At 72.7% G+C, this 56,019-nt stretch carries 53 protein-coding genes, 1 tRNA gene and 1 pseudogene (2 of these 55 running past the window's edge); 38 read left to right on the top strand and 17 right to left on the bottom strand.

Going from position 1 to position 56,019, the window contains the following annotated elements:
- From BR98_RS27650 to BR98_RS27670, 5 genes are all read left to right on the top strand, one after another.
- On the top strand, positions 1-943 hold the 3' portion of the coding sequence (locus tag BR98_RS27650; RefSeq protein ID WP_035848727.1) for an NAD-dependent malic enzyme. 533 nt of this gene lie to the left of the window's left edge; the window shows 943 of its 1,476 coding nt (coding positions 534-1,476); its start codon lies beyond the left edge, outside the window; its stop codon occupies positions 941-943.
- Positions 944-1,459: 516 nt separating this feature from the next.
- Positions 1,460-1,741 (top strand): HU family DNA-binding protein, encoded by a 282-nt coding sequence (locus BR98_RS27655; protein ID WP_035848732.1) that lies wholly within the window; start codon positions 1,460-1,462, stop codon positions 1,739-1,741.
- Between the two features lie 80 nt (positions 1,742-1,821).
- A complete protein-coding gene (locus tag BR98_RS27660; protein WP_035848736.1) occupies positions 1,822-2,490 on the top strand; it encodes a winged helix-turn-helix domain-containing protein in 669 nt (222 codons plus the stop codon).
- Positions 2,491-2,513: 23 nt separating this feature from the next.
- On the top strand, positions 2,514-3,755 hold the full coding sequence (locus BR98_RS27665) for a sensor histidine kinase (protein ID WP_157537955.1): 1,242 nt from the start codon (positions 2,514-2,516) through the stop codon (positions 3,753-3,755).
- 118 nt (positions 3,756-3,873) lie between these two features.
- Entirely contained in the window at positions 3,874-4,149 is a 276-nt protein-coding gene (locus BR98_RS27670) for a hypothetical protein (RefSeq protein ID WP_035848738.1), read from the top strand.
- Between the two features lie 125 nt (positions 4,150-4,274).
- On the opposite strand, the gene murA is transcribed toward BR98_RS27670, so the two are convergent.
- Positions 4,275-5,621: a UDP-N-acetylglucosamine 1-carboxyvinyltransferase gene (gene murA / locus BR98_RS27675; RefSeq protein ID WP_035848740.1), complete on the bottom strand. Its 1,347-nt coding sequence runs from the start codon at positions 5,619-5,621 to the stop codon at positions 4,275-4,277.
- A 215-nt stretch (positions 5,622-5,836) separates the two neighbouring features.
- Between murA and BR98_RS27680 the strand changes: the two genes are divergently transcribed.
- On the top strand, positions 5,837-6,406 hold the full coding sequence (locus BR98_RS27680; RefSeq protein ID WP_035848745.1) for a YqgE/AlgH family protein: 570 nt from the start codon (positions 5,837-5,839) through the stop codon (positions 6,404-6,406).
- On the opposite strand, the gene BR98_RS27685 is transcribed toward BR98_RS27680, so the two are convergent.
- Genes BR98_RS27685 through BR98_RS27705 form a run of 5 tightly spaced genes read right to left on the bottom strand, consistent with a single transcriptional unit; the run spans position 6,399 to position 11,060 of the window.
- A complete protein-coding gene (locus BR98_RS27685) occupies positions 6,399-7,223 on the bottom strand; it encodes an alpha/beta hydrolase family protein (RefSeq protein ID WP_051970271.1) in 825 nt (274 codons plus the stop codon). The genes BR98_RS27680 and BR98_RS27685 overlap by 8 nt on opposite strands.
- 16 nt (positions 7,224-7,239) lie before the next feature.
- On the bottom strand, positions 7,240-8,013 hold the full coding sequence (locus BR98_RS27690; protein ID WP_035848749.1) for a tryptophan 2,3-dioxygenase family protein: 774 nt from the start codon (positions 8,011-8,013) through the stop codon (positions 7,240-7,242).
- Positions 8,010-8,951: a diiron oxygenase gene (locus BR98_RS27695; RefSeq protein ID WP_035848758.1), complete on the bottom strand. Its 942-nt coding sequence runs from the start codon at positions 8,949-8,951 to the stop codon at positions 8,010-8,012. Before BR98_RS27695 ends, BR98_RS27690 begins: the two co-directional genes overlap by 4 nt.
- 47 nt (positions 8,952-8,998) lie before the next feature.
- Positions 8,999-10,246, bottom strand: a complete 1,248-nt coding sequence (locus tag BR98_RS27700; RefSeq protein ID WP_035848762.1) for an aminotransferase class I/II-fold pyridoxal phosphate-dependent enzyme — start codon at positions 10,244-10,246, stop codon at positions 8,999-9,001.
- Positions 10,247-10,268: 22 nt separating this feature from the next.
- The gene (locus tag BR98_RS27705; RefSeq protein ID WP_035848765.1) at positions 10,269-11,060 is read right to left on the bottom strand and encodes an SDR family NAD(P)-dependent oxidoreductase; all 792 of its coding nucleotides are present in this window, start codon (positions 11,058-11,060) and stop codon (positions 10,269-10,271) included.
- Positions 11,061-11,225: 165 nt separating this feature from the next.
- Here BR98_RS27705 and BR98_RS27710 point away from each other — a divergent pair, with 165 nt between their 5' ends.
- The 6 genes and pseudogenes from BR98_RS27710 (at position 11,226) to BR98_RS27735 (ending at position 18,952) form a co-directional block, all read left to right on the top strand.
- Complete coding sequence (locus BR98_RS27710; protein ID WP_035848770.1) at positions 11,226-11,507, top strand: DUF3039 domain-containing protein; 282 nt, start codon at positions 11,226-11,228, stop codon at positions 11,505-11,507.
- Between the two features lie 70 nt (positions 11,508-11,577).
- On the top strand, positions 11,578-13,236 hold the full coding sequence (locus tag BR98_RS27715) for a beta-N-acetylhexosaminidase (protein ID WP_083977660.1): 1,659 nt from the start codon (positions 11,578-11,580) through the stop codon (positions 13,234-13,236).
- A 362-nt stretch (positions 13,237-13,598) separates the two neighbouring features.
- Entirely contained in the window at positions 13,599-14,474 is an 876-nt protein-coding gene (locus tag BR98_RS27720) for an FAD binding domain-containing protein (RefSeq protein ID WP_051971198.1), read from the top strand.
- Positions 14,475-14,542: 68 nt separating this feature from the next.
- Positions 14,543-15,016, top strand: a pseudogene (locus BR98_RS40555) ((2Fe-2S)-binding protein); the annotation flags it as partial.
- Positions 15,017-15,657: 641 nt separating this feature from the next.
- On the top strand, positions 15,658-17,943 hold the full coding sequence (locus BR98_RS27730) for a xanthine dehydrogenase family protein molybdopterin-binding subunit (RefSeq protein WP_035848775.1): 2,286 nt from the start codon (positions 15,658-15,660) through the stop codon (positions 17,941-17,943).
- Between the two features lie 124 nt (positions 17,944-18,067).
- Positions 18,068-18,952, top strand: coding sequence for a class I SAM-dependent methyltransferase (locus BR98_RS27735; protein ID WP_035848778.1), 885 nt, complete (start codon positions 18,068-18,070; stop codon positions 18,950-18,952).
- Positions 18,953-19,016: 64 nt separating this feature from the next.
- Here the strand turns inward: BR98_RS27735 and BR98_RS27740 are convergent.
- Positions 19,017-19,091: transfer RNA gene (locus BR98_RS27740), tRNA-Cys, on the bottom strand.
- Between the two features lie 294 nt (positions 19,092-19,385).
- Here BR98_RS27740 and BR98_RS27745 point away from each other — a divergent pair.
- Positions 19,386-20,813, top strand: a complete 1,428-nt coding sequence (locus BR98_RS27745; RefSeq protein WP_232247639.1) for an MFS transporter — start codon at positions 19,386-19,388, stop codon at positions 20,811-20,813.
- A 7-nt stretch (positions 20,814-20,820) separates the two neighbouring features.
- On the opposite strand, the gene BR98_RS27750 is transcribed toward BR98_RS27745, so the two are convergent.
- Positions 20,821-21,438 carry a hypothetical protein gene (locus BR98_RS27750; protein WP_035848785.1) on the bottom strand — a complete coding sequence of 206 codons (618 nt, stop codon included), beginning with the start codon at positions 21,436-21,438 and terminating at the stop codon, positions 20,821-20,823.
- Positions 21,439-21,659: 221 nt separating this feature from the next.
- A complete protein-coding gene (locus BR98_RS27755; protein WP_035848789.1) occupies positions 21,660-22,922 on the bottom strand; it encodes a polysaccharide deacetylase family protein in 1,263 nt (420 codons plus the stop codon).
- Positions 22,923-23,196: 274 nt separating this feature from the next.
- Between BR98_RS27755 and BR98_RS27760 the strand changes: the two genes are divergently transcribed.
- The 4 genes from BR98_RS27760 (at position 23,197) to BR98_RS27775 (ending at position 30,353) form a co-directional block, all read left to right on the top strand.
- A complete protein-coding gene (locus BR98_RS27760; RefSeq protein WP_063774851.1) occupies positions 23,197-25,803 on the top strand; it encodes a phosphatidylglycerol lysyltransferase domain-containing protein in 2,607 nt (868 codons plus the stop codon).
- A 95-nt stretch (positions 25,804-25,898) separates the two neighbouring features.
- Entirely contained in the window at positions 25,899-26,486 is a 588-nt protein-coding gene (locus tag BR98_RS27765; protein WP_051971199.1) for a class F sortase, read from the top strand.
- Positions 26,483-27,796 (top strand): alpha/beta hydrolase-fold protein, encoded by a 1,314-nt coding sequence (locus BR98_RS27770; RefSeq protein WP_051970273.1) that lies wholly within the window; start codon positions 26,483-26,485, stop codon positions 27,794-27,796. The genes BR98_RS27765 and BR98_RS27770 overlap by 4 nt, the downstream gene beginning before the upstream one ends.
- Positions 27,797-27,812: 16 nt before the next feature.
- Positions 27,813-30,353, top strand: coding sequence for a bifunctional lysylphosphatidylglycerol flippase/synthetase MprF (locus tag BR98_RS27775; protein ID WP_051970274.1), 2,541 nt, complete (start codon positions 27,813-27,815; stop codon positions 30,351-30,353).
- Between the two features lie 19 nt (positions 30,354-30,372).
- On the opposite strand, the gene BR98_RS27780 is transcribed toward BR98_RS27775, so the two are convergent.
- Positions 30,373-30,807, bottom strand: coding sequence for an SsgA family sporulation/cell division regulator (locus tag BR98_RS27780; RefSeq protein ID WP_035848802.1), 435 nt, complete (start codon positions 30,805-30,807; stop codon positions 30,373-30,375).
- Positions 30,808-30,940: 133 nt separating this feature from the next.
- Between BR98_RS27780 and BR98_RS27785 the strand changes: the two genes are divergently transcribed.
- The 5 genes from BR98_RS27785 to BR98_RS27805 all read left to right on the top strand — a co-directional run bounded on the left by BR98_RS27785 (position 30,941) and on the right by BR98_RS27805 (position 35,333).
- Positions 30,941-31,141 carry a CopG family transcriptional regulator gene (locus BR98_RS27785; protein WP_035854138.1) on the top strand — a complete coding sequence of 67 codons (201 nt, stop codon included), beginning with the start codon at positions 30,941-30,943 and terminating at the stop codon, positions 31,139-31,141.
- The gene (locus tag BR98_RS27790; protein WP_035848805.1) at positions 31,138-31,515 is read left to right on the top strand and encodes a type II toxin-antitoxin system death-on-curing family toxin; all 378 of its coding nucleotides are present in this window, start codon (positions 31,138-31,140) and stop codon (positions 31,513-31,515) included. Before BR98_RS27785 ends, BR98_RS27790 begins: the two co-directional genes overlap by 4 nt.
- Positions 31,516-31,665: 150 nt before the next feature.
- Positions 31,666-33,495, top strand: a complete 1,830-nt coding sequence (locus BR98_RS27795; RefSeq protein ID WP_051970275.1) for a DEAD/DEAH box helicase — start codon at positions 31,666-31,668, stop codon at positions 33,493-33,495.
- A gap of 320 nt (positions 33,496-33,815) precedes the next feature.
- On the top strand, positions 33,816-34,466 hold the full coding sequence (locus BR98_RS27800) for an IclR family transcriptional regulator (protein ID WP_035848807.1): 651 nt from the start codon (positions 33,816-33,818) through the stop codon (positions 34,464-34,466).
- 60 nt (positions 34,467-34,526) lie between these two features.
- Positions 34,527-35,333: a S16 family serine protease gene (locus tag BR98_RS27805; protein ID WP_232247642.1), complete on the top strand. Its 807-nt coding sequence runs from the start codon at positions 34,527-34,529 to the stop codon at positions 35,331-35,333.
- A 28-nt stretch (positions 35,334-35,361) separates the two neighbouring features.
- Here BR98_RS27805 and BR98_RS27810 read toward each other — a convergent pair whose 3' ends face one another.
- Positions 35,362-35,841, bottom strand: a complete 480-nt coding sequence (locus tag BR98_RS27810; protein WP_035848810.1) for an Lrp/AsnC family transcriptional regulator — start codon at positions 35,839-35,841, stop codon at positions 35,362-35,364.
- A 219-nt stretch (positions 35,842-36,060) separates the two neighbouring features.
- Between BR98_RS27810 and hppD the strand changes: the two genes are divergently transcribed.
- Positions 36,061-37,209, top strand: coding sequence for a 4-hydroxyphenylpyruvate dioxygenase (gene hppD, locus BR98_RS27815; RefSeq protein WP_035848813.1), 1,149 nt, complete (start codon positions 36,061-36,063; stop codon positions 37,207-37,209).
- A gap of 230 nt (positions 37,210-37,439) precedes the next feature.
- On the opposite strand, the gene BR98_RS27820 is transcribed toward hppD, so the two are convergent.
- Entirely contained in the window at positions 37,440-38,006 is a 567-nt protein-coding gene (locus BR98_RS27820; protein WP_035848815.1) for a hypothetical protein, read from the bottom strand.
- Between the two features lie 164 nt (positions 38,007-38,170).
- On the opposite strand from BR98_RS27820, the gene BR98_RS27825 reads away from it, so the two are divergent.
- From BR98_RS27825 to BR98_RS27840, 4 genes are all read left to right on the top strand, one after another.
- Complete coding sequence (locus BR98_RS27825; RefSeq protein ID WP_035848817.1) at positions 38,171-38,875, top strand: response regulator transcription factor; 705 nt, start codon at positions 38,171-38,173, stop codon at positions 38,873-38,875.
- A gap of 62 nt (positions 38,876-38,937) precedes the next feature.
- Positions 38,938-40,335, top strand: coding sequence for a sensor histidine kinase (locus tag BR98_RS27830; RefSeq protein WP_035854149.1), 1,398 nt, complete (start codon positions 38,938-38,940; stop codon positions 40,333-40,335).
- Between the two features lie 144 nt (positions 40,336-40,479).
- Positions 40,480-42,063 (top strand): glycoside hydrolase family 18 protein, encoded by a 1,584-nt coding sequence (locus BR98_RS27835; RefSeq protein ID WP_035848819.1) that lies wholly within the window; start codon positions 40,480-40,482, stop codon positions 42,061-42,063.
- A gap of 173 nt (positions 42,064-42,236) precedes the next feature.
- Complete coding sequence (locus tag BR98_RS27840) at positions 42,237-43,556, top strand: glycosyltransferase 87 family protein (protein ID WP_232247644.1); 1,320 nt, start codon at positions 42,237-42,239, stop codon at positions 43,554-43,556.
- Between the two features lie 129 nt (positions 43,557-43,685).
- Here BR98_RS27840 and BR98_RS27845 read toward each other — a convergent pair whose 3' ends face one another.
- On the bottom strand, positions 43,686-44,102 hold the full coding sequence (locus BR98_RS27845) for an SsgA family sporulation/cell division regulator (protein ID WP_035848822.1): 417 nt from the start codon (positions 44,100-44,102) through the stop codon (positions 43,686-43,688).
- 294 nt (positions 44,103-44,396) lie between these two features.
- Here BR98_RS27845 and BR98_RS42655 point away from each other — a divergent pair, with 294 nt between their 5' ends.
- The 10 genes from BR98_RS42655 (at position 44,397) to BR98_RS27905 (ending at position 52,454) form a co-directional block, all read left to right on the top strand.
- Positions 44,397-45,566 (top strand): RDD family protein, encoded by a 1,170-nt coding sequence (locus BR98_RS42655; protein WP_083977063.1) that lies wholly within the window; start codon positions 44,397-44,399, stop codon positions 45,564-45,566.
- Positions 45,567-45,637: 71 nt separating this feature from the next.
- On the top strand, positions 45,638-46,309 hold the full coding sequence (locus tag BR98_RS27855; protein ID WP_035848824.1) for an RDD family protein: 672 nt from the start codon (positions 45,638-45,640) through the stop codon (positions 46,307-46,309).
- Between the two features lie 147 nt (positions 46,310-46,456).
- Complete coding sequence (locus BR98_RS27860; protein WP_035854153.1) at positions 46,457-47,140, top strand: endonuclease V; 684 nt, start codon at positions 46,457-46,459, stop codon at positions 47,138-47,140.
- A 282-nt stretch (positions 47,141-47,422) separates the two neighbouring features.
- Positions 47,423-48,001 (top strand): hypothetical protein, encoded by a 579-nt coding sequence (locus BR98_RS27865; RefSeq protein ID WP_035848826.1) that lies wholly within the window; start codon positions 47,423-47,425, stop codon positions 47,999-48,001.
- 55 nt (positions 48,002-48,056) lie between these two features.
- Positions 48,057-49,502 carry a WXG100 family type VII secretion target gene (locus tag BR98_RS39705; RefSeq protein ID WP_157537956.1) on the top strand — a complete coding sequence of 482 codons (1,446 nt, stop codon included), beginning with the start codon at positions 48,057-48,059 and terminating at the stop codon, positions 49,500-49,502.
- A gap of 112 nt (positions 49,503-49,614) precedes the next feature.
- Positions 49,615-50,703 carry a S8 family serine peptidase gene (locus tag BR98_RS27885; RefSeq protein ID WP_198042293.1) on the top strand — a complete coding sequence of 363 codons (1,089 nt, stop codon included), beginning with the start codon at positions 49,615-49,617 and terminating at the stop codon, positions 50,701-50,703.
- A 59-nt stretch (positions 50,704-50,762) separates the two neighbouring features.
- Positions 50,763-51,152, top strand: coding sequence for an HIT family protein (locus BR98_RS27890; protein WP_198042294.1), 390 nt, complete (start codon positions 50,763-50,765; stop codon positions 51,150-51,152).
- A 97-nt stretch (positions 51,153-51,249) separates the two neighbouring features.
- Positions 51,250-51,495 (top strand): hypothetical protein, encoded by a 246-nt coding sequence (locus BR98_RS27895; protein WP_035848838.1) that lies wholly within the window; start codon positions 51,250-51,252, stop codon positions 51,493-51,495.
- A gap of 89 nt (positions 51,496-51,584) precedes the next feature.
- Entirely contained in the window at positions 51,585-52,043 is a 459-nt protein-coding gene (locus BR98_RS27900) for a hypothetical protein (RefSeq protein WP_157537957.1), read from the top strand.
- A 33-nt stretch (positions 52,044-52,076) separates the two neighbouring features.
- Complete coding sequence (locus BR98_RS27905) at positions 52,077-52,454, top strand: VOC family protein (RefSeq protein ID WP_035848841.1); 378 nt, start codon at positions 52,077-52,079, stop codon at positions 52,452-52,454.
- Between the two features lie 45 nt (positions 52,455-52,499).
- On the opposite strand, the gene BR98_RS27910 is transcribed toward BR98_RS27905, so the two are convergent.
- Positions 52,500-52,802: a hypothetical protein gene (locus BR98_RS27910; RefSeq protein ID WP_035848843.1), complete on the bottom strand. Its 303-nt coding sequence runs from the start codon at positions 52,800-52,802 to the stop codon at positions 52,500-52,502.
- A gap of 81 nt (positions 52,803-52,883) precedes the next feature.
- Positions 52,884-53,396 carry a hypothetical protein gene (locus BR98_RS27915; protein ID WP_051970278.1) on the bottom strand — a complete coding sequence of 171 codons (513 nt, stop codon included), beginning with the start codon at positions 53,394-53,396 and terminating at the stop codon, positions 52,884-52,886.
- A 292-nt stretch (positions 53,397-53,688) separates the two neighbouring features.
- Here BR98_RS27915 and BR98_RS27920 point away from each other — a divergent pair, with 292 nt between their 5' ends.
- Positions 53,689-54,729 (top strand): type IV toxin-antitoxin system AbiEi family antitoxin domain-containing protein, encoded by a 1,041-nt coding sequence (locus tag BR98_RS27920; RefSeq protein WP_051970279.1) that lies wholly within the window; start codon positions 53,689-53,691, stop codon positions 54,727-54,729.
- Positions 54,730-54,835: 106 nt separating this feature from the next.
- Here BR98_RS27920 and BR98_RS27925 read toward each other — a convergent pair whose 3' ends face one another.
- Together BR98_RS27925 and BR98_RS27930 are read right to left on the bottom strand one after the other, a co-directional pair.
- Complete coding sequence (locus BR98_RS27925; RefSeq protein WP_035848852.1) at positions 54,836-55,423, bottom strand: isochorismatase family protein; 588 nt, start codon at positions 55,421-55,423, stop codon at positions 54,836-54,838.
- Between the two features lie 122 nt (positions 55,424-55,545).
- Positions 55,546-56,019 carry the 3' end of a nicotinate phosphoribosyltransferase gene (locus BR98_RS27930; protein WP_035848859.1) on the bottom strand. 882 nt of this gene lie beyond the right edge of the window, so 474 of the gene's 1,356 nt are visible here — the last part of the coding sequence; its start codon lies off the right edge, out of view; its stop codon occupies positions 55,546-55,548.

A 56,019-nucleotide genomic window follows, 5' to 3' on the forward strand; every position in this document is an offset into this window, starting at 1 on the left:
CATCGACGCCTGGCCGATCTGCCTGGACACCCAGGACACCGACGAGATCGTGGCCATCGTCAAGGCGATCGCCCCCGGCTTCGCGGGCATCAACCTGGAGGACATCTCCGCGCCGCGCTGCTTCGAGATCGAGGCCCGGCTGCGCGAGGCCCTGGACATCCCGGTCTTCCACGACGACCAGCACGGCACCGCGATCGTGGTGCTCGCCGCGCTGACCAACGCGCTGCGGGTGGTCGGCAAGCAGATCGGCGACATCCGGGTGGTGATGTCCGGGGCCGGCGCTGCCGGCACCGCGATCCTCAAGCTGCTGCTGGCGGCCGGCGTCGAGCACGCCACCGTGGCGGACGTGCAGGGCGTGGTGCACAGCGGCCGCGAGGACCTCAACGAGTCGCTGCGCTGGATCGCCGAGCACACCAACCGCTCGGGGCGCACCGGCAGCCTCAAGGAGGCGGTGGCCGGGGCCGACGTCTTCATCGGCGTCTCCGCGCCGAACGTGCTGGACGGCGACGACATCGCCTCGATGGCCGACGGCGCGATCGTCTTCGCGCTGGCCAACCCGGACCCGGAGGTCGACCCGGCGGTGGCCCGGCAGACCGCCGCCGTGGTGGCCACCGGCCGCAGCGACTTCCCCAATCAGATCAACAACGTGCTGGTCTTCCCGGGTGTCTTCCGCGGCCTGCTGGACGCGCAGAGCCGCACGGTCAACACCGAGATGATGATCGCCGCCGCCCGGGCGCTGGCCACCACCGTCACCGACGACCAGCTCAACGCCAACTACATCATCCCCAGCGTCTTCCACCCGGACGTGGCCAAGACGGTGGCCGCCGCCGTCCGGGAGGCCGCACTGGCCGCCGGAAACGCGGGCGAGGGCGCCCCCTCCCGCCCCACCCCGGGCATCGTCGGGACCCTCGACACGGCCGCCTTCCCGGTGGTCAAGCTCTGACCCGCTGAGCCACTCGGACTCACTTCCAGGGGCGGTATCTGGTCGATCGCCTGGCCGATTACCGCCCCTGCCGGTACCCGGCGGTCCCGAACCCTTGCGACACAAGGGGAAGGGCGTGTTTGGGCTTGTCCTCCTCAGGGCGTACGGTAGCCCTGCACGGGGCAGGCGTGTCCGACAAGTACGGAACGTCCCCCAACCACTCGGCGAGTCGTTCCCGACCGCCGCCCGCGCCGGTCCGCCGGCGCCGACGAAGCGTCACAGCTGCGTGGGGAGGGCGCCGTTCGGGGTGCACGGCCGAGGCCCGATTGGCTTTCTCGGGGCCGGTAAGGGCAGGATTCGTTCCCAGGCAGGCACGTGGCAGGACTGACACGGTGCGCGGTCCGGGTGCGAGCCGGGCCCCTACCACCAGCCGCCTGAACGAGCACAGTGTGCGGACCAGCGGCCCAGCCGGGTGCCTCCGGAGGGACGACCGATGGGGCCCCCGCACACCGCAACGAACAGACCACAGGAGTACACATGAACCGCAGTGAGCTGGTGGCCGCTCTGGCCGACCGTGCCGAGGTGACCCGCAAGGACGCCGACGCCGTTCTGGCCGCGTTCGCCGAGGTCGTTGGCGAGGTCGTGGCCAAGGGTGACGAGAAGGTCACCATCCCCGGCTTCCTGACCTTCGAGCGCACCCACCGCGCCGCTCGTACCGCCCGCAACCCGCAGACCGGTGAGCCGATCCAGATCGCGGCCGGCTACAGCGCCAAGGTGAGCGCGGGCTCCAAGCTCAAGGAAGCCGCCAAGGGCGCCTGATCCCGCTGGAGCGGGGGTGGTCCGGACTCCGGACCGCCCCCGCTCCGTCGTTCCCGGCACCACCCTTTAGGGTCGACGCCATGCGCGTACTGGTACTGGAGGACGACCCCGGGCTCGGGCCCGAGATCGCCGACGGGCTGCGCCGGGCCGGCTTCGCCGTGGACCTGGCCACCGACCTGGCCGAGGCCGACCTCAAACTGGACGTCACCGACTACCACTGCCTGGTGGCCGACCGCGGGCTCCCCGACGGGGACGCGATCACCCTGGTCAACGCCCGCCGCCGGGCCGGCTGGACCCGCCCGGTGCTGCTGCTCACCGCGATGGACTCGGTGGCCGACCGGGTGACCGGCTTCGAGCACGGCGCCGACGACTACCTGGTCAAGCCGTTCGCCGCCGCCGAACTGGCCGCCCGGGTGCGCAACCTGTGCCGCCGCCCGATCCCCGCCGCCCCGCCCGAGATGCGCCTGGGCGACCTGCAGCTGGACCTGCCGCGCCGCCGGGTCACCCGCGCCGGGGTGCTGCTCACCCTGACCGCCAAGGAGTTCGCGGTCCTCGAGGTGCTGATGCTGCACGCCGGCGCCGTGGTCACCCGCACCCGGCTGATCGAGAGCTGCTGGGACGAGCTCAACGAGCCGATGTCCAACGTGGTCGACGTGCTGATCCGTCAGCTGCGCCGCCGGCTCGGGCCGCCCGACCCGATCGAGACGGTGCGCGGCGTCGGCTACCGACTGATCGACCCGGCCGGGTGAGCGAGCGAAGCGAGGCGGGGCGCATGAGTTCTCCCGCCGCGAGCCGGCTGCGCCGACTGCGCTGGACGCTGACCCTGCTCTTCGCCGCCACCACCGCCGGCTGCCTGCTGGTCCTGGCCACCCTGGCCGCCCACACCGACCAGCGCTCGCGCGCCAAGGACATGGACAACGAGCTCGGCCGCCGCTCCGGCGGACTGGCCCGCAGCCTCTGGTTCGACAACAGCCAGCTGGCCGTCGACCCGCTGAACGAGGACGAGCTGGCCCGCGGCGCAGACGTGCTCGGCGCGCTGCAGACCGGCCCCGGCGGCGCGCTCACCGTGCGCTGGGTCCGCCCGGCCGCCGACCGGCTGCCCGCCACCGCCGTGCTGGCCCGGATCTGGGCGCAGGTGCAGGACACCCAGGAGAGCGTGCTGATCGGCGGCCCGGGCGGCACCGGACGCACCATGCGCTGGGCGGCCGCGCCGGTCTGGGACGGCGACACCGTCGCCGCCGTGGTGGTCGTCGGCGCCGACCCCGCGCAGAGCGCCGCCGACCACGCCCGGCTGGTCCGCTGGCTGCTGCTCGGCTGCTCCGCCCTGGTGCTGGCGGCCGCCGCGATCGGCCACCTGCTCTCCGGCCGCGCCATGCGCCCCGCACTGATCGGCCTGGAACGGCAGGAGCAGTTCCTCACCGAAGCCGCCCACGAGCTGCGCACCCCGCTCGCCACGCTGCGCCTGGTGGTCGAGCGCGGGACGGCCTCGCCCGAGCGGGCCCGCGCCTCGCTCGCCGAGGCCGCGCGGCTGACCGACCGGCTGGCCAGGCTGGTCACCGGGCTGCTGGCCAGAGCCAGGATCGAGGCCGGAACGGAACGGATCGAGCTGACCCCGCTCCGGCTGGACCAACTGGTCGAGCAGGCGGTGGACGAGGTGCCGCAGGGCGACCGGGTGAGCGTCCAACTGCCGGAGCAGGCGATGGTGGTGCGCGGCGACCCGGAACTGCTCGGGCAGGCGGTGCGCAACCTGGTGGAGAACGCGCTGCGGCACGGCGGCGGCACTCCCGTCACGGTGTCCGTCGCACCCGGCCTGGTCGCCGTCACCGACGGCGGCCCCGGCGTGCCGGCGCCGCGCCGCGAGGCGGTCTTCCGACGGGGCGTCACCAGCGGTGCCGGCACCGGGACCGGCTTGGCCATCGTGCGCTGGGTGGCCGAGCTGCACGGCGGCAGCGCCCGCCTCACCGAGGCCCCCGGCGGCGGCCTGCGCGCCGAGCTGCGGCTGCCCGTCGAATGAGCCGGTCCGTGGGCCGGCCCTGCTCGGTCGGCCCCTCTCGGTCGGCCCTGTTCGGTCGGGCTGCCTCGGTCGGGCTTTCTCATCGTCAGCTCATGAAGCCCCTGGCAGGCTGCGGAGTATGACCAAGCGTTCTGCCACCGGACCCACCCGCACACCGCCGCGCCGGCTGCGCAAGGCGAGTGGGCTGGTGGTGGCCGCGCTGGCGGTGGTCGGTCTGATGCACCTGCTGCCGGCCGAGCGGGCCGCCGCCGACAGCCCGGGCGGGCGCCCCGCGGTGACCGGCCCCGACCGGGTCGGCCTCAACCGGGGCCCGGGCCGCGAGCTGCTCGGCGAACTGCTGCGCCGTCATGTCCGCACCCATGGCCGCGGGTCCTCGCACCACCACCGGCCCTAGGGGCGCCTGACTACCGGCGTACCCCCGTGCGCCGGTCGACGTGCGGACACACCTGGCGGGGTGACCGCATGTGAAAGGGGCCGCCCTGGCGGGGGCGGCCCCTACAAGCTCCTGTTGACGGTCGGTCAGACCGCCGCGAGCAGCTCCTCCTCGCTGGGCAGCTGCACGTGCGCACCGAGCGCCCGCAGCTTCTCCAGGAAGTTCTCGTAGCCGCGGTTGATCAGCGAGATCCCGTGCACGGTGGAGGTGCCCTCGGCGGCCAGCGCCGCGATCAGGTACGAGAAGCCGCCGCGCAGGTCGGGGATGACCAGCTCGCCGCCGAGCAGCTTGGACGGGCCGGAGACCACCGCCGAGTGCAGGAAGTTGCGCTGCCCGAACCGGCACGGGGTGCCGCCCAGGCACTCGCGGTAGAGCTGGATGTGCGCGCCCATCTGGTTCAGCGCCGAGGTGAAGCCGAGCCGCGACTCGTACACCGTCTCGTGCACGATCGACAGGCCGGCCGCCTGGGTCAGCGCGACCACCAGCGGCTGCTGCCAGTCGGTCTGGAAGCCGGGGTGCACGTCGGTCTCCAGCGCGATGGCGTTCAGCTCGCCGCCCGGGTGCCAGAACCGGATGCCCTCGTCGTCCACCGCGAAGGCGCCGCCGACCTTCCGGAAGGTGTTGAGGAAGGTCATCATCTCCAGCTGGCGGGCCCCGTGGACGTAGATGTCGCCCTTGGTGGCCAGCGCCGCGCAGGCCCAGGAGGCCGCCTCGAGACGGTCCGGCAGCGCGCGGTGGTTGTAGCCGCCGAGCTCGTCCACACCGGTGATCAGGATGGTCCGGTCGGTGCCCATCGAGATGATCGCGCCCATCTTCTGCAGCACGCAGATCAGGTCGACGATCTCCGGCTCGATGGCCGCGTTGCGCAGCTCGGTGTCGCCCTCGGCCAGCACGGCGGTGAGCAGCACCTGCTCGGTGGCGCCGACCGACGGGTAGGGCAGCTCGATCTTGGTGCCGCGCAGCCGCTGCGGGGCCACCAGGTAGGTGCCCTGCGGGTGCTTCTCGATCGAGGCGCCGAACTGGCGCAGCACCTCGAAGTGGAAGTCGACCGGCCGGCCGCCGATGTCGCAGCCGCCCAGGCCCGGGATGAAGGCGTGGCCGAGGCGGTGCAGCAGCGGGCCGCAGAACAGGATCGGGATCCGCGAGGAGCCCGCGTGCGCGTCGATGTCGGCGACATTGGCGCTCTCCACGTGCGAGGGGTCGAGGATCAGCTCGCCCTCCTCCTCGCCGCTGCGCACCGTGACACCGTGCAGCTGGAGCAGCCCGCGGACCACCTTGACGTCACGGATGTCCGGGACGTTGCGCAGTCTGCTGGGGCCCTGGCCGAGCAGGGCGGCCACCATCGCCTTGGGCACCAGGTTCTTGGCACCGCGGACGCGGATCTCGCCTTCCAGCGGGTTTCCGCCGTGGACCAGCAGGACGTCGTCGGTCATCGTTCTCGCAATCCGGGGTTCGCAACCATGGCAGGGGCGCCACCTTTGGTAGATGGTAGTGGGCGGTTGATTGGTTCCCTCCCCTACGCATGGTGATCATGCTCTCTCCGAGTGGAAGCCCGGCCGAACGGGTGAGCGAAGGTTTGCCCGCCCGCCCGCTCGCCCGTCCGTGTTTCGCGGCCCCGTTGCCGCGCCGACTGCGGGATCATGTGGGCATGACTGCGGCCTCCTCCCACACCGGCCGCCTGCTCGTGGCGACCCCCGTCCTCACCGACCCCAACTTCGCGCGGTCGGTGGTGCTGCTGCTCGACCACGACGCGCAGGGCGCGCTCGGCGTGGTGCTCAACCGGCCGACCCCGGTGGAGGTCTCGGACGTACTGGACGGCTGGGCCGAGCTGACCGGGGACCCCCGGGTGGTCTTCCAGGGCGGTCCGGTGGGCCTGGACTCGGCGCTGGCGGTCGCGGTGGTGCCCGGCGAGCCGGGCCCCGAGGACCCGCTGGGCTGGCGGCGGGTGCACGGCGCGATCGGCCTGGTCGACCTGGAGGCGCCGCCGCAGGTCCTGGCCGGCGAACTGGGCGCGCTGCGGGTCTTCGCCGGGTACGCGGGTTGGACGCCGGGCCAGCTGGAGAAGGAGGTCGCCGAGGGCGCCTGGTACCTGGTGGACGCCGAGCCCGGCGACATCTCCTGCCAGCGGCCCGAGCTGCTGTGGCGCTCGGTGCTGCGCCGCCAGCGCGGGGCGCTGGCGATGCTGGCCACCTATCCCGAGGACCCGACGCTCAACTAGGGCCGGTCAGCTGAGTGCGCTGCGAGGGCACCGGGCGGCGGCCGGCCGCGGTCAGGGTGGCCAGCACGGTCGGCCAGACCGCGGCGAGCGGGTCGATCAGGTGGAAGTGGTCCGTCCCGGCGGACTCGAGCAGGGTCACCGGGTCCCCGGCGGCCGTGGCCCGCCGGGCGTACTCGCGGCTCATCGCCACCGGCACCTGGCGGTCCTCGGTGCCGTGCAGCAGGGTGACCGGGACCCCCAGCGGCAGCAGCGCGGCCGGGTCGGCCAGTGCGTACCGCTGCGGGACCTGCCCGGGGCCGCCGCCGAGCAGCCCGAGCACCGCGTCCTCGCCGAGCCCCCAGTCCGCGCACAGGTCCAGGCAGCTGCAGCCGGCCAGCACGACCACCGCGTCCGGCACCCGCCGGGTGGACCAGGGCGAGTCGGCCGGCAGCCGGCGCCGCGCGGCCGCCCAGAGCGCGAGGTGGCCGCCGGCCGAGTGGCCGACCAGCACGGTCCGTCCGGTCACCGGGTGGGGCAGCGGTCCGGCCAGCAGGTCGAGCGCGGCCGCCACGTCGTCGAAGGTGTCCGGCCAGCCCGAGCGCCGGTACTCGGGGACGGCGACCAGGTGGCCGGCCTCGGCCAGCGCGCTCGCCAGCGGGCCGGTGTGACTGCGGTCGTACTCGGGCTGCCAGAAGCCGCCGTGCAGCAGCACCAGCAGCGGGGCCGGTCCGAGGCCCGGCGGCAGGCGCAGGTCGACCACCTGGTCCGGGTGCTCGCCGTAGCGCAGTGTGTGGTCCACCGGCGGGGCCGGCCGGGTCAGTACTTCGCGGCTGTCCATGCGTGGGCCTCCTCGGTCACAGTTCGCTGCGGAACTCCCACAGCTCCGGGTAGAGGCGCTCGCGGGCCCGGGCGGCCAGGTAGCCGGCGCCCGTGCTGCCGCCGGTCCCGGGGCGGCGGCCGATCTGCCGCTCCACCACCAGCACGTGCCGGGCCCGCCAGAGCGACCAGGCCTGGTCGTGGTCGAGCAGCGCCTCGGCCAGCTCGGCCACCGACTGGTGGGCGGGGGTGCGGACCACCTCGGCCAGCGCGGCCCGGCGCTGATCCGGTGTCAGCACGCCGTACCCCGCCTCGGCGAGCACCGAGACGAAGGCGTCCCAGACGGTCGGCTCGATCAGCCGCCGCTCCAGCCGGTCGCGCTCGGCCCCGGTGAGCCAGTCCAGGTGGGCGAGCCGGTCGCCCGAGGCGGGGCCGGAGAGCAGTTCGACCTCGTGGAACTGCGCGGACTGGGCGCCGCTCGCGCTGCCCAGCGCGCCGCGGAAGGCCAGGAAGTCCAGTGGTGCCATGGTGTCCAGCAGCTCGATGGTGCCCAGCAGGGCCCGCTCGATCTCCCGGCAGCGGCGCAGCGCGAGCCGGGCCGCCGGCAGCCGGCCGGTCAGCATCCGGTCGCGGGCGGCGCCGAGCTCGCGCAGCAGCAGTCTGAACCAGAGCTCGTGCACCTGGTGCACGGTGATGAACAGCTCCTCCTCGGTGCCCTGGTGGTCGCCGCGCGGTGTCTGGAGGGTGAGCAGCTGGTCCAGATTGAGGTAGCCGCCGTAGGTGAGCGTGCTGGTGCTCAGGGGTGTGGTCATGGTCCGCCGTCCACTTCGTAGAGGCCGCGGGAGGCGAAGGCCTCCCGGACACCGGGCAGGTCGAACGCTCCGACCGAGGCGCACAGGCGCAGCGTCGATCGGGAGATCTCCGAGATCCGGTCCGCGCCCGCGGTCGGGGCGTAGCAGTCCGCCAGTACGTCGCGGGCCGCGGCGGTGTCCAGGCCGGCCAGCCGCAGCGAGTCCTCGACCGGGGCCAGGTCCCAGCTGAGCGCGGCATGGATCAGCTCGGGCAGGGCGAGCGCGGCGCGCCGCCGCAGCTCGGGGGTGAGGCCGGCCCAGAGCTCGTGGAAGAAGGTGGCGAAGAAGCGGTGATGGCGGCCCTCGTCCTTGGCGTGGTCGCGCATCAGGTCGCGGACCGGGCGGACCACGGTGGCGTCGGTGGGCAGTTCGTTGAGGACGGCCGTGATCAGCGTCTCGAAGACCACGGCCTGCAGCAGCCCGGCCAGCTGCGGCTGGTCCGGGAGCAGTCGCCGGGCGGCCGCGGCGAGCTGCTCGACGAATCCGCCGTAGTCCCAGTCGGGGATCGCGATGCCGGTGACGCCGGCGATCTGGTCGGCCAGGTCGAGGCTGTACAGCGCGTGGTAGCCCTCGTCGCAGTAGACCTTGAAGGCGTCCTGGCGCAGCGCCGCGGTCAGCGCCAGCGGGGTGCGGCCGTTGGCGATCGGCTCGGCCGCGCGGTTCACCACCCGGGTCTCCAGGTGGGTGGTGGCCAGCAGGAACTGGTAGAGGTGACGGACCGTCAGTTCGCGGCGTCGCTCCGGGTCGAGCGCGCGCACCGCCTCGTGGCCCAGGTGCGGGACCAGCGCCTCGGGGAAGAAGACCAGGCCTTGCTCGGCGCCCTCGTGGAACATCCGGCGGACCCCGGTGCGCACGCCAGCGCTCTCGTACCAGCGGTCCAGCGGTCCGGCGGCGCTCATCGGTGACTCCAGCTCATCGGTGACCCTCGTTCATCGGTGACCCCAGCTCATCGGTGGCTCCATTCGAGCGGTGCGGCGGCGGGCTGCGCGGGCAGCGTGCCTAGCCGGGCCACCGCCTCGGCCACCACGGAGGCGTCCAGTGGGTGGCAGAGCCGGAACCAGCCGGGCTCGGGGGAGTGGAAGGCCTCGCCGGGCAGGATGTTGACCCGCAGCCGGTCGGCGATGGTCCGCCAGAGCTGCCGCTCGCCGACGAAGCCCGGCTCGGGCAGCCGGTCGCGCAGGTCGATCCAGAGCGAGCAGCCCGCCTCGGCCGGTACGTGCCCGATGCCGTGCCGGGCGAGCTGCTCGACGGTGGCGGCGCAGGAGGCGGCCAGCCGACGGCGGTTCTCGGCCAGGAAGCCGGCCGTCCGGTCGGGGTCGGCGAGCAGTTGGGTCAGCACCGCCTGGGTGCCGGTGGAGACCGGGGCGAAGTAGGCCAGCGCCCGGGCGGCGGCCCGCACCTCGGGGTCGGTGGTGTGCAGCACCCCGGCCTTGAAGCCGGGCAGGCCGAAGTCCTTGGCGAAGCCCCAGACGGTGTGTACCCGCGGGCTGCCGAGCGTCTCCAGGGCGGTGAACGGGCGCGGCCCGAAGACCGAGTGGGCGTAGATCTGGTCGCCGATCAGGTCGACCCCGTACTCCTCGGCGAGCCGGGCCAGCTCGTGCAGGTGCTCGGCCGGGTAGACCTGGCCGAGTGGGTTGGCCGGTGAGGCGAGTGCGATCGCGCGGACCGTGGCGCCGGTCCGGCGGGCCAGGCAGAGGGCGCGTTCGACCGGTGCGAGGTCGAGCGCGAAGCCGTTCGCGCTGCTGAGCGGTGCCGGGATCAGCCGGGCGCCGGACCGGCCGCCGAGGTCGGTGTCGAAGGCGCCGTAGTAGGGGGCGGGCAGCACGATGGCCTCGCCCGGGTCGCAGAGCGCGCTGGCGATCACGTCCAGTGCGGCGGTCGCGCCGCTGACCAGCACCAGGTTCTCGGGGTCGACCGGCGAGCGGTAGCAGGCGGTGAGCAGCTGGGCGATCCGCTCGCGCAGCAGCGGTGTGCCGTGCAGCGGGGCGTACCGGGTGTCCGGCTCGCTGAACGGGGGCAGTTCGGCGGCGAGCCGGTCCAGCAGGTCGCCGAGCAGGCGGTTCTCCGCGGTGCCGAGGTTGAGGTATCCGTCGGGGCGGCTGACCGGGTGGTAGGGGAAGGCCTCGGCCCGGAAGTGCGCCTCGGCGATGGCGGGGGTGGCGGCGGTCAGGGCCGCGGCCGTGCGGGAGACCATCTCAGTGCTCCTGAGGGTGTGTTCAGTGCTCGTGGCCGGTGAGCAGGCCGGGGTGGACGCCCAGGCCCATCGAGGCGTCGATCACCGCGCCGTGCAGCAGGCCGGAGGCCGGGCCGGCCAGCCACCAGATCAGTTCGGCCACCTCCGCCGGCTCGATCAGCCGGCCCTGTGGCAGGCGTTTGAGCAGTTCGGCGCGGTTCTCGGGGGTGAGCGGGTCGAGCGTGCTGGCTTCGAACATGCCGGTGTCCACGGCGCCCGGGCAGATCGCGAAGACGTGGACCGATTGGTGCACCAGCTCGGCGGCGAGCTGGCGGGTGAGGTGGCAGAGCGCGGCCTTGCTCATGCCGTCGGCCAGCCGGAAGCCGGGGAACTGGGACACCCCGCCGCCGACGCTGGAAACGTTGATGATCTTGCCGCCGCCCTGGCGGATCAGCTGGGGCAGCAGTGCGCGGCTCAGCCAGAGCGGACCGAGCGCGTTGATCCGCAGCATGGCCTCGTCCTGCTCGGGTTCGTGCGGCCCGGCATAGCGGGCGACCGTGGCCGAGCCGACCGCGGCGTTGTTGACCAGGACGTGCACCGGGCCGGGCAGCTCGGCCAGCAGTCGTTCCTGGTCCGGCCAGTTCCCCTGGTCGAAGGCGAAGGCGCGGGCCGCGCCGGGGCGCTCCTGGTTGACCTCGGCGACGATCGCGGCGGCCCGCTCGGCCCCCAGCCGGTAGGTGAACCACACGTTGTCGCCGGCCCGGGCGAAGCGTTCGACGCAGGCGCGGCCGATGCCTGCCGAACCCCCCGTTATGAGGATGTTGCGTGCTGCCATCAGCGACCCCTTCCGGGGCGCGGCTGCCGGTGCGGCAGCGGATGAACGTGACTTGACTAAAGTTGTCAAATTTTCTTACTGGGCGCAAGGGTCGGAGTTGACGCATTGGGCGTCGACGGGTGGTGGGGGTCCGTTTCGCACGCCGCCCCCATAGACTTGGCGCCTATGAGCACTCTTGAGCCCGAGCGCGGCCTCGGTACCGGCACCCTGGTCGAGCCCGTCCCGCAGGTGTCCCACGGCGACGGCGACCACGAGCGCTTCGCGCACTATGTCCAGAAGGACAAGATCATGGAGAGCGCGCTCTCCGGCTCCCCGGTGGTCGCGCTCTGCGGCAAGGTCTGGGTGCCCGGGCGCGACCCGAAGAAGTACCCGGTCTGCCCGATGTGCAAGGAGATCTACGAGGGCATCGGCTCCGGTGGCGGCGACCAGGGTGGCGACAAGCAGTAGGGGCGGGACGGGGCAACTGACCGCGTAAGTGGTCTATGCCAATCCCGACGGCGCGGGCAGTATGGTCCGCATGGACCTGATCCCCGCGCCGTCCACCGTCCACCTCGACCCGCGGCGGACCCTGCCGCTCGGTCCCGGGACCACGCTGGGCGGCGGCCCGGGCGCCGAACAGGCCGAGCGGTGGCTGCGCGCGACGCTGGGTGCCGCGACCGCGCTGCCGCTGCGCTGGGCCGCGGACCCGGTGATCCGGCTGAGCCTGGACCAGGCGCTGCCGCCCGAGGCGTACCGGATCGTGGTCGACGAGCAGCGGGTCACCGTGACCGCCGGCGGTCCGGCCGGAGCCCACTGGGCCGCCGAGACCCTGCGCCAGCTGCTCGGCCCCGACGCCTACCGGCGAGCCCCGCTGCGCCGCACCGGCTGGGCGCTGCCGCTCGGCGAGCTGGCCGACCGGCCCCGGTTCGGCTGGCGCGGGGCGCTGATCGACGTCTCCCGGCACTTCCTGCCCAAGGCCGACCTGCTGCGCTACGTCGACCTGCTGGCCGCGCACAAGCTCAACGTGCTGCACCTGCACCTCACCGACGACCAGGGCTGGCGGTTCGAGGTCAAGCGCTACCCGCGGCTGACCGAGGTCGGCAGCTGGCGGGAGCGCTCGATGGTCGGCTTCCGCGACGCCGACCGCCGCGACGACCGGCCGCACGGCGGCTTCTACACCCAGGACGATCTGCGCGAGCTGGTCGCCTACGCGGCCGACCGCGGCGTCACCGTGGTCCCCGAGATCGACCTGCCCGGCCACACCCAGGCCGCCATCGCCGCCTACCCGGAGCTGGGCAACACCGACGTGGTGGACACCGCCGCCCTCGGGGTGTGGACCGACTGGGGAGTCAGCCCCAACGTGCTGAACGTCTCCGACGCCACCCTGGCCTTCTTCGAGGGCGTGCTCGAGGAGCTGCTGGAGGTGTTCCCCTCGGAGTTCGTCCACCTCGGCGGCGACGAGTGCCCCAAGGAGCAGTGGCGGGCCGCCCCGGCGGCCCAGGCCCGGATCAAGGAACTCGCGCTGGCCGACGAGGACGAGCTGCAGAGCTGGTTCATCCAGCACTTCGACCGGTGGCTGGCCGAGCGCGGGCGCCGGCTGATCGGCTGGGACGAGATCCTCGAGGGCGGTCTCGTCGTCGCTGCCGAGCCGAAGGGAGCGTCGGCGCCGGGTCAAGAGCGCCCGGAGGCGGGGTGGCAGTCACGGGCGGCGGTCGCTTCCTGGCGCGGGTACGCCGGCGGGGTGGCCGCCGCGCGGGCCGGGCACCAGGTGGTGATGTGCCCCGAGCAGCACGTCTACCTGGACCACCGGCAGGCCGACGGACCCGACGAGCCGATCCCGGTGGGCTTCGTGCGCACCCTGGAGGACGTCTACCGGTTCGAACCGGTGCCGCCCGCGCTGGACGAGGTGAGTGCCCGTCAGGTGATCGGCACCCAGGCGAACCTGTGGACCGAGTTCATGGACCACGCCCGGGACGTCGACTACCGGGCCTTCCCGCGGCTGGCCGCCTTCGCCGAGGTGGCCTGGTCGGCGCTGCCCCGCGATCCGGCCGAGCGCGACTTCACCGCCTTCGAGCAGCGGATGCGCACCCACTACCGGCGCCTCGACGCACTCGGCGTGGAGTACCGCGCGCCGGGCGGCCCGCACCCCTGGCAGCGCCGCCCGGGCGTGCTGGGGCGGCCACTGCAAGATCACTGACGGCCCGCCGCCGGCACGCTGAGCCACCGTCGGACGGCCGCTCCGATCGTCCTGGAACCTTTCGCGCCGCCGGGGCGTCAAGAACAGGTGAATATCCGGTCTCATTCGTGGGGGATCTGCCCAAAAAGTGACCGTATCGTCCGACACCCCGAGGGCGATCACGGTGCGCGATGTGCCAGAGTTGCCCGACCTGGTGGGCTGCTTCAGTTCGGCCCCCAACGCCCGTACGCTACGGGCGGTGCCGCGAGCCCGCGGCGCCTGAGGACCTGGCCGGCCCGGCAGCCGGCCGGCACGGCTGAGCACGGGCCCGAGCACAGCCCAGGAGAGTGGAGCACGGTGGGATCCAGGTGAACCGGACGATCATGCTGCCGACCTCCCTCGACGAGGCCGTCGAGGCCCTGGGCGCGTCGCCCGCCGCCGTCCCGGTGGCCGGTGGCACCGACCTGATGGAGGCCGTCAACGCCGGACGGCTGCGCCCGGCCGCGCTGCTCGGCCTCGGCCGGATCACCGAACTGCGCGGCTGGCGCTACGAGGACGGCGGCACCGCCGTGCTCGGCGCCGGCCTGACCCTGGCCCGGATGGACCGTCCCGACTTCGCCGCGCTGATCCCCGGGCTGGCCGACGCCGCCCGCACCGCCGGGCCGCCGCAGACCCGCAACGTCGGCACCCTGGGCGGCAACATCGCCACCGCCGCCGCCACCGGCGACACCCTGCCGGTGCTCGCCGCGCTGGAGGCCGTGGTCACCCTGGCCCGGGCCGGCGGCACCCGCGAGGTCCCGGTCGGGCACCTGCTCACCGGCCTCGACCCGATCCGCCCGGGCGAGCTGCTCACCTGGGTCCGGGTGCCGCTGCTGCACGCCCCGCAGGTCTTCCTCAAGGCGACCGGGCGCAGCGGCCCGGCCCGCGCCACCGCCTCGGTGGCCCTGGTGCTCGACCCGGCCCGGCGCGCGGTGCGCTGCGCGGTCGGCGCGGTCGCACCGGTGCCACTGCGGCCGCTGGAGGCCGAGGCCTGGGTGGCCGGCTGCATCGACTGGTCGGCCCGTGGCGAGGAGGGCGCGCACCTGATCGACCCGGCCGCCGCGGCCGCGTTCGGCGAGTACGTGGCCACCGCCTGCGTGCCGGACGCCTACGGGGCCGACGGGGCACTGCTTGTCGAGGGGCCGACGGCAGCGGCCGTGGCGCTACGGCGTACCGTGGCGGTGCTGGCCCGCCGGGCGCTGGGAAGGGCACTGAAGTGACGGCCGAGGTGACCGCCGACATGGCGACCGAACCGACGAACCATCGCGTCCAGGTGGGGGACGGACGTCCCACCACCTCGTACACCCTGCGGGTGAACGGCTTCGAACGACCCGTCACCGACGCCTGGATCGGCGAGAGCCTGCTGTACGTGCTGCGCGAGCGGCTCGGCCTGGCCGGCGCCAAGAACGGCTGCGAGCAGGGCGAGTGCGGAGCCTGCTCGGTGCAGGTGGACGGCCAGTTGGTGGCCGGCTGCCTGGTTCCGGCGGCGCTCGCGGCGGACAGCGAGATCAGCACCGTGGAGGGCCTGTCGGCCGGCGGCGCGGCCAGTGACGTGCAGCAGGCGCTGGCCGAGTCCGGCGCCGTGCAGTGCGGCTACTGCACGCCCGGCATGGCGATGGCGGTGCACGACCTGCTGCAGCGCAACCACCGGCCCAGCGAGGTGGAGGCCCGCCAGGCGCTGTGCGGCAACCTCTGCCGGTGCACCGGCTACCGCAGCGTGCTGGCCGCCGTGCAGACGGTGGCGGACGAGCGGACGGCGGCGCTGCTTGAGGCCGAGACGGCTGACGAGTCGTCGGCCGATGCCGCCGTGGCCGCCGAAACCGCGCCCGCCGAGGCCGCCACCGCCGTCGACCCGGTCGACCCGGTCGACCTGCCGGTCTACCAGGACGCCTGGACCGAGACCGCGACGGCCGGCGAGGTCCCGCTCTTCGACGAGGGCTGGATCAGCGCCGAGGAGCAGCCGGGACCGACCGCGGCCGGCACCGGCCTCGGCGCGATCCCGACGCAGGGCTACGACCCGACGGCCTACGGCTACGGCCCGGGCACCGCGTACGACGCGGGCGCGACCTACGAGCCGACCCCGGCGCACGGGACCAGCGCACCCTACGACGGCACCGTGCCCGGCGGAACCCCCGCGCACGGCACCCCGTACGAGCCGACCCCGGCACACGGGACCAGCACGCCCTACGACGGAACCCTGCCCGACGGAACCCCCGCCCACGGCACGGCCTACCCCGCCCCGCCGTACGCCACCGGCCCGTACGCGGCCGCGCCCTACCCGGGTGTGGCCTACGACGGCATCGCCTACCAGGGCACCCCCGCACACGGTGTCCCCGCCCAGGCGACCCCCTTCGACGGCACGGTCTACGAGACCACCCCCAGCCCCGCCGAGGACGATCACGCATGACCGACGCAGCCAGCGACAGCGCCACCGACCGCGCCGCCACCGAGAGCCTGCCCTTCGGCCTGGGCAGCTCCCCGCTGCGCAGCGACGCGCTGCCCAAGGCGCTCGGCATCTACCCGTACGCGGCCGACCTGTGGGCCGAGGGCCTGCTCTGGGGCGCGGTGCTGCGCTCGCCGCACCCGCACGCCCGGATCGTCTCGATCGACACCTCGGCCGCGCTGGCCGTCCCCGGTGTGCACGCCGTGGTCACCGCCGCCGACCTGCCCACCCCCGCCACCCCGGCCGACCGCCCGGTACTGGCCGCCGAGGTGGTCCGCCACCACGGCGAACCGGTGGCCGCGGTGGCCGCCGACCACCCCGACACCGCGCGGCTGGCCGCCGCCTCGATCGTGGTCGAGTACGAGCTGCTCGACGCGCTGACCGATCCCGAGCAGGCCTTCAACGGCCCCGCCCTGCACCCCAGCGGCAACCTGCTGCGCCACCTGCCGCTGCGCTCGGGCGACCAGGAGGCGGTCGGCGAGGTGATCGTCGAGGGCCTCTACCAGGTCGGCCGGCAGGACCCGGCGCCGATCGGCGCCGAGGCCGGGCTCGCCGTGCCGCGTCCGGACGGCGGGGTGGAGCTGCACCTGTCCTCCACCGATCCGCACGGCGACCGCGAGCGGGCCGCCGCCCGGCTCGGCCTCGAACCGGACCGGGTACGGCTGGTGGTCACCGGTGTGCCCGGCGCCACCGCCGACCGCGAGGACCTCTCCTTCCAGGTCACCCTGGCGCTGCTGGCGCTGCGCACCGGGCGCCCGGTGAAGATGACGCTGACCCGCGAGGAGTCCTTCCAGTCGCACGCGGGCCGGCACCCCGCGCTGCTGAGGTACCGCCACCACGCCGACGCCCAGGGCAAGCTGGTCAAGGTGGAGGCGCAGATCCTGCTGGACGGCGGCGCCTACGCGGACGTCTCGGCCGAGGCGCTGGCCGCCGCCACCGCCTTCGCGGTCGGCCCCTACGTCTGCCCCAACGTCTCGGTGGACGCCTGGGCGGTACGCACCAACAACCCGCCGGCCGGCCGGATGCGCGGCGAGGGCGCCCTGCAGTCCTGCTTCGCGCACGAGTCCCAGCTCGACCTGCTGGCCGCCCAGCTCGGGCTGGACCCGCTGGAGATCCGCCGCCGCAACGCGCTGGCCACCGGCGACTCGCTGCCCACCGGACAGGCCGTCACCTGCCCCGCCCCGGTGGCCGCGCTGCTGGACGCGGTGGCCGAGGTGCCGCTGCCCGCGCTGCCGCTGGACGAGCCGAACACCGACTGGCTGCTGCCCGGCGGCCCCGGTGGCGCGGGCGACCCGGCCGCCGTGCGGCGCGGGATCGGCTACGCGGTGGGCATGGTGCACATGCTCGGCGCGGAAGGCGCCGACGAGGTCTCCACCGCCACCGTGCGGGTCAGCGGCGACCACGCCACGGTGATCTGCGCGGCCGTCGACGCCGGGCAGGGCTTCGCGACGCTGGCCCGGCAGATCGTCCAGTCGGTGCTCGGGGTCAGCGAGGTCTACGTGGCCCCGGTGGACAGCGACCAGTCGATCGCCGGCCCGTCGGCGCGCGGCCGGCACACCTGGGTCTCCGGCGGCGCGGTCGAGCGGGCCGCCCTGATGGTCCGGCACCAGTTGCTCGCCCCGATCGCGGCCGACTTCGGCATGTCCGTCGAACTGCTCTCGATCGCCGACGGCAAGATCACCTCCTACGACGGGGTGCTCGGCATGCCGGTCACCGAGGCGCTGGAGGGCAAGGAGCTCTGGGCCACCGCCCAGTGCCGCCCGCACCCCACCGAACCGCTGGACGAGGCCGGCCAGGGCGACGCCTTCGTCTCCATCGCCTTCTGCGCGATGCGCGCCGTGGTGGACGTGGACATCGAGCTCGGTGCCGTCCGGGTGGTCGACGTGACGGTGGCGCAGGACGTGGGTCGGGCGCTGAACCCCGGGCAGATCGAGGACCGGATCGAGGCGGGCGTGGCCCAGGGCATCGGACTCGCGCTGCTCGAGGACCTGCGGACCGCAGGCGGCCTGGTCCTCAACCCCTCCCTCACCGGCTACCGGCTGCCCACCGCCCTGGACACCCCCGAGGTGCGGATCGCCGCTCTGCTGGAGGAGCGCGACGTGGTCGCCACCTTCGGTGCCAAGGCGGTCAGCGCCGCTCCCGCGGTGGTCGCTCCGGCGGCGGTCGCGGCGGCGGTCCGGGCGGCGACCAACCTGCCGATCGGCCGGCTGCCGATTCCGCCGCAGGACGCGGTGGTGCCGGCCTGAGGCCGGTCGCCCCGCCGGAATGTCTGTGCGAACCGCCGGAATCTGCGCAGACTGCTGACGTGGCCGCTTGTCATGACTAGGCTCCGGGCCAATCTTCATGGCCCGTTCTCCCCCGGAGCCCCTTGTGACCGCTGCCGTCGTCACCGCCACCCCCACCTCCCCGCCGCCACAGCGGCCGCAGGACATACCCGGCTGGTTCTTCCACGCCGACCGGGAGGTCTTCGGCCACCTGTTGCGGGCGCAGACCGATGCGGGCACCGCCGGTGACCTGCTGGAACTCGGCAGCTACCTGGGCCGCAGCGCCGTCCTGCTGGGCGACCTGCTGGCGCCCGGCGAGACCCTCACGGTCTGCGACCTGTTCGACTCCGAGGCACACGACCCGGAGAACGCCGCCGAGATGGCGATGTCCTACCGGGAGACCCTGACCAGGCGCTCCTTCGAGGCCAACTACCTGGCCTTCCACCCGCGCCTGCCGCAGATCGTGCAGGCGCCCACCTCGGTGCTGGCCGACGGCCGGATCCCGGCCGGCAGCTGCCGCTTCGTCCACATCGACGCCTCGCACCTGTACGAGCACGTGGCCGGCGACATCGAGGTGGCCCGCGCCGCACTGGCCGAGGACGGCCTGGTGGCCCTGGACGACTACCGCCAGCCCCACACCCCCGGCGTCGCCGCCGCCGTCTGGCGCGCGGTGGTCACCAGCGGTCTGCGGCCGGTGCTGCTCACCCCCGAGAAGTTCTACGGCACCTGGGGCGACCCCGCCGCCGCCCAGCGGCAGCTGCTCACCCGCGACTGGCGCGCCGAGGGCTACCACCTGGACGAGGAGACCATCGCCGGCGCCCGCGTCTACCGCCTCGCCGCCCCCGCCGAGCCCCCCACCGCCCCCGCTCCCCAGCCCCCGACCCCACCCCGCCGCTCCACCCCCCGCCGCCTCGCCCTCGACCTGCTCCCCCCGATAGCCACCCGCACCGCCCGCCGCGTCCTGGCGGCGGCCCGTCGGCGGAATTCCTGAGGCTTGTTCTTCGCGGGCATGCGGAATTCCCGATCGGCTATTTTGCTGCCGATCGGGAATTCCATGGAGGCCATGACGGGAATCGAACCCGTGTAAACCGCTTTGCAGGCGGTTCCCTAAGCCACTCGGGCACACGGCCGTGGGTGAAGGGCGCTGATGGTCCTTCAGGTCAGAGACAGGCGGGGGGACAACACGCCTGGGGGCAACAGGAGGGAGCGGCGGGGCGAATGTGGCGCGGGTGGCGGGACATTGCGGGCTCCTCTCTCTGTTTCGTCATTCTGCCGTGCTTTCGAGATTTAGCTTAGGCGATCGGGGGCGGGGTGCGTCAATAGCCGAATGTGACGTGCGTATGAAGTCCTAGGACCGGCGGACGGGGACGGATGGGACCTCTGGTCAGGAGTCAAACTCACCCACGGGTCTTACGATGACAGCCATGACCACGACCGAAGCAGCGCCTCGCAGACCGTCCGCACCGGCCGAGGAGGGCGGGGTGCTCGGTGCGCGCTACCGGGCGCTGACCCTCGGGATCGTGTCGGTGGTGCTGCTGCTGGCGTTCGAGGCGACGGCGGTGAACACGGCCATGCCGGTGGCGGCGCGGCAGTTGCACGGTTTGGGGCTGTACGCGTTCGCGTTCTCTGGGTACTTCACCAGCACGCTGTTCGCCATGGTGCTGGCGGGGGAGTGGTGCGACCGGCGGGGGCCGGTGGTGCCGCTGTTCGCGGGGATCGGGGTGTTCGCGGGCGGGCTGGTGGTGGCGGGGACGGCGGCGGGCATGTGGATGTTCGTCGGCGCCCGGGCGATCCAGGGGCTGGGCGGCGGGCTGGTGATCGTGGCGCTCTACGTGGTGGTCGGGCGGGCCTACCCGGAGCGGTTGCGGCCGGCCGTCTTCGCGGCCTTCTCGGCGGCCTGGGTACTGCCCTCGATCGTCGGGCCCGTGGTGTCGGGGTGGGTCACCCAGCACCTCGGCTGGCGGTGGGTCTTCCTGGCCGTGCCGATGCTGGTGGTGCTGCCGCTGGTGGTGATGGGGGCGCCGCTGCGCCGGGCCGAGCGGGAGCAGCCGCCGGCCGCCGGCGGGGCGCTGGACCGGGGCCGGATCGGGCGGGCCGCGATGGCGGCGCTCGGCGCGGGGCTGCTGCAGTACGCGGGGCAGCGGCGGGACCTGCCGGGCCTGCTGCCCGCCGTGGTCGGCGCGGTGCTGCTCGGGACGGCCGTGCTGCGGCTGCTGCCGCCGGGCACGCTGCGGGGCGCGCGCGGGCTGCCGACGCTGATCCTGCTGCGCGGGGTGGCGGCGGGGGCGTTCTTCGCCGCCGAGTCCTTCATCCCGCTGATGATGGTGACCCAGCGCCACCTCTCGCCGACCCTGGCCGGGCTCACCCTGACCAGCGGCGGGCTCTCCTGGGCCCTCGGCTCCTGGCTGCAGGGCCGGCCGGCCGCCGAGCGCCACCGGGCCGGGCTGATCCGGGTGGGCCTGCTGCTCACCGCGCTGGCCATCGGGGCCGCGTCGCTGGTGCTGGTACCGGCGGTGCCGGCCTGGACCGCCGCGGTGGCCTGGGCGTTCGGCGGGATCGGCATGGGCCTGTCGATCGCCAGCATCAGCGTGCTGATGATGAAGCTCTCGCCGCCCGAGGCGGCCGGCGCGAACTCCGCCTCGCTGCAGATGTCCGACGCGCTGGGCAACGTGCTGCTGACCGGCCTGGCCGGGGTGCTCTTCGCCGGTCTCGGCGGCGGCGCGGTCTCCGCCGTCACCGCCGCCGACGCGGGCAGTGGTGCGCGCGGCGCGTTCGCCGCGATCTTCCTGGTGATGACGGTGGTGGCGCTGCTCGGTTCGGTGCTCGCCACCCGGGTCCGTCCGCGGGACTGATCGGGCGTCAGGAGCTGCGGCGGCGCCGGTGGTGGTGCACCACGGCGGCGGTGGCGGTGCCCAGCAGCAGCACGCCGGCCAGCGTCTCCGGGATGTTCGGCCCGGTGCTGCCGCCCAGGCCCGCGTGGGTGGGGCCCTTGGGCTCGACGGGGCCGGCAGGGCCGCCGCCACCGGGGCCACCGGGACCGGAGCCACCGGGACGGCCGGACTCCTCGTGGGCCGGCTGGCTGCTCTTGGCGGGGTTGCCGTGGACGGTGAAGGTCGTGGTCACCTGGCTCCTGGTCACCGTGGTGCACTGCACCGTCACGTCGTAGACGCCGGGCCGGGCGTGCTCGGGGACGGTGGCGATCGCGCCCACCAGCCCGCGCAGCGAGCCCAGCTTGACCGCCGGGATGTCCTCGACAGCGGAGGAGCCCGAGGAGCCGGAGCCGGAGTGCTCGCGCGAGCGGAAGATCGCCTGGCCGCCGGCACTGTCGCAGTTGCCGCCGTCGAAGACCGCGAACTGACTGCCGGGGGAGACCGGGTCCGGCTCGATGATGACCGGGTTGGCGGCGGCGGGGCCGGCTCCGGCCAGGCCCAGGGCCAGGGCGAGCAGCCCGGTGGCGAGGAAGTGACGAGCAGACATGGCGGGTCTCCCGGGACGCGGCCACGGGGTCGTCCCCGTGCAGGAAGTAGGCGGAACCGTGCCCTGAGAACCAGGGGTACGGGCTGCGGGCCGCCGCCGCACCCGCAGCGGCACCGCGCTGCGACCGGAAAACCGGCCGCAACCTGGGGTGATGGCTCCTCACCCCGGGTAGCGCCGAATGGGGGGCTCGGAGCCGGCTCGCCGCGGTCGGCCGGACGGACCTAGCGAGCGCCGCCGAGGAAGCCCGACCAGCCGCTCGAGGGGCTCTCGCCGGGCCCCAGCGACTGTAGCTTGCGCAGCACCGCCGGGTCCTGCGCCTCCAGCCACTGCACCAGCTGGCGGAACGAGACCAGCCGGACCTCGGGCTTGTCGGCGATGGTCTTGAGCACCTCCTCCACCGCGTTCATGTAGATGCCGTTGTTCCACTGCTCGAAGTGGTTGCCGATGTACATCGGCGCGCGGTTGGTGGAGTAGGCGCGGTCGAAGCCGGCCAGGTAGGCGTCCCTGGCCTGCTTCTGCCAGGCGCCGTGCATCACGGGGTTGCCCTTGGTGTTGTCGCCGGACTGGTTGTACATGATGTTGTAGTCCATCGAGAGCACCTGGAAGGAGTGCCCGGGGAACGGGATGGACTGCAGCGGCATGTCCCACAGCGCGCCGCCGGCGATCTTCTGTGGCCAGACCTGCAGCCCGCCGGGCCCGCTGCTGTCGTACTTCCAGCCGCGCGCGACCGCCGTCGGCAGCAGCCCGCGCTGACCCTCCAGGCAGGGGGTGCGGGCGCCGATCAGCTCCTTGCGGTAGTCGAAGGGCAGCGGCGGCAGGTCGGTGAAGCCGGTGTTGGTGCGCCAGTTCATCACGAAGTCCATCGCCTGCTGGATCTCGCTGTCCCAGTCCTCGGGGGACCAGCGGCCGCCGCCGTTGGCGCCGCAGAAGTGGCCGTTGAAGTGGGTGCCGATCTCGTGGCCGTCCAGCCAGGCGGCGCCGATCTGGGTGATCGTGTCGTGGATGTGCTGGTCGGCCAGGTAGCCGATGTCGGAGGCGCCGATGTGGTGCTGCGGTGGGTGGTAGAGCTGCTTCTTGGACTCGGGCAGGGTGTAGATCCCGCTGAGGAAGAAGGTCATCGAGGCGTTGTGGTCGGCGGCGAGTTGGCGGAACCGGGAGAACAGCCGGTTGTCCAGCTCGCCCGCGCCGTCCCACGAGAAGACCACGAACTGCGGCGGCCGCTGGCCGAGTTCGAGCGGCTCCGGCTGCGGCTGGTTGGGCTGCGGGCCGGTGTCGGAGGTGGAGCCGTCGCCGATCAGGGTGGCGGGGGGCTTGGCGGGGGTGGCCGGGGCGGCCGGGGAGGCGGCGGTCGGGCTCGCCGCGGGGACCGGGGCGGCCGCGTCGGCCTTGGCGGCGGCGTCGGGACGGGGGGCGCAGCCGGCGGCCACCGTGGCGGCGGTGGCGGCGCCGGCCGCGAGCAGGGTGCGGCGGGACAGTGCGTCCATGATCACTCCAAATCGGGGGCGTCGGCCCGGCGCGACTGGTGGGGGCGGGCGCGCCCAACCGGTCCGAACTGCGCGGATCTGCCTAGCTAGTGGCAAGTCATCCGCTGAATGACCGTTATAGGCGATTTGTCCTTCAGAATGGCACGGTGTCACCCGCGGTGTCGGCAGGGCAGGGGCCAAACGCCCGTTAAGACCAGCCGATCGGCGTGTCGAATCGCGCGGGGAGTCGATGGATCATCTGATTGGACGACAGTAGCGGGAGGAGCGGCATCACATGTGGCAGTCGGTGCTGGACGCCTACCACTCCCGCATCGTGGAACCCGGACGCCAGCCGCTCTTCCTCCTGCTGCTCGGGCTGATCTCCGCCTTCCTGTTCATCCGGTTCAGTACCCGGATGATCCGCCGCGGCACCTCCTGGTGGCCCGGCAACGTCACCCCGGGCGGGCTGCACATCCACCACGTGGTCTTCGGCCAGGCCCTGATGCTGGTGGCCGGCGTCGGCGGATTCACCGTGCACGGCCTCACCAGCCACACCCGCGAGGCGCTGGCGCTGGCCTTCGGGGTCGGCTGCGGACTGGTGCTGGACGAGTTCGCGCTGGTGCTGCACCTGGAGGACGTCTACTGGAAGGAGCAGGGCCGCACCTCGGTGGACGCGGTGATCCTGGCCGTCGCGCTGATCGCCCTGCTGCTGCTCGGCCAGCTGCCGTTGGGCGGCTTCAGCGGCCCGCTGTCGGTCGGTCAGCTGGTGGTGGCCGGCGTGCTGCTGGTCCTGGTGGTGATCAGCCTGCTCAAAGGCAAGCTGTGGACCGGCCTGATCGGCGTGATGATCCCGCTGCTCGCGGTGGTCGGCGCGATCCGGCTGGCCCGGCCCGGCAGCCCGTGGGCCCGCTGGCGCTACCGCAGCCGGCCGCGGCGGATGGCCCGGGCCGAGCGGCGCGAGGCACGGGTGCACCGGCGGGTGCTGGCCTTCAAGACCGGCGCCTACAACCTGCTGGCCGGCGCGCCGGACGTCAGCGCGGAGCCGGTCCCGGTGCCGGCCGCCGAGCCGGCCCTGGCGGCCTCCCCGGTGGCCGTCCCGGCGCAGCCGCCCCGACCGCTGCCGCGCTGGCGGCAGCGGTGCGCCGGCTTCGCCCAGTGGTACCTGCGGATCGCCGCCGCACTCAACCTGCTGGCCGGCCTGATCGCCCCGTTCCGCGAGCGGGTCCAGCAGGCCAACAGCGGCGACTTCTTCACCCCCGTCCTGGTGACCGCCGGCTTCACCGCCGCGCTCTTCGCCGCCCTGCTCGCGGTGATGCTGCGGCGCCGCAAGCGGGCCGCCTGGATCGTCACGACCGCGGTGGTCACCCTCTACACGGTGCTCTTCGGGCTCGCCCTGGTGGTCCTTCCGGAGGATCGCGAGCATCCGTTCAACTGGGTCTCGGCCACCCTCACCGTGCTGCTGCTGGGCGCGTTGGCGGCGAGCCGGCCGGCCTTCCACGTCCGGGGCGCGCGCGGCAACACCGTGCTCGGCCTCTCGGTGCTGGTGGTCGGCGGCGCGCTGGTCACCTCGCTCGGCGCCGTGCTGATCCACGCGAGCGACATGGCGCCGCAGGCCGACTGGGACTCCAGCTTCGGCTATGCCGCGATCCGGCTCTTCACCGTCTCCGGCTTCGGCGAGCTGGTGCCGGAGGTCACCGTGGGCCGCTGGGCCGACCTGGTGATCAACGTGCTCGGCGCCGCGCTCTTCCTCCTGGTGGTGCGGGTCTTCTTCCGCTCCCCGCGCGGCCGGGTCCAGCTCGAGCCCGAGGACGAGAGCCGGCTGCGCGCCCTGCTGGAGCAGCACGGCGCCCGCGACTCGCTCGGCTACTTCGCGCTGCGCCGCGACAAGTCGGTCTGCTGGTCGCCGTCCGGCAAGGCGGCGGTGCTCTACCGGGTGGTCAACGGGGTGGCGCTGGCCTCCGGTGACCCGATCGGCGACCCCGAGGCCTGGCCGCAGGCGATCGACCGCTGGCGCGAGACCTCCCGCGCGCACGCCTGGGTGCCGGCCGTCACCGGCGCCGGCGAGCAGGCCGGCAACGCCTACCGGCGGACCGGCCTGAAGGCCCTGGAGTTCGGCGACGAGGCGATCGTCGAGGTGGCCGAGTTCAGCCTGGAGGGCCGCTCGATGCGCACCCTGCGCCAGGCCCACAACCGGGTCCGCAAGGCCGGCTACCGCGCGGTGATCCGCCGGCACCGGGACATCCCCGAGGACGAACTGGCCGATCTGGTGCACCTGGCCGACGCCTGGCGGCACGGGCGCACCGAGCGCGGCTTCACCATGGCGCTCGGCCGGCTCGGCGACCCGGCCGACGGCGACTGCCTGATGGCCGAGTGCCGGGACGAGAACGACCGCACCTGCGCGCTGCTCAGCTTCGTCCCCTGGGGCGCGCACGGCCTCTCGCTGGACCTGATGCGCCGGGACCGGGAGTCGGAGAACGGCCTGGTGGAGTTCCTGGTCACCGAGCTGCTGCTGCGGGCCGAGGCGGGCGAGCTGGAGGTCACCCGGGTCTCGCTCAACTTCGCGATGTTCCGCTACGTCTTCGAGGCCGGCGCCAAGCTCGGTGCCGGACCGGTACTGCGGCTGTGCCGGGCGGTGCTGAAGTTCCTCTCCCGCTGGTGGCAGCTGGAGTCGCTGTACCGGGCCAACGCCAAGTACCAGCCCGTCTGGGAGCCGCGCTTCCTGCTCTACGAGAAGCCCTCCGAGCTGCCGGTGATCGCGATCGCCAACGGCCTGGCCGAGGGGTTCCTGGTCCGGCCGCGGCTGCCCAGCGTGCCGTCGCTGCGCCGGGGCGGAGCCCAGTCCGGGGGCAGTGCAACCGATGTACCCGCCCGCGCGTCCGGATTGGCTGAGCGGGTGGAATGACCGGAATATCAGAGTTGTCGGAGCCGAAGCGAAGAGGGGCACAGGTGGGCGGGCGCAAAAGCCCCTGGTCAGGAGCGGTGGTGCTGGGGGCGACCATGGTGGTCGGGGCCTGGCTGGTGCAGGACGGCACCGGGGGCAGCGAGCCGCCGGCCCCCTCGCCCGCCGAGGCGCCGAGCGGCGGCGCGGTCCGCCCGGCCGGCCTCAGCGGCACCCCGATGGCGGCCGCCGCACCGGTGCGGATCAGCATCCCGGCGATCGGTGTGGACGCCCCCGTCACCGCCGTCGCCCTGGACGGCGAGGGCCACCTGGCCACCCCGCCGGACAGCGAGCGCAACCTGGCCGGCTGGTACCACCAGGGCGTCAGCCCCGGCCAGCGCGGCACCGCCCTGATGACCGGTCACGTGGACACCGCTCGCGGCCCCGCCGTCTTCTACGGACTGGGCGCGCTGCACCGCGGCGACCGGATCGACGTGGCCAGGGCCGACCGCACCACCGCCTGGTTCGTGGTCGACGCCGTCGACGTCTACGACCGCACCGCCTTCCCGGACCGCCAGGTCTACGGCCAGGCCCCCGACCCGCAGCTGCGGCTGATCACCTGCGGCGGCGGCTACACCAAGGGCCAGGGCTACCGCGGCAACCTGGTGGTCTACGCGCACCTGACGGGCCATCGGAGGGCGGCATGACGCTCGCATGGGAAGGGCCGCTGGACTGGCCGATCACCCGGGGCGCGCTCCCGGTGCTGGTGCTCGTCGTCGGGCTGCTCGCGCTGCTGGGCCTGGCGGTCTCGTCCAGCAACCACTGGTGGAGCCGCCGGCTGCCCTGCGCGGTGGTGCTGGCGGCGGCCGGCACGGTGCTGATCCGGTTCTGGGTGGACGACTGGTGGCACCCGCTCCCGGAGGGGCTGCCGCGCAAGGTGGTCTTCTGGATCGGGATCGCGCTGCTCGGCTTCCTGCTGGCGGTCTTCCGCCTGCCGCCGCTGCGCTGGCGCGGCCGGTTCGCCGTCACCGGCGCCGCGCTGCTGGTGCTGCTGATGTCCTCCTCACAGGTCAACCGGCAGTTCGACCAGTACCCGACGCTGCGGGTGCTGTTCGCGCCCTGGCTGGAGAACACCCCGAAACTGAGCACCGCCCGGGCGAAGAGCACGGTGGCGGTGCCGCCGGGCAAGGCGCTCTCCGAGGAGTGGCACCGGCCGTCCGGGCTGCCGAGCAAGGGCACCCTCTCGACCACCCCGGTGCCGGGCACCAAGTCCGGCTTCAAGGCCCGGGACGGCTACGTCTACCTGCCGCCCGCCTACCAGGCCGACCCGCGCCCGCTGCTGCCGGTGCTGGTCCTGATGGCCGGTCAGCCCGGCGGGCCGGCCGACTGGGTCAACTCCGGCGGCCTGGCCGGGATCATGGACGGCTTCGCCGCGCAGCACCAGGGCCTGGCCCCGATCGTGCTGGTGGTCGACCAGACCGGCTCCACCTGGGGCAACACCCTCTGCGTGGACTCGAAGATGGCCAACGCACAGAGCTACCTGGCCCAGGACGTGCCCGACTGGGTGCACGCCAACCTGCAGACCGCCACCGGTCGCGGCGCCTTCGCGATCGGCGGGCTCTCGCTCGGCGGCACCTGCGCGGTCCAGCTGGCCGTCAACGCGCCGCAGGTCTACGGCTCGTTCATCGACATGTCCGGACAGGAGGAGCCCACCCTGGGCAGCCACGGCCAGACCCTCGACGCGGCCTTCGGCGGCAGCGAGGCGGCCTTCAACGCCGTCGACCCGCTGCACGTGATGGCCCGTCAGCGGTTCCCCGACACCAACGGCGCCTTCGTGGCCGGCAAGAGCGACGGGGAGTACGGGCCGCAGACCCAGAAGGTCTACCAGGCCGCGGTCAACGCCGGCATGAAGGCGACCTGGACCACGGTGCCCGGCGGCCACGACTGGAACGTGTTCCGGGCCGGTCTGAGCGGGCAGCTGCTCTGGCTCTCGCAGGTGACGGGGCTGATCCGATGAGAGCGGGGCGCAGGCGATGACGCTGCAGACGGCCGTGGACGACGGCCCGGTCACCCCGACACCGGAGGGCCGCTGGCACCGCCTGGTGCGGGTGCCGCTGCTGCTGCTCCAGGCACTGCGCGAGGCGCCGTTGACGGTCGCCCTGACCGTGGCCCTGTGGGTGATCGGCGGGCTGACCCACAGTCTGGGCGCGGGACCGCCGCAGCATCTGGTCGTGCAGGTCGGCGTCGGCATCCCGGCCCTTTCGGCCGGCCACTGGTGGACCCCGATCAGCTCGCTGCTGTGGTGCTCCGGCATCGCCGCCTACCTGGTCACCACCGCCATCCTGGTGGTGATCGGGCCGGCCGCCGAGCGGCGCCTCGGCGTCGCGCGCACCGTGGCGCTGCTGGTCGGCGGGCAGATCGTCGGGACCCTGGTCGGCACCGGCCTGGTCCGGCTCGGCATCGCGGTCGGCGAGACCTGGACCCAGGGGCTGGACCAGCAGAACGCGGTCGGGCCCGGCGTGGGCCTGTTCGCCCTGGCCGGCGCGCTCAGCTTCAAGCTCACCGCGCTCTGGCGCCGCCGCCTGCAGCTGCTGGTGCTGCTGGTGCCGCTGGTGATGATGCTCTACATCGGGCACCTGCAGAGCGTGCAGCGGCTGGTCGGCTCGCTCTTCGGACTGGCCGTCGGCGCCCTGCTGGTCCGCGACAAGGGCACCCTGCGACCGCGCCGCGCCTCGCACAACGAGACCCGGGTGCTGGTGGCGCTCTGCGTGGCCGGCTCGGCGATCGGCCCGCTGGTCGCCTCGCTCTACCGGGACGCCTTCGGCCCCTTCAACACCTTCAGCGACCTCTACTTCTCCCGGCCCCCGACCAAGGACGACATCGACTACGCCTGCTCGGTCTCCGCCGACGACTGCGCCCACCTCAAGTCGGTCCTGCACTTCTTCGAGTCGCCCGGGCGACTGATGGCGGCGCTGATCCCGATCCTGCTGCTGGTGCTGGCCGAGGGGCTGCGCCGCGGCCTGCGGCTGGCCTGGTGGTCCGTGGTGGTGGTGCAGCTGCTCTGGATCGCGCTGCTCAGCTGGCTGCTGAACCTGCTGCTCGACCAGGCCGCCGACCTCGGCGGGCGGGCGGTGGTCTGGCAACTGGTCGGCGAGGCACTGCTGATGCCGGTGCTGGTGCTGCTCCTGCTGCTGGTCACCCGTCGGCGCTTCGACCTGCGGCTGCCCGGGCGGGACCTGTGGCGCCTCGGCGCGGTGATCGGCGGGACCTTCCTGGCCTCCTGCGCGGCCTACGTCGGGATCGGCTGGCTGGTGCGCGACCAGTACGAGCCGGACGCCACGCTGCGCGCGCTGGTCAAGGGCCTGCCCTCGGAGTTCCTGCCGCCGGCCTACAACGACCTGGTGTTCAGCTACCCGGTCGCGGTCGGCGGCACCGCCCAGGCCCTGGAGACCTACTGCGGCCTGCTCTTCTGGGTGGTCGCCCTGATCGCCCTGCTGCTGGCGCTGCGTCAGCCCTGGGTGCACGAGGACGCCGCCGACGCCGCCCGGGCCCGCGAGCTGCTCACCCGGTACGGAGGCTCCACGCTCTCCTTCATCTCCACCTGGGACGGCAACCACTACTGGTTCGACGAACGGGGCGAGGCCGCCGTCCCCTACCGGGTGCTGAGCTCGATCGGGCTGGCCACCGTCGCGCTGACCACCGGCGACCCGTTCGGCGAGCCCGCCGCCCGCGAGCGCGCGGTGGGCGGCTTCGCCAGGTACTGCGACGCCCGCGGCTGGACACCCTGCTTCTACAGCGTCACCACCCAGACCCTGCAGGCCGGCGAGCAGCTCGGCTGGCGCTCGCTGCAGGTGGCGGAGGACACCGTGGTCCCGCTGCCCGACCTGGCCTTCACCGGAAAGAAGTGGCAGGACATCAGGACCTCCCTCAACAAGGCCAAGAAGGAGGGCATCACCGCCGAGTGGTGGAGCTGGCAGACCGCGCCGCTGGCGATCCGCGACCAGATCCGCTCGATCTCCGAGGAGTGGGTGGCCGACAAGGGCCTGCCCGAGATGGGCTTCACGCTCGGCGGCCTGGACGAGCTGACCGACCCGGCGGTGCGGGTGCTGGTCGCCGTCGACCGGGACCGCACCGTGCACGGGCTGACCAGCTGGATGCCGGTCTACCAGGACGGCCGGCCGATCGGCTGGACGCTGGACTTCATGCGCCGGCGCAGCGACGGATTCCGCGGCGTGATGGAGTTCCTGATCGCCTCGGCGGCACTCGGCTTCAAGGAGGAGGGAGCCCGCTTCCTCAGCCTGTCCGGCGCACCGCTGGCCCGGGCCGACCGCGGCCGCGAGCCGACCACGCTGCAGAAGATGCTCGACTGGATGGGCAAGAGCCTGGAGCCGGTCTACGGCTTCCGCTCGCTGCTCGCCTTCAAGGCCAAGTTCCAGCCCGAGTACCGGCCGATGTACATGCTCTACCCCGACCCGGCTGCGCTGCCCAACATCACCCGGGCGATCGGCAGGGCCTACCTGCCGCACCTGACGGCGAGCCAGGGCGTCCGGCTGATGCGCAAGCTCTCCTCCTGAACGGTCACCTCCTGAACGGTCACCGGCCAAGGAGCTCGGCCAGCGCGCGGTCGGGGTCCAAGTGACGGTGCTCCTCGCCCTCCGGGACCGTCAGCCAGCTGGCCCAGAGGAACCGGCGCAGGTCCCCGTCCTCGAAGCGGAGCAGTGCCACCCCCTCCGGCGCCCGCAACTCGACCATGGTGTGCGGCCCCCGGGACGGCCGGATGTGCACGTCCCCCACCCCGGCCGGCAGGTCCAGCCCGCTCGCCAGCAGCTGCCGGGCGAAGACCCAGACCACCTCGGAGCCGCCGGTCGGGGCCGGCTGCTCGTCCAGCGAGTACTCGGCGGGGAAGACCATCCGCACCGCCAGCGGGTCCTCGGCCCGGTACCGCAGCGCCACCCGCAGGCCGGTGGAGCACTGGCTGGACAGGATCAGTCGGGCGTTCACGACGTGCTCGACGGCGGCGTTGCGCATGGTGGCTCCCTCGGTGCGGTGATGCGTACACGGGGAGAGAGTCGGGAGGGGGCGGGGGATTACGGGGCGAACGGGTGATGTGGGTCACGGAAATGTGGTACCAGATTGGCCCCATGGAGCTACGCTCATGGGTATGGCAATGAACCTTCGTCTCCGGGACGACCAGGCAGAGGCCCTGAAGCAGCGTGCCGAGCAGGAGGGCATCAGCATGAACGCGATCGTCGTCAAGGCGGTTGACGACTACCTCGCCCGCACCGCCCAGCAGGCCCTGGTGCGCGAGACGGCGCTCAAGCAGGCGGCGAAGTGGCGTGAGCTGATGGATCGGCTGAAGTGAGCTACCTGTACCTCTCGGCCGAGGACATCCTGGGGGTTGCCGCGGCGGCCTGTGAGGACATGCAGATCGTGGTGCGGGACGTCGGCCTGCTCGAATCCGCGGCACATCGGCCATCGGCGGAGATGTTCGGGCAGGAGGCGTACCCAGACCTGTTCGAGAAGGCCGCGGCTCTGCTGCAGTCGCTCCTGATCAACCATCCGCTCTTCGACGGGAACAAGCGCACTGCCTGGCTCTCCTGCGTGACCTTCCTGGCGATCAACGGGGTCGATCTGGTTCCCGACATCGACGCGGCCGAGAAGCTGGTGATCGCGGTCGCCACCGGCCGGACGGACGAGATCAAGACGATTTCCCAGGGGCTGCGCCAACTGGCCTGAGCGCTCCGTGTCGGAGTTCGCCGTTCAGTCGGGCCCGGTAGGCTAGGCGGGTTGTCCGATCGCCCGCCTGACTGCCGGTGGGGGCCGCTTGCCCGCCCTGACCTGCGACGATCCCTCCCGGAGACCGTGAGTACTGCCGCATCTTCCGACATGTCGCCGCTCTTCTCCGACGCCGCCGAGCCGCAGCACGCGGTACGGACGGGCGGGGCGTCGACCTCCTCGCACCACCTGTCGCCGGCGTTCCCGGGCCGTGCCCCGTGGGGGACCGCCGGCAAGCTGCGGGCCTGGCAGCAGGGGGCGCTGGACAAGTACATCGAGAAGCAGCCCCGGGACTTCATGGCGGTCGCCACCCCGGGCGCCGGCAAGACCACCTTCGCCCTCACGCTGGCCTCCTACCTGCTGCACAACCACCTGGTGCAGCAGATCACCGTCGTCGCGCCGACCGAGCACCTGAAGAAGCAGTGGGCGGAGGCGGCCGCGCGGATAGGCATCAAGCTGGACCCGGCGTACTCCTCGGGCCCGCTGTCGAAGGAGTACCACGGCATCGTGGTCACCTACGCGGGCGTGGGCGTCAACCCGATGCTGCACCGCAACCGCACGGAGTCCCGCAAGACGCTGGTGATCATGGACGAGATCCACCACGCCGGCGACTCCAAGTCCTGGGGCGAGGCCTGCTTCGAGGCCTTCGAGCCGGCCACCCGGCGGCTCGCGCTGACCGGTACGCCGTTCCGCTCGGACACCAACCCGATCCCGTTCGTCCAGTACGAGCAGGACACCGACGGGCTGCGCAAGTCGGTCGCCGACTACACCTACGGCTACGGGCACGCGCTGGCCGACCACGTGGTGCGGCCGGTGATCTTCCTCTCGTACAGCGGCAACATGCGCTGGCGGACCAAGTCCGGCGACGAGCTGGAGGCCCGGCTCGGCGAGCCGATGACCAAGGACCTGATCGCCCAGGCCTGGCGCACCGCGCTGGCCCCGCAGGGCGAGTGGATCCCCAATGTGCTGCGAGCGGCCGACAAGCGGCTGACCGAGGTGCGCAAGGCGATCCCGGACGCCGGCGGACTGGTGATCGCCACCGACCAGAACGTGGCCCGCGCCTACGCCAAGATGATCCGCGAGATCACCGGGCACAAGGCCACCCTGGTGCTCTCCGACGAGGCCGAGGCGTCCAAGAAGATCTCCGACTTCGCGGCCAACGACGACCGCTGGATGGTCGCGGTCCGCATGGTGTCGGAGGGCGTCGACGTCCCCCGCCTGGCGGTCGGCGTCTACGCCACCTCGATCTCCACCCCGCTCTTCTTCGCCCAGGCCGTCGGCCGCTTCGTGCGGGCCCGCAAGCGCGGCGAGACCGCCTCCGTCTTCCTGCCGTCCGTCCCGATGCTGCTCGGCTTCGCCAATGAGATGGAGCTGCAGCGCGACCACGTGCTGGACCGGCCGAAGAAGGAGAGCGAGGGCCTCTTCGACGAGGAGGACCGGCTGCTCGCCGAGGCCGAGCGGGCCAACGACGGGCCGGACGGAGCCGGCGGCGAAGAGCTCTCCTACGAGGCGCTGGGCTCGGACGCGGTCTTCGACCGGGTGCTCTACAACGCCATGGAATTCGGCATGCAGGCGCACCCGGGCAGCGAGGAGGAGGAGGAGTACCTCGGCATCCCGGGCCTGCTGGAGCCGGACCAGGTGCACCTGCTGCTGCAGAAGCGCCAGACCCGGCAGATCCAGCGCTCCAAGGCCAAGCCGGCCGAGGAGGCCGATCTGCTGGAGCTGCCGGCCGAGCAGCGCCCGGTGGTGACCCACCAGGAGCTGCGCGACCTGCGCAAGGAGCTGAACGGGCTGGTCGCCGCCTGGCACCACCGGACCAACCAGCCGCACGGCACCATCCACAACGAGCTGCGCCGCCAGTGCGGCGGTCCGCTCACCGCCCAGGCGACCGCCAACCAGCTGAAGGCGCGGATCGCCAAGGTCAAGGAGTGGGCCCGCTAGCACCGGTGCTGTCCGCTACTCGGAGTCGGCGGGTGTCGGAGAGCTTCGTACGCCAGCAAAATGGCGAGTTATGTCCCGATTAGTCCGAATCGAAAATATCGATCATGACCGAATTTTGGACAACCACTTCCGCAGCGGCGAAACACTTACTACCTTTCCCCCACGCTCTCTCGTAGGCACGACCTCCGACCGGAGCGCGCACGGCCGTGTGTGCCAATGACGACGCAGCCGGCCCGCCGCGTCCACCACCCCTGCGCGCGTCTCCCCGTCCCGTTCCGGCGCCCGCCGGCCCGGGCGACCGCCGCGGAAAGGAAAGCGTCGTGACCGCTGAGACTTCTCAGACCCTTGACCGCGGAGTGCGGGTCCTCAAACTGCTGGCCGACTCCGAGCGCGGCCTGACCGTGACCGAGCTGGCCGCCCGGCTGGCCGTCAACCGCACCGTGGTCTACCGGCTGCTGGCCACCCTGGAACAGCACGGCCTGGTCAGACGCGACATCGGCGGCCGGGCCCGGGTGGGCCTGGGCGTGCTGCGCCTGGCCCACCGGGTGCACCCGCTGCTGCGCGAGGCCGCGCTGCCCGCGCTGCGCAGCCTGGCCGAGGACCTCGGCGCCACCGCCCACCTGACCCTGGTGGACGGCACCGAGGCGCTCGCGGTGGCCGTGGTGGAGCCCAGCTGGACCGACTTCCACGTCGCCTACCGCACCGGCCTGCGCCACCCGCTGGACGAGAGCGCGGCCGGCAAGGCGATCCTGGAGGCCCGCAAGTTCCCCGGCCAGCGGCGGCCGGAGCAGGGCTTCGTGATCACCCGCGCGGAGGAGCAGTCCGGCGCCAGCGGCGCGGCCGCCGCGCTGGTCGGCCTGAGCGGCATCGAGGGCAGCGTCGGCGTGGTGATGCTCAACGGCCTGGTGCCCGAGCGGGTCGGCCCGCGCGTGGTGGAGGCGGCTACCGAGGTGGCGGACGCACTGCGCTAGCCCAGGTGTGTTTGGATTCGGTCTGTGCCTGCTGACCGGACCGCGCCCGCTGACCAGACCGTGCCCGCTGACCAGAGGCTGCGCTCCTGGCTGACCCCGCACCGCCGTGCACTGCTGCTCTGCGCCCTGGTGCTGGCGACGCTCTTCGCCGTGGCGGGGCGGGCGCCGCTGCCGTTCACCAAGGAGACGCCCGGGGACACCGCCGACGCCCTGGGCAGTTTCGAGGGCCACCAGGTGGTCACCATCACCGGCGCCCCGGTGCGGCAGACCAGCGGCGCGCTGCGGGTCACCACCATCCTGGCCACCGGCCCCGGCGAGTCGATCAGCCTGCGGCAGGCGGTGCAGGGCTGGTTCGACCCGAAGGCGGCGGTGCTGCCCCGGGACGCCGTCTACCCGCAGGGCAACCCGACCAAGGCCAACCAGCAGAACCAGCAGCAGATGACCCAGGCCCAGGACAGCGCCACCACGGTCGCACTGAACTACCTGCACCTGTCGCCGGACCAGGTCAAGGTCACGATCGACCTCGGCGACGTCGGCGGCCCCAGCGGCGGCCAGATGCTCAGCCTGGCGATCATCGACAAGCTGGCCGGCGACGGCAAGGGCGGCGACCTCACCGGTGGGCGCAACATCGCGGGCACCGGCACCATCGACGACAGCGGCACCATCGGCGCGGTCGGCGGAGTGGCGCTGAAGACCCAGGCGGCGGCGCGGGACGGGGCCACCGTCTTCCTGGTGCCGCGCGGGGAGTGCTCGGAGGCGAAGGTGAACACTCCGGCCCAGTTGCAGCTGATCCCGGTCAACACGCTGACCGACGCGCTGAGTTCGCTCAACGCGCTGCGCGGCGGCCAGCCGGTGCCCAGCTGCTGACCGCCGCGGTGCGGCGCGCGGCTCGTGACTACTGCTCGCCCGCGGCCTGGGCCACCAGCGGCAGCACCCGGTAGCGCACCGGATTCTCCAGGGCGATCGCGGTCGCGGCCCGGACGATCCCGTCGAAGCCGACCACCCGGTCGATCACCCGCTGCAGGTCGGCGTTGGAGCGGGCCACGATCCGGCAGAGCATGTCGCCCTGGCCGGTGATGGTGTGCAGCTCCAGCACCTCCGGGACCCCCGCCAGATGGGCCCGCACATCGGCCCCCTGGCCCTGCGAGATCTCCAGGGTCGCGAAGGCCGTCACCGGGTAGCCGAGGGCGGCCGGCTCGATCTCCGGACCGAAGCCGCCGATCACCCCGCGCGCCTGCAGCCGGTCCAGCCGCGCCTGCACCGTGCCGCGGGCCACCTGCAGCCGGCGTGAGCACTCCAGCACCCCGAGCCGGGGCTCCGCCGTCAGCAGCGCGATCAGCCGGCCGTCCAAGGCGTCGATGGGGGAGTTCAGCATGTCGACCCTTCCACTGAGCAGCCTGTCCAGTCACTGCCCGGATTGTCCCGCCGGAGGGCGCAGTTTGACCAGCGCGGAATGGAACTGTTGCGCAATGCTGTGATCGGGGCCACGCTCACCCCACAACCCCGTGGGGAGGGCCCCACACCGAGCCACGGGGCCACACGGCCCCACACCCCAGGGGCACGGAGAGGTCCCACGCCCTACAGGGAGGCCGTCATGACCGATATCGCCGCTGAGTCCATCCCCGCGCACGCGGGCAAGGCCGACCCCTTCCCGGTGCGGGGGATGGACGCCGTCGAGTTCGCCGTGGGCAACGCCAAGCAGGCCGCGCACTACTACTCCACCGCCTTCGGCATGCGCTGCGTCGCCTACCGCGGCCCGGAGACCGGCTCGCGGGAGACCGCCAGCTACGTCCTGGAGTCCGGCGGCGCCCGCTTCGTGTTCACCTCGGTGGTCAAGGCGAGCACCGAGCACGGCAAGTTCCTCGACCAGCACGTGGCCGAGCACGGTGACGGCGTGATCGACCTGGCGATCGAGGTGCCGGACGTGCACGCCGCCTACGCCTACGCCACCGAGCACGGCGCCACCGGCCTGAGCGAGCCGCAGGAGCTGACCGACGAGCACGGCACCGTGGTGCTGGCCGCGATCGCCACCTACGGCCAGACCCGGCACACCCTGGTCGACCGCTCCCGCTACTCCGGCCCGTACCTGCCCGGCTACGTCGCCCGCGGGCCGATCGTGGAGCCGCTGAAGAAGCGCAACTTCCAGGCCATCGACCACTGCGTGGGCAATGTCGAGCTCGGCAAGATGAACGAGTGGGTGGCGTTCTACAACCGGGTGATGGGCTTCACCAACATGAAGGAGTTCGTCGGCGACGACATCGCCACCGAGTACTCCGCGCTGATGTCCAAGGTGGTCGCGGACGGCACCCGCAAGGTGAAGTTCCCGCTCAACGAGCCGGCCATCGCCAAGAAGAAGTCGCAGATCGACGAGTACCTGGAGTTCTACGGCGGCCCCGGCGTCCAGCACATCGCGCTGGCCACCAACGACATCGTCCACACGGTCCGCCAGATGCGGGCGGCCGGCGTGGAGTTCCTGGACACCCCCGACAGCTACTACGACACCCTCGGCGAGTGGGTCGGCGACACCCGGGTGCCGATCGAGGAGCTGCGCGAGCTGAAGATCCTGGCCGACCGAGACGAGGACGGCTACCTGCTGCAGATCTTCACCAAGCCGGTGCAGGACAAGCCGACGGTCTTCTTCGAGATGATCGAGCGGCACGGCTCGATGGGCTTCGGCAAGGGCAACTTCAAGGCGCTCTTCGAGGCGATCGAGCGCGAGCAGGAGAAGCGCGGCAACCTGTAGTCCCGCCTGCCGCATCCAGCCCCCGGGTCCCCTCCGACCCGGGGGCTGCGGCGTGCCCGAGGCCCTAGGGCCTGTCCGGCCGATCTTGCCGGGCGCGCGACGCCGGGCATCCCGGCTGGACGCACGCCCGAATCGCCCAAGTACGGCCCAGTACGAGGCCGACTCGGGCGCACGCCCAGCCGGGCGCCCAACGCCGCACGCTGATCCGACAAGATCGACCGGACAGGCACCTAGCGCACCACCGTCTGGACGTCCGGCGGGTGCCCGTTCCAGGTGACGAAGACCGAGTTGGCCGCGCCGTCCTTGGAGAAGTCGATCCGCAGCCACTGGTCGCCGTTCCAGATCTGCATCTGCCAGCCCGCGTCCGGGGTGGCCGAGACCAGCTCGGCGCGGTCCGGGTGCTCGTCCAGGGCCACCCGGCCGCCCGGGACCAGGTAGCTGTGCACGGTGCTGGGCTGGCCCTGGCCGGCGGGGGCGGAGCTGCCGGCCGGCGCGGTGTGCCGGCTGGTCGCGGGCGCCGCGGCGCGGGACGCGGACGGGCTCGCCGCCGAGGGGGAGGGAGAGGGGGTGGGGCTGGCGGCCGTGCTCGGCGCGGCGGATGTGGTTTCCGGCTGCGGGTCGGCGCCCGCCCCGCTCGCCGAGGCCGCCGGGGCGAGGGTGCCGTGCGGCAGCGGCAGGGCGCCCGGTGCCTCGAAGGCGGCGTCCGAGAGCACGGTGCTGACGCCCAACCAGGACAGCACCACCGCCGCCGTGGTGGCCGCCGCCCAGGCGCCCGTCTGAACCAGTCCGCTTCGCATCGCCGCCATCCTGCCGTATCCCCCCGGACGACAGGTCAGCGGGCCGTACGGTCGGCCGCGGGCAGGCGGTCCGCTGCTCGGGCGCTGCCCGGACACCGCTCGGACACTGAACGGAAATGGTCAAGGTTCTTGCGAAATCATCGGATGCCGTACCGTGCAGGGCCATGGCAACAGTCCTTGTGGTCGAGGACGACCCGTTCGTCCGTTCGGCCCTGATCCGCCACCTGTCCGAGTCCGGGCATGCCGTCCGCAGCGTGGGCACCGCGTTGGAGGCGCTGCGCGAGGTCGCCCAGGTCGGCTGCGACCTGGTGATCCTCGACCTCGGCCTGCCCGACCTGGACGGCAGCGAGGCACTCAAGATGATCCGCGGACTGACCAACGTCCCGGTGATCATCTCCACCGCGCGCGACGACGAGGCCGAGATCGTCCGGCTGCTCAACGACGGCGCGGACGACTACCTGGTCAAGCCGTTCTCCGGCGAGCACCTGACGGCCCGGATGACCGCCGTGCTGCGCCGGCTCGGCGGCGGCATGGCCCCCGTCGCGCCGGTGCTGCGGGTCGGCGGCCTGACGATCGACGTGCAGCGGCGCGAGGCGGTGCTGGACGGCCGGGCGCTGGACCTGACCCGCCGTGAGTTCGACCTGCTCGCCTTCCTGGCCGCCCGCCCCGGGGTGGTGGTGCCGCGCAAGGAGATCCTGGCCGAGGTCTGGCGCCAGACCTACGGCGGCGACCAGACCATCGACGTGCACCTGTCCTGGCTGCGCCGCAAACTCGGCGAGACCGCCTCCAACCCCCGCTACCTGCACACCGTGCGCGGCGTCGGGGTCCGCCTCGAGGCCCCGGCAGCGGTCCCGGAGCACCGGCCGTGAACGAACGCCGCGGCGCACCGGGGGAGCAGGGCGCGCCGCCGGTCGAACGCCGCGGCGCCTCGTTGCGGTGGGCGCTGGTCAAGGCCGCCGTGGCCGGGACCACCATGGTCGCGCTGGCCTTCCTGATCCCGCTCGGCCTGATGGTGCAGAAGACCGCCCGGGACCGCGCCTTCACCGCGGCCGACCGGCAGGCCGCCGCGCTCGGCCCGGCGCTGGCCATCACCACCGACCAGGACGACCTGGCCCGCGCCCTGGCCAGCACCGAGGCCGGCGCGCAGGGCCGGATCGCGGTCCACCTGCCGCCGTCGGCCGGCAGCACCGTGGTCGAGGGCCAGACCGTGGGCACCGCCCGGGCCACCCCGGCCGACATCTCCAGCGCCGGCAACGAGGGACGGGCGCTGACCGTCCAGGTCCCCGGCGGCTTCGCCCGGCTGCAGCCGGTGGCCGTGGACACCACCCGGGTCGCGGTGGTCGAGGTCTACGTCGCCGACGGCGACCTGACCCGGGGCGTCTCCACCGCCTGGCTGGTGCTCTCGCTGGTCGCGCTGGGCCTGGTCGCCGTCGCGGTGCTGGTGGCCGACCGGATGGGCGCCCGGATCGTCGGCTCGGCCCGCCGACTGGCCGGCGCGGCCCGCGCGCTGGGCGCCGGCGACCTGGCCGTCCGGGTCCCGGTCGAGGCAGCGCAGGAGGACGGAAGCCCGGCCGAACTCCGGGAAGCCGCCGTCGCGTTCAACGCGATGGCCGACCGGGTGGTGCACCTGCTGGCCGCCGAAAGGGAACTGGCCGCCGACCTGTCGCACCGGCTGCGCACCCCGCTGACCGTGCTGCGGCTCAACGCCGCCTCGCTCGGCGACGGCGACGCCGCCGACGCCACCCGGCACGCCGTCGCCCAACTGGAGCGCGAGGTGGACCAGATCATCCGCTCGGCCCGCCGCTCACCCGGCGACGCCCCCGCCGTCACGGTGGGCTGCGACGCCGCCGAGGTGATCCGCGAACGGGTCGGCTTCTGGTCGGCGCTGGCCGAGGACGAGGGCCGGTCCTGGCAGCTCTACGGGCTGGACGCACCCGCGCCGGTGCCGGTGCAGCGCGCCGACCTGGCCGCCGCCGTGGACGCGCTGCTCGGCAACGTCTTCCGGCACACCGCGATCGGCACCGCCTTCTCGGTCGACGTGATGGCCACCGAGAACGCCGTGATCGTGCTGGTCGGGGACGCCGGGCCGGGCATCGAGGACCCGTCGGCCGCGCTGCGCCGGGGCGAGGGCCACGGCGGCGAGGGCTCCACCGGCCTCGGCCTGGACATCGTGCGCAAACTCGCCGAGGCCACGGGTGGTGATCTGGCGCTGGGCCGCTCGGCCGGGCTCGGCGGCGCCGAGATCCGGCTGCGGCTGGGCACCGGGGCGAGCCTGCCCGCCCAGAGCCCGCGACGGATCGGGCGCGGCCGACGGCGTTCGAAGGCCTGAACCGGCTCTTCCTTAAGAGGCTCCTAAGGGACGGCTACCCCTGTCTGAGCAGCCGTTTCACGGCCCCTCGGGGGCGCTAGCGTCGGCCGCGCCGGGAGTGAGGGCTCCCGGCACCCCTGACTGCTCATCCCCCGAGGAGCTCCGATGACGAACCAGACCACCCGCCGCGCGGGCCACCGCCGCCGCGGCCGCAAGGGCACCGTGATCGGGGCGAGCGCAGTGGCGGCAGCCGTTGTCGCGGGCGGGGTGGCGGTGCTCGCCTCCAGCGCCAGCGCGGCCTCGGTCGGCGCCGTCTACAGCCGCACCAGCACCTGGGACAGCGGCTACACCGGCCAGTACCTGATCAGCAACGGCAACAGCGCCGCGATCAACGACTGGACGCTGAGCTTCGACCTGCCGGCCGGGGCGAAGATCGACTCGCTCTGGAACGCCACCTTCACCACCAGCGGCCAGCGCGTCACGGTCAAGCCGGCGTCCTGGGACAAGACCATCGCGGCCGGCCAGAGCGTGGACGTCGGCTTCGTCGTGCAGGCCGCCGGCGCGGCCCAGGGCGAGCCCGCCAACTGCCTGATCAACAACGCCTCCTGCAAGGCCGGCGACGGCCCGACACCGGTCCCCTCCGGCCGCCCGACCGGCACGCCCACGGCGGCGCCCACCGCGATACCCACCAGCGCCGCGCCCTCGGCCCCGGCCACCAGCGCCAGGCCCAGCGCCTCGCCGACCAGCGCGAAGCCCACCCCGACGCCCTCCGCTTCGGCCACCGCGACCGCGACCCCGACGCCCGCGCCCGTGCCGGTCCCGGTCGGCGGCAAGGCCGTCTTCGCCCCGTACGTCGACACCTCGCTCTACCCCGCCTACGACCTGGTGGGCACCGCCAAGGCCGGCGGCGTGAAGAACTTCAACCTCGCCTTTGTCGTCTCCGGCGGCGGCTGCGTGCCGAAGTGGGGCGGCGTCAGCGACCTCGCCTCCGACGCGGTCGCGTCGCAGATCGGCGCGCTGCGCGGGATCGGCGGCGACGTCCGGGTCTCCTTCGGCGGCGCCAACGGCAGCGAACTGGCCACCGCCTGCTCCTCGGCGAGCGCGCTGGCCGGCGCCTACCAGCAGGCCGTCGACGCCTACGGGCTGACCAAGGTCGACTTCGACGTGGAGGGCGGCGCGCTCGCCGACACCGCCGCCAACACCCGCCGCGCCCAGGCCATCGCCCAGCTGCAGCAGACCGCCGCGAGCAAGGGCAAGGCGCTGGACGTCTCCTTCACGCTGCCGGCCCTGCCCAGCGGCCTGACCCAGGACGGCATCAACCTGGTGGCCGGCGCCAAGAGCGCCGGGGTGAAGATCGGCGCGGTCAACATCATGGCGATGGACTTCGGCGACGGCGTCGCGCCCAACCCGAACGGCAAGATGGGCAGCTACGCGATCGACGCCGCCACCGCCACCCAGGCCCAGGTCAAGAGCGTGCTCGGGCTGAACGACGCGGACGCCTGGGCCAAGGTCGCGGTCACCCCGATGATCGGCGTCAACGACGTCGCCACCGAGATCTTCACCGTCGCGGACGCCAAGCAGCTGGCCGCTTTCGCCGGCAGCAAGCACCTGGCCTGGCTGGCCATGTGGTCCGGCACCCGGGACAAGGCCTGCGACGGCGGCGCCAAGGCCTACGCCGACGCCACCTGCAGCAGCATCGTGCAGCAGCCGCTGGACTTCACCAAGGCGTTCGGCGCCTACACCGGCTGATCGCGCCGGTAGCCGGCTGCGGGGTCGAGTGGCAGCTTCCGTCCGGGGGCTGCCGCCCGACCCCTCCGGTATGGTCGATGGCTGGTCGACCGACCGGCGGGATGGAGCGGGCAGTGACAACGGTGCAACACGACCGGCGGACGGCGGGAACCGTCCCCGCGGCGCTCCGAACCGTGCGCGAAACCGCCCGCGAGGCGCGCCGGGCCGTGCGCGAGGCCCCCCGGCGGCAGCTGCGCAAAGCCGTCCTGATCGCGCTCGGCTCGCTGCTCTGCTACGCCGTGGTGCGCCACTTCATCGGCACCTCGATGGTCGACATGATCGTCTACCGGGCCGAGGGCGGCGCCGTGGCCCACGGCCACGACCTCTACGCACTGCGGGTCACCCAGTGGAACCTGCCCGCCACCTACCCGCCGTTCGCGGCCATGCTCTTCGTCCCGACCACCTGGTTCGCGGTCGGCTTCCTGCGGGTGGCGATCACCGCCGGGAACCTCGCGCTGCTCGGCCTGACCGCGCTGTTGGCGTTCCGACTGGTCGGCTGGCCCCGGCGGGAGCTGCGGCCGGCCGGGGTGGTGCTGGTCGCCGGCCTCGGCGTCTGGCTGGAGCCGGTCTTCACCACGCTGCGCTACGGCCAGATCAACCTGATCCTGATCTGCCTGGTGCTCTGGGACCTGACCACGCCCGACCACCGCCAGTGGAAGGGCATCGGGATCGGCATCGCCGCCGGCATGAAGCTCACCCCCGGCTTCTTCGCGGTCTACCTGCTGCTCACCGGCCGGATCCGGGCCGCCTTCGTGGCCGGCTTCACCTTCCTGGCCACCTTCGCGATCGGCGCCGCCGTGCTGCCCGACGCCACCTGGGGCTTCTGGACCAAGTACCTCTACGACTCCTCGCGGGTCGGCAAGACCGAGATCGTCGACAACCAGTCGCTGCGCGGCGTCCTCGCCCGGTTCCTGCACCACGCCAACCCCGGCAGCACCGCCACCCTGGCGGCCGGCCTGGTCGCCGTGACCGGTCTGGCGATCGCCGTCTGGACCTACCGCAGCTCCCGCTGGCTGCCCCGGGCCGAGGCCTGGGGCGTCTGCTGCGCGGCCGTCACCGCCCTGCTGATCTCGCCGATCAGCTGGACCCACCACTGGATCTGGTGCGTGCCGCTGCTGGTCCTGCTGGCCGCCGAAGCCTCGCACGAGCGGTCCCGCGCGGTGGAGGTGCGACGTCGGCGGTGGCGGGTGATCTTCTGGCTGACGGTGGTCGGGTTCTGCTCCTTCTCGATGTGGCTCGTGCCGCACAAGGGCATCACCAACCTGCAGATGAACCTCTTCAAGCAGCTCCCGGCCGGGATGTACCCGTGGATCGGGCTCTGCTTCCTGCTCGTCGCCGCGCTGCGGGTCCGGTCCCGGCGGCGAGCGGCCGGGCAGCCGCTGGTGCCGCGGCAGCAGGACTCGGTCGTGCCGGTGGAGGCCGTCGAGGTTGCGGGGCCCGTGCCGGTGCGCTGAGCGGGTCGGCGCGGGTGGGGCGGCCGGCGCGGGTGGGTGGGTCGGTTCGGGTGGGCGGCCCGGTTCAGGTGGGTGGCTCGGTTCGGGTGGGTGGGTGGGTGGGTGGCCGGCTTACGCGGGCGGCCCGGTTCAGGTGAGCAGCTCCGCCAGCGAGCCGTCCAGGTCGAGCACGTTCAGCTCGCTGCCCGGCGGCACCAGCCGGTGGCAGCGCTCCAGCCACGCCGCCACCACCGGCAGCGGCGCCTCGAGCAGCGCGTCGCCGCCCGGCGAGGTCAGGGCCAGGCAGAGCACGCTCCGCCGCCCGTCCCGGGTCGGCCAGATCCGCACGTCGCCCTGGCCGCACGGGCGGAAGGTGCCCTCCACCAGCAGCTCCCTGGCGAACACCCAGGTCACCGGGGTGCCGGTGTCCAGGTGGAAGGTGATGTGCACGGCGTACGGGTCGTGGCTGCCGTACGACAGGCGGGCCGGGACGGGGACGCTGCGCTCGGGGGAGAGCACAAGGCGGAGCTCGAGTTCGTGCTCCACCACGCTCGGGCGGCTGTCCATGGGTGCGGATCCTCTCGGTTGTCGTCGGCCCTGTGGGGCGGTTCAACCGAAGAGAGCGCGGTGGCGGCGGACTCTTACACGGGTTTGCGGGTCGGAGTTGTGAGCGTGCGGAACGGGGCGCGCGGTGAGGGCCCGCGCGCGGGTAGACCGCGCTGGTCAGCCAAGCGGGTCCGGGGATTCGCTGTCCCGGGAATCGACAAGTTCCGTCGCGCCGGACCGTTAAGGGCTACCCTTTGTGACTGCCCGGCGACGTGGCGTGCGCCCCGCCGGAGGCCCACAGGAGAGTAGATCTGCATGTCGGACCAGCCGTTGGTGGCCAGCGTGGACACGGCCGGGGCACCCGCGCCCGGCTACTACCCGGACCCGTCGGTGCCCGGTTTCGTCCGCTACTGGAACGGCGGCGCCTGGGTGCCCGGGACCAGCCGCCCCGCCCCCGCCGAGGGGGAGGTGCTGGCCCCGCCCCGGTTCGCCGCGCGGTCGGTCGGGGTGGGGGTCGGGGCGGGCGGGCGGTACATCCCGCCGCCTTCTGTGCCTTCTGCGCCTTCAGCCCCCGCTGCGGCCGTTGTGCCTTCAGCGCCCGCTGCTCCGGTCGGGTCGGTGGCTCCCGAGGTGGCCGAGGCCCCGCTCGTGGAGACCGGGCCGGTCTTTCTGGACGAGACCTCGGCCGGGGCGGTCTTCACCCGGGGGGAGGGGCTCGCGGCCGGGCCCTGGCAGGCGGATCCACGGGGGCTGCTGGAGACGGGGGCTGGGCCCCGGATGGTGTCCTGGGGGGCCGAGCTTGCGCCCGCTGTTCCGGTGCCGGTTCCTGCTCCCGTTGCTGCTCCCGTTCCTGCCGTCCCTGCCGTCCCTGAGAAGTCGGCCCCGTCGACTTCCGCGTCCACGCCTGTTCCTGTTCCTGCGCCTGCTGCTGTTCCGGCTCCGGCTCCGGCTCCCGTGCCCGCCCGCGCCCCGGCTCCGGTTCGGGCTGCCACGCGCCGGAAGCCCGCCGGTGCGCCTGCCCTCACCCGTGCGCGGCTCGGTCGACGGGCGCTCGCGCGACTGGTGGACAGCCTGGTGTTCGTCGCCGTCTCCGCCGCCGTCGCCGTCCCACTCGGCTCCGCCACCGCCGACTACCTGCAGCAGAAGCTCGACCGCGCCAGGACGGTCAGTCACCTGACCGGTCGTGAGGTCCAGGTCTGGCTGGTGGACGGCACCGTCGTCGGCCGGGCCGCCCTGCTGCTCGGAGCGCTCCTGCTGGCCGGCCTGCTCCTCGAGGTGCTTCCGACCACCCGGGGCGGCCGCACCATCGGCAAGCGGCTGCTCGGCCTGCGGGTGGTCGCCGCCGGCACCCGTCGCCCGCCGGGCCTGGGCCGCTCGCTGGTCCGTTGGCTGCTCGGCCAACTGCTGGTGCTCACCGTGCTCGGCCTCGCCGCTCTCGGCTCCTGGCCGGACCGGGTGGCCCGGACCAAGGTCGTGCGGATCTGAAACAGTGTCACCTCGGGCGAAACGGGTCAGATATCCGCAGAACATACGATTTGCGGTGATCTACTCTTCGCATGAGCAGCTACAACCCTTCGAGCCCTGAGCCGGAGGGGGGCGGCAAGCCCTCCTTCGACAAGCAGCCGCCCCAGTCGGGTCCGCCCTCGGACACGCCACCCCCGCCGCCCCCGACCGGCTCCCCGTACGACTCCAACGCCTACGGCGCCGCCCCCTACAACGGCTCGTACGGCGGCAGCCCCTACGGCGACAACCCGTACGGCGGCTCGCCCACCGGACAGCCGGGCGGCGGCCCCGAAGCCATCGCCGGCATGCCCCCGCTGGGCACCTGGCCGAGCCGCATCCTGGCCCGACTGATCGATTACGTGATCATCCAGGTGATCGCTTTCGTCCTGGTCCTCCCGTTCACCGGCTTCGGCAGCCGGAACGGCTGGACCGGCGGCGTCTGGCTCTACTACGGCCTGTACCTGATCTACGAGGGCGTCATGCTCTCCCGCGACGGTCAGACGCTCGGCAAGAAGGCGATGAACGTCCGGGTCGCGATGCTCGCCGACGGCAGCAGCCCCACCGGCTCCGCCGCCTGGACCCGCGCCGCCGTCTACACCCTGCCCGCGGTGCTCTGCTGCGGCCTGTGGTGGGTGGCCGACGGTGTCTTCGGCGTCTTCGACAAGCCGTACCGGCAGTGCATCCACGACAAGTCGGCGAAGACCGTGGTGGTCTCCACCCGGTGACGGCTCGGCGGCTGATGGTTCGGCCGGTGACGGTTCGGCATGTGATGGTGTGGTCTGTGACGGTTCGGCAGGTGCGCGGGCCGCGTCGGCGGGAGGTGCCGCTAGCGTGGCCCGCGTCGCTGTCTGCCACTGCTGGGGGAACCCGTGATCACGCCCGTCGACCTGTCCGCCTGGCCGACCACCGAAGAGGCCGCCCTCGCCGAGCAGCAACGCCTGCGCCCGCTGGTCGAGCCGTCCGGCCCCGCGCCCGCCGCCGGTGCGCTGATCGCCGGCGTCGACGTGGCGTACGACGACGAACGGGACGTGGTCGCGGCGGCGGCCGTCCTGCTGGACCTCGACACGCTGTCGGTGGTCGAGGAGTCCACCGCAGTGGGCCGCGTCCCCTTTCCCTACATCCCCGGCCTGCTGGCGTTCCGTGAGATCCCCGCGGTGGTCGACGCCCTCTCCCGCCTGACCCGCCGCCCCTCCCTCGTGGTCTGCGACGGCTACGGCCTCGCCCACCCCCGCCGCCTCGGCCTGGCCAGCCACCTCGGCGTCCTCACCGGCCTGCCCACCATCGGCGTCGCCAAGACCCCGTTCACCTTCTCCGCCACGCCCCCCGCCGCCGAGCGCGGCGCCTCCTCGCCGCTGACGGACCCCGCCACCAGCGAGGAAGTCGGCCGCGCCCTGCGCACCCGGACCGGGGTGAAACCGGTCTTCGTCTCGGTCGGTCACCGAATCGGCCTCCCCGAAGCGGTGAACACCGTCCTCGCGTTGACCCCGAAGTACCGCCTGCCGGAAACGACGAGGCTCGCCGATTCGCTGTGCCGGCGGGCGCTCGGGGCGGTTTAGGGTGACCGGGGGCGGAGGCTCGACCAACTGCCTGACCAAGTGCCCGACCAAGTGCCCGACCAAGTGCCTGACCAACTGAAGCTCAGACGGTAACAACAGATGGTGAAGTTACCGGTGTGTCCCGAACGGTCGTACGGGGACGGGCGGTGTTGGACAGGGGGGCTTGGCGGCCAGTTGAATACTTGGCAGGCTTGAGCAGTTCACGCCGGTTGGACAATACGGGGGAGGCGCGGCGTCTTGGCGGACAAGGGAACAAGCACGGGTACTGGCTACAAGGTCGAGGTGGACAACCTTCGGGCCTTCGCCGGGCAGGTGCGCGGCCTGCTGTCCGAGTTCCAGGAGAGCGCGGACGGTCCCACCACGCACACCAAGTCCGGTGTCGGGCGCGGCTCGTTCGGCGAGTTCGCGGAGGCGACCGCACTGCACGACCAGTACGACATGATGCGCGACGGCCTGCGCGACGTCCTCACCGCCCTGCACGGGGCGATCGACGAGGCACAGCGCAAGGCCGACCTGACCGCCACCAACTACGAGGAGCAGGAGCAGCACACCAAGCAGCGCCTGAAGGTGACTTCGGACGGCTGGTCGGTCGCTTCGCCCGTCACCTACGGCGCAGCAGCGGCGGGCATGGTGACCGGGGCGAGCGCCGGGCGCTCGGTGGCGAGCCGGGCGGCTGTGAAGAACGCGGGCCAGGACCGTCCGACGGATGTCGACGCGGCGACGGGCGCGCCAATGGCTGGCCCTGCTGGTGGCCCGGTAACCGCCGTCCCGGGAGCGGCCGGCAAGGGCAACTCCGCGCGCCCCGAGCCCGGGGGCGGGGCCGGCCCGGGCAAGGGCGGGGTGGAGCAGCCGACATGGTGATCCGTCAGGGAATCGGTGGCGTAATCAGTGGGGGAGTGAGCAGGGGAGTGCGAGCGTGAGCGGCGAGGTCACCGACTTCAACAAGTACAGCCACGGCACGCTGCGGTCGATGGTCGAGGCGCTCAACTCGGGTGACGTGATGTCCGCCAGCGACCCCTGGCGGCGTGCCTCCGACGTCCTCAAGCAGATCCGCACCGCGCTCAACACGGCCTCCGGCGACGCCACATCGACCTGGGAAGGCAGCAGCAGCGACGCCTTCTACGAGTCGATGACAAAGCTCGCCAACAGCGTCAACAACACCGCCGCGTACGCCAACGACGCCGCCAACACGCTGAAGATGATGTCCGAGGCGATCGACCAGGCGAAGCACGACATGCCCGAGGAACCCGGCTTCTGGGACAAGCTGGGCAACGCGATCTCCGACACCGCGCAGAACGCGGTGGGCGTGCAGGACGACAGCACACAGATCCCGATCGCGGACCAGCGCAAGACACAGGCGGTTGCGGTGATGCAGACGCTGGCGAACAAGTACCGGGCGGCTACACCGGTGCTGAAGCCGCCGCCGTCGCCGAACATTGACAACTCCGAGGTCCCGCCGCCGGACCCGACGGCGTCAGCGGCTTTGAGTGCCTTCGTCCTGGGATCTGGGCTTGGTGCCATGGGCGGCTACACGACCGCGCCGGAGGCCGTTTCGGCTGTTCCGCGAGCGAGTGGCAGCGGCAGCAGTGCACCTGTTGACTCGCCTCGGCAGCGGACCACGCGTTCGGTTGCCGCCACCGATTCCGGGATCACAGGCGGCGTGGCGAATGTCAGCCCGAAGGCTCCGCAAGGTACGGCGGTCGGTGCGCTGCGAAGTCCCGGAGAGGAGACGCCAAGTCCTGTCGGCCAAGCACCTGTTCCAGGAAGTGGAACCAGCCTGGACGGCATCACCATCACTGGCTCTAAGCCGTCCGTGGCGAGTGGCGGTGGAGTGCTGGGCACCACTCCCGTGAGCGGGCGCGCGACCAACGGCGGTGTTCCGGTGAGTTTCGGCGGCGTGGTCGGTCGTGGCACACCTGGAGGCGCTCGTCCCTCAGGCGGAGCATTCACCGGCGAGGCCGAGCCGGGTACTTCCGGCGGCCGGCGGCCCGGTGCGAATGGAGACCTCTTCGCCGGCGAAAGTGGCGAAGCATCAAGTGGGCGTGGCACTGGCGTTGCCCGCAGGGGCGCGGCTCGCCGCAGCCCGGGTGTGATCGGCGAGGGCGAGGGCGAGGTCGTAGGGCGTTCCGGCGGCGGCACACGGAAGGCGTTCACCGAAGGCGGTAGCGGGATCGGCGCCAGGGGGCGTGCGCAGGCCGAGTACGGCGGTGCCTCGCCGGAGGAGCCTGCCGGCTTCCTGCCCGGAAGCCCGCAGGAGACGCGGCGCAAGAAGAAGCGGAAGGGCGAGCGGGCCGACTACCTGGTGGAGGACGAGGAGACCTGGGTGTCGGGTGAGGCGGTCAATCCGGACGTGGTGGAATGAGTCGCTGACGTCTAGGAGTGGGAGATCAGGCATGGCGGGTAGGCGGCCGGCGCGGGGCGTGGCCGCCCTCGCAGCGGGGGCGTTGGTGTGGGGACTGGCAACTGGGCCTGCGGTGGCCGACAACATCCGGGATCAGCAGTGGGCTCTGCAGGCGTATGAGGCGACGACCAAGGTTTGGCCGATCAGCCAGGGCGACGGCGTGACCGTCGCGGTTATGGACACAGGGGTCCTGGCAGACCATCAGGATCTCAGCGGGCAGGTACTTTCTGGAGCTGACTTCACAGGTGACGGTACTAACGGCACGAAGGATCAGCTGGGGCACGGTACCGGGATGGCGAGCCTGATTGCAGGGCATGGCCATGGGGATCAGGCCGGTGTGATGGGCCTCGCGCCCAGGGCAAGGATCCTTCCTCTGCGGGTCGGACTTCGTGACGCCGATGTGGTCGCTGCCGGTCCCGATCTCAAGTTCTCTGAAGCCATGCATTACGCGGTGGATCACGGTGCGAAGGTCGTGAGCATGTCCTTTGCGGGCGCGTTGCGGACCGACCGGGATGCGCGGGCGGCCGTGGACTACGCGGTCTCACATGATGTCGTGCTGGTCGCAGGCACTGGCAACCTCGGCTCGGTCGTCTCCTATCCCGCATCCTTCCCCGGAGTGGTCGCAGTTGGTGCGATCGATCGGCAGGGCAACGTCTGGGACAAGTCCAACTACGGCCCGGAGACGACCTTGGTTGCCCCCGGCGTCGGCATCTACAGCGCGGGCAACAAGTCCACCACCGACTACCGCTACGCCAGCGGCACCTCCGACGCCACCGCCTACGTCTCCGCCATCGCCGCCCTGGTGCGCTCCAAGTACCCGTCCCTCTCTGCGGGGCAGGTGATTCGGCGCATGATCACCACGGCTGCCGCGCCTCCGGACAAGAGCGCCGTTCCCAACGACCGCTACGGCTACGGCATCGCTTCCCCGTCCAAGTCGCTCGCCCCCAACCCCGCTGTCGACAACGGTCCACGGGACAACCCGCTGCTCACCCGGGTCGAGTCCCAGGGGGCGCCCGAGTCCGCCTCGCCCGCTCCGGTGCCGCAGGCGACCGGCAAGAAGGATGACGGCTTGCCGGTCGGGGTGCTTTACGGGGCTGCGGCCGTCCTCGTGCTGCTGATCGGCGCCGGGTTGGCCTTTCTCATTCGCAGGGGGCGGGCGTGACCTGTTTCAGCTGCGGGCACACGGCGCAGATCCCCGATCTTCCGCCGCGCGAGTTGATCGTGGCGGACGAGTACTGGCGGGTGGCGCACTCCTTCAATTCGGCGCTGCTCGGGTGGTTGGTGCTGATTCCGCGTCGGCATGTGACGACGATCGCCGAGTTGACGGACGAGGAGGCGGCGAGCCTGGGTGGGTGGCAGGTCCGCCTGTCCCGTGCGCTCACCGAGGTGACGGGGTGCGCCAAGACCTACCTGGCCCAGTTCTCCGAGGCGCCCGGCTTCGGTCATCTGCACTTCCACCTGGTGCCGCGCCCACCCGAGTTCGCCGAACACCTGCGTGGGCCGGGCGTTTTCAGCCTGCTGGCGGGCGAGGAAAGCCAGTCTGAGGCGGCCCAGGACGAGATCGCTCTGCGGCTGCGTGAACGGCTCGACGGGCTGATCAGATCCAGCTGACCCGGTACGGCGTCTCAGACCTGAGTATTCGTACGGATGCTTACGCCTTGCTCAGTGACGTAACCTTACTGGCCGTAACGATGCCGGGAGGGCCAGAGTGGCTGACATCAGCGTGAACGGGGCGGAGTTGAGGGCGTCGGCGGGACTGGCGCGGGGGATCGTGGAAGACCTGGCGAAGTCGGTGGCATCGGCGGTGACGGCGGCGTCCACGGCGGTGGGACAGTTGGCGGGCTGGTCGGTGGCCGGCGGCGTGCAGGGCCTGGCGGACACCGTGACCAGCCTGGGGCCCACGGCCCAGCAAGACGAACAGTGGGCCGCCGATCGAAGGAAACCCTTCCCGTGACTCTGCCTCACAGCCGTCTCACCAGTCCGTCCAGGACGCTCCGGCAGGTCCTTGCTACCGGTGTTCTGGTCGCGACCCTCGGAGCGTGCATGTCCACCGGATCCGGCAAGGACGATCCCTTGCCCGTCAAGGCGAAGAGCGAAACCCAGGCCTGGGCGCAGCGTATGACCGAGCACATGGCCCGGGCCGCCGGCATTCAGACAGACCCGACAAGCGTCAAGGCACTCTTCACCGGCTGCGAGGGCCGTAACGGCGAGAGCGCCCCTGACGACCGGTACTACCTGATGTACACCGTCTTCAGCGCCGTACCACAGAACCAGCACCCTGAAGTCGTCCGTAAGATCCGCGACATGGCGGAGAAGGAGGGCCTCACCATCTCGGTCTATCAGGAGACCGGCTCTGATGGAAAGGTAGACGCCGTCGTCAGCGCCAACCACACCAGTGACTACAACCTCCGCGCCTCCACTGCAGGCGACGTGGACCGCATGTACCTGAGCGTCACCAGCCCCTGCCTCATGCCACCCGCCACCGCCGCCACCACTCCCTGAGCTCAGCGGACGGACGCGGGTAGGGTCGGCGGCATGAGTGAGAACTTCTTCGCAGGCCTGCACCATGTCCAGTTGGCCGTTCCGCCGGGGGCTGAGCCGCTCTGCCGTGAGTTCTGGGGCGGGGTGCTCGGGATGACCGAACTGGCCAAGCCGGCGGTGTTGGCGGCGCGGGGTGGTTGCTGGTTCCGGGGTGGTGGGCTGGAGGTGCATCTGGGGGTGGAGGCAGAGTTCGCGCCGGCCCGCAAGGCGCACCCGGGCATCCTGGTGAACGGGCTGCGTGCGCTGGCCGAGCGGTTGGAGGCCAATGGCCACCCGGTGCAGTGGGACGGGGAGTTCCCGGGGCACGACCGGTTCTATGCCTTCGACAAGGTGGGTAACCGCCTGGAGTTCCTTGAGCCGCACCAGAGCTGAGGTTCCCCCGTTAGTGGAGCCTCGGTGGGGAGCGGGTCGGTTGGCTCAGACGAGCAGTTCGCGAGCCTCCAGGTAGGTGCGGACCACCGCCATGCCGTAGACCGGTTGGATCAGTTGCTGACCTTTGAAGAACGGCCGGGCGGGGGCGAATCCGGCCGCGACGAGCAGTTCGCGGATCTCCGCTATCTCCGCTTCGCTGCGCGCGGTGAAGCGGACCTCCCAGCCCTTCTTGTACGCCGCACCCCGCTCGCCGGCCCGGCGGGCGGGGTCGGGCCGCCGGACGTAGCCGGGCAGCCGGCCCAGGCGCAGCTGGGCCGCGCTCAGACCTGATGTTTCGTCATATGGCATGTCCTGATGGTAGGCAATGCCTGTGGGTGGCTCGGGCGGAGGGAGCCATCCCGGCGAGTGGCCCGGGTCACACCGGGGTCGTCACCGTGCCGCGGCCTCGCGGGAGGCGGCCAGGGCGCGCAGCGCGGTGCGCTGGCTGAAGGCGAGCAGGCCGACCGTCACGGCGCCCATCACCACGGCGTAGACCAGGTGCGCGGCCATGGTGGTGACCTCGACGCCGACCGCGCTGAGCGCGAAGTGGCTGCCGAACCGCAGGGCGAGCAGGCCGATGGCCACCTTGCGGGTCTCCTTGCCGCGCCAGAGCGCCTTGGCCAGCTTGAGGCGCTTGCGCAGCACGGTGAAGGAGAGCGTGATATTGGTGATGACCAGCAGCACCAGTACCGGCCAGGCGCTGGGGAAGGCCTTGAGCAGGTCGAAGGCGCAGGCGAAGACGGCCTCGAAGCCGAAGAACCAGATCGGCAGGCGCAGTTCCTCGATGGGTTCGGTGAAGGCGGCGAGCCCCTTGGGCTTCTCAACCGCTTCGCCCGCAACCGCCTCGGTAGCGACTGCCTCGGTAGCGACTGCTTCAGCGGCGACTGCCTCGTTCACGCTCATGTTTCCCCCGTCGGTCCGGCCTCGCGATTCTCGCCCCGCCGGTGAGCACGATTCTGCCGGTTCGCCGGGCGCCGCCGGCAGGTGATCCGGTCACCAGTGCGGGATGACGGATGTCATGGCCGGCCCGTGGGCATCACCTGCTGACCGCTTCTGCAAGCACTTTGAGTCCAATTACTCCGAATGAGTGAGGGTATGGCGACTTTAGTGCGGGGCTGTCCCGATTTGACGACGGTTCCGTAACGGTGCGTCAGGTTGCGACTGCGGCGACCGGGTGACGGGGGAGGGTTGTCGCATGAGCTACCAGATCCCCTCCTCCGCCCCCTCGCTCGAAGAGCTGGCCCGTCGCCAGCAGAACGTGATCACGGCAAGTCAGCTGCGCGCCAGGGGAGTTCCGTCCCGGGTGGTCAGTGAGCACTGCCGTCGCGGTGGCCCCTGGCAGCGGCTGCTGCCCAGGGTCTACCTGCTGCAGACCGGCACCCCGACCCCCGAGCAGCGGATGTGGGCCGCGTTGCTCTATGCGGCGCAGAACGGTCGCGAGGAGGGCCGCCGGGACGGCGCGGTGATCACCGGTGCGGCCGCGCTCGCGCTGTACGGCTTCGCCGCCGTGCCGAGGCTGCCGGCCGTCACCGGGGTGCAGGTGCTGGTGCCCCGGCAGCGCCGGCTGCGGGATGTCGGCGAGGTGCGGATCCAGCGCACCGCTCGGGAGTTGGAGGCCCGTGAGGTGCACGGGCTGGCCTGCGCGCCGGTCGGTCGGGCAGTGGCGGACGCGCTGCGCGAGTGGACCGAGGGCGGTGCACTGGACTCGGGGGTGCTCGGTCCGCGGCTGCTGCGCTCGGTGCTGCGGGAGGCGGTCGCCGCGACCGGCCCGGACGGGCGGCGGGCCTGCACGCCGGCCGAGCTGATCGCGGAACTGCGCGAGGCGCAGCTGGTCGAGATGCCCAGGATCCGCGCCGCGCTGGACGAACTGCTGGCCGCCGAACGCCAGTTCGTGCTCGGTCAGCTGCTGGAGCTGGCCGCCGCCGAGCAGCTGCCGGCCCCGCTGGTCGGCCCGGAGCTGCGGATGCGCGGCGGCACCTTCGTGGCGGTGCCCGACCTGTACTGGCCGCAGGCGGCGGTCGCGGTCGAGGTGGACTCCGCGGTGCGCTGCGTCAGCGAGGGCGAGGCGGCCTGGCTGCGGGCCGGCCAGCACCGGATGGAGTACCTGGGGGTGCGGGTGGTGTACCTGGACGCCGACCGGGTGGCCACCGAGCCCGCCGCGGTGAGCGAGGAGCTGCGGCAGGCCTTCCTGGCCGGCGGCGCGGACGTGGTGGAGCTGCTGTGTCCCCAGGACTGAGCCGCCCAGGACTGCCCTCAGGACTGACCCGCCCAGGACCGCCCTCAGGACTGCCCCCCAGGACTGACCCGCCCAGGATTGCCCCCCAGGAGTAGCGGCGCCGGGACTACCCCAGGACCGGCTCCCCGGCCAGCTCCACCCCGGCCTCGCGCAGCTGTTCCAGCGCGGCGGCGGTGGTCGCCGGCGCGACGCCCGCCGTCAGGTCGAGCAGCACCCGGGTGGCGAACCCCTCCCGTACCGCGTCCAGCGCGGTGGCCCGCACGCAGTGGTCGGTGGCGATGCCGACCAGGTCCACGGCCTGTACCGAGCGCTCGCGCAGCCAGTCCGCGAGCGTGCTGCCGTTCTCGTCGAAGCCCTCGAAGCCGCTGTACGCCGCCGCGTGCGCGCCCTTGTCGAAGACCGCCTCGATCGCACCGGAGGTCACCGAGGGCGCGAAGTTCGGGTGGAAGCCCACCCCCTCGGTGCCGGCCACGCAGTGCGGCGGCCAGCTGTCGACGAAGTCCGGCTCGGCGGAGAAGTGCGCACCGGGGTCCAGGTGGTGGTCCCGGGTGGCCAGGATGTGCGGGTACTCGTCCCGGTGGGTGGCGATGAATTCGGTGATGGCCGCCGCCACCTCGGAACCGCCGGCGACGGGGAGGCTGCCGCCCTCGCAGAAGTCGTTCTGCACATCGATGACGATCAGGGCCCGGTGCATGGCTTGCTTCCTCGCTGGCGAATCGGGTGGCGGTCGGAGTGTGGCCACTCTAGGGAGTGGCGCCGATGGGTGGAAGGGGCGACACCGGCAGAGCCGGGGCCTTGCCGGGGTGAGAGCAGGGCCTAGTGGATCAGCAGCTCGGTGCCGATCACCGGCTCGCCCTTGGACAGCTGGGTGGCCGAGAGGGGCAGCGCGGCGCGGGCCTGCTGGTGGCGGGTGCGGGCGGCCTCGAGCGGTTCGCGTCCGACCACCTCGCCGCCCTTGACCAACGGGACGTGCAGGCTGAACGGCGCGAGCTCGGCGGGGATCGGCCCGGTGCCGACCACCTCGGCCTCGGCCACCCCGTCGGCGTCCGGCCGCCGGGCCGCCCACTTGCGTCCGCCGACGCTGCTCTTGGCGCCGGCCGAGCGCTTGGCCACCGGCACCAGCGGGGCGTCCGGGTCGGCCGAGGCGGCCCGGGCGACCAGCTTGTAGACCATCGCGCAGGTCGGGTAGCCGCTGCCGGTGACCAGGCTGGTGCCGACCCCGTAGCCGTCCACGGGGGCGGCGGCGAGCGCGGCGATGGCGTACTCGTCCAGGTCCGAGGTGACGATGAT

It is taken from the genome of Kitasatospora azatica KCTC 9699 (assembly GCF_000744785.1).
Taxonomy (GTDB): Bacteria; Actinomycetota; Actinomycetes; order Streptomycetales; family Streptomycetaceae; genus Kitasatospora; species Kitasatospora azatica.

Bases quoted from the DNA above. Each gene is read 5' to 3' on its own strand.
- BR98_RS27655 (WP_035848732.1), top strand. From the start codon at position 1,460: ATGAACCGCAGTGAGCTGGTGGCCGCTCTGGCCGACCGTGCCGAGGTG.
- BR98_RS27660 (WP_035848736.1), top strand. From the start codon at position 1,822: ATGCGCGTACTGGTACTGGAGGACGACCCCGGGCTCGGGCCCGAGATC.
- BR98_RS27665 (WP_157537955.1), top strand. From the start codon at position 2,514: ATGAGTTCTCCCGCCGCGAGCCGGCTGCGCCGACTGCGCTGGACGCTG.
- BR98_RS27670 (WP_035848738.1), top strand. From the start codon at position 3,874: ATGACCAAGCGTTCTGCCACCGGACCCACCCGCACACCGCCGCGCCGG.
- murA (WP_035848740.1), bottom strand. From the start codon at position 5,621: ATGACCGACGACGTCCTGCTGGTCCACGGCGGAAACCCGCTGGAAGGC.
- BR98_RS27680 (WP_035848745.1), top strand. From the start codon at position 5,837: ATGACTGCGGCCTCCTCCCACACCGGCCGCCTGCTCGTGGCGACCCCC.
- BR98_RS27685 (WP_051970271.1), bottom strand. From the start codon at position 7,223: ATGGACAGCCGCGAAGTACTGACCCGGCCGGCCCCGCCGGTGGACCAC.
- BR98_RS27690 (WP_035848749.1), bottom strand. From the start codon at position 8,013: ATGACCACACCCCTGAGCACCAGCACGCTCACCTACGGCGGCTACCTC.
- BR98_RS27695 (WP_035848758.1), bottom strand. From the start codon at position 8,951: ATGAGCGCCGCCGGACCGCTGGACCGCTGGTACGAGAGCGCTGGCGTG.
- BR98_RS27700 (WP_035848762.1), bottom strand. From the start codon at position 10,246: ATGGTCTCCCGCACGGCCGCGGCCCTGACCGCCGCCACCCCCGCCATC.
- BR98_RS27705 (WP_035848765.1), bottom strand. From the start codon at position 11,060: ATGGCAGCACGCAACATCCTCATAACGGGGGGTTCGGCAGGCATCGGC.
- BR98_RS27710 (WP_035848770.1), top strand. From the start codon at position 11,226: ATGAGCACTCTTGAGCCCGAGCGCGGCCTCGGTACCGGCACCCTGGTC.
- BR98_RS27715 (WP_083977660.1), top strand. From the start codon at position 11,578: ATGGACCTGATCCCCGCGCCGTCCACCGTCCACCTCGACCCGCGGCGG.
- BR98_RS27720 (WP_051971198.1), top strand. From the start codon at position 13,599: ATGCTGCCGACCTCCCTCGACGAGGCCGTCGAGGCCCTGGGCGCGTCG.
- BR98_RS27730 (WP_035848775.1), top strand. From the start codon at position 15,658: ATGACCGACGCAGCCAGCGACAGCGCCACCGACCGCGCCGCCACCGAG.
- BR98_RS27745 (WP_232247639.1), top strand. From the start codon at position 19,386: ATGACCACGACCGAAGCAGCGCCTCGCAGACCGTCCGCACCGGCCGAG.
- BR98_RS27750 (WP_035848785.1), bottom strand. From the start codon at position 21,438: ATGTCTGCTCGTCACTTCCTCGCCACCGGGCTGCTCGCCCTGGCCCTG.
- BR98_RS27755 (WP_035848789.1), bottom strand. From the start codon at position 22,922: ATGGACGCACTGTCCCGCCGCACCCTGCTCGCGGCCGGCGCCGCCACC.
- BR98_RS27760 (WP_063774851.1), top strand. From the start codon at position 23,197: ATGTGGCAGTCGGTGCTGGACGCCTACCACTCCCGCATCGTGGAACCC.
- BR98_RS27765 (WP_051971199.1), top strand. From the start codon at position 25,899: ATGGTGGTCGGGGCCTGGCTGGTGCAGGACGGCACCGGGGGCAGCGAG.
- BR98_RS27770 (WP_051970273.1), top strand. From the start codon at position 26,483: ATGACGCTCGCATGGGAAGGGCCGCTGGACTGGCCGATCACCCGGGGC.
- BR98_RS27775 (WP_051970274.1), top strand. From the start codon at position 27,813: ATGACGCTGCAGACGGCCGTGGACGACGGCCCGGTCACCCCGACACCG.
- BR98_RS27780 (WP_035848802.1), bottom strand. From the start codon at position 30,807: ATGCGCAACGCCGCCGTCGAGCACGTCGTGAACGCCCGACTGATCCTG.
- BR98_RS27785 (WP_035854138.1), top strand. From the start codon at position 30,941: ATGGCAATGAACCTTCGTCTCCGGGACGACCAGGCAGAGGCCCTGAAG.
- BR98_RS27795 (WP_051970275.1), top strand. From the start codon at position 31,666: ATGTCGCCGCTCTTCTCCGACGCCGCCGAGCCGCAGCACGCGGTACGG.
- BR98_RS27810 (WP_035848810.1), bottom strand. From the start codon at position 35,841: ATGCTGAACTCCCCCATCGACGCCTTGGACGGCCGGCTGATCGCGCTG.
- hppD (WP_035848813.1), top strand. From the start codon at position 36,061: ATGACCGATATCGCCGCTGAGTCCATCCCCGCGCACGCGGGCAAGGCC.
- BR98_RS27820 (WP_035848815.1), bottom strand. From the start codon at position 38,006: ATGCGAAGCGGACTGGTTCAGACGGGCGCCTGGGCGGCGGCCACCACG.
- BR98_RS27825 (WP_035848817.1), top strand. From the start codon at position 38,171: ATGGCAACAGTCCTTGTGGTCGAGGACGACCCGTTCGTCCGTTCGGCC.
- BR98_RS27835 (WP_035848819.1), top strand. From the start codon at position 40,480: ATGACGAACCAGACCACCCGCCGCGCGGGCCACCGCCGCCGCGGCCGC.
- BR98_RS27845 (WP_035848822.1), bottom strand. From the start codon at position 44,102: ATGGACAGCCGCCCGAGCGTGGTGGAGCACGAACTCGAGCTCCGCCTT.
- BR98_RS42655 (WP_083977063.1), top strand. From the start codon at position 44,397: ATGTCGGACCAGCCGTTGGTGGCCAGCGTGGACACGGCCGGGGCACCC.
- BR98_RS27855 (WP_035848824.1), top strand. From the start codon at position 45,638: ATGAGCAGCTACAACCCTTCGAGCCCTGAGCCGGAGGGGGGCGGCAAG.
- BR98_RS27900 (WP_157537957.1), top strand. From the start codon at position 51,585: ATGTCCACCGGATCCGGCAAGGACGATCCCTTGCCCGTCAAGGCGAAG.
- BR98_RS27905 (WP_035848841.1), top strand. From the start codon at position 52,077: ATGAGTGAGAACTTCTTCGCAGGCCTGCACCATGTCCAGTTGGCCGTT.
- BR98_RS27910 (WP_035848843.1), bottom strand. From the start codon at position 52,802: ATGCCATATGACGAAACATCAGGTCTGAGCGCGGCCCAGCTGCGCCTG.
- BR98_RS27915 (WP_051970278.1), bottom strand. From the start codon at position 53,396: ATGAGCGTGAACGAGGCAGTCGCCGCTGAAGCAGTCGCTACCGAGGCA.
- BR98_RS27920 (WP_051970279.1), top strand. From the start codon at position 53,689: ATGAGCTACCAGATCCCCTCCTCCGCCCCCTCGCTCGAAGAGCTGGCC.
- BR98_RS27925 (WP_035848852.1), bottom strand. From the start codon at position 55,423: ATGCACCGGGCCCTGATCGTCATCGATGTGCAGAACGACTTCTGCGAG.